Source organism: Burkholderia sp. AU45251, assembly GCF_030482905.1.
In the GTDB taxonomy this organism is placed as follows: Bacteria; Pseudomonadota; Gammaproteobacteria; order Burkholderiales; family Burkholderiaceae; genus Burkholderia; species Burkholderia aenigmatica.
Map to the genome: position 1 here is coordinate 224,347 of NZ_JAUJQH010000007.1, position 57,671 is coordinate 282,017.

Below are 57,671 nucleotides of genomic sequence, written 5' to 3' on the forward strand. Positions count from 1 at the left end.
ATCGAGCATGGCCCCCGTGCGTTGAATCGAGTGCCTCAGGTGCGCCACCTCCTTGGACGCATCTTTTGCCGCCGGCTTGCCGGCGGCATCTCATTTCTGGCGCGCCCGCGGCGATTCGACGAAGCGACTTGTCCGAACGGACAGGCGCGCGCCACGCGATTCCGTCGTCAAAATTCGTTCGAGTTCAAAACAACAACTCAAACAAATAGGACGTGTACTAAAAGGATAATCCGCGCCTGATTTTCGCAGTGTCGTTTGGCATGATCGGGAAATCACTATCCCGAATGTTTTCATCGTGACGTGCGGTCCGGCAGGGAATCTGCCGCAAGTCCGTGCTCCGGGCGCCGTCACGCCGAGCCATGCCATACAGCACGCTTCAGTCCATTCGCCGCTACCAGAGCATCTCGATGTTCGGGGGCGGCATCGTCGTCACGATCCTGATCCTGATCGCCTGCGGGCTCGGGATCACGTCGATCGTCTACGGCTACCTGGATGGCGAGCGGCGCAATTTTCTGAACGGGGTCGAGGAAGCGGTCGACGAGATTCAGGTGAGCGAGACGTCGTTCCGCAACGGCGTCTCGAATACGCAACTGATCTGGCGCGAGACCGGCGAAGCGCCGGCCGACGTCGTGAACGGTTTTTTCGACAACGGCCAGCAGCTCGCGATCACGCCGTATCCGTCGCTTGTGGTCGGCGTGCCGGGGCAGACGGCGCAGCGCGACGAGGTGGCGCGCTATCTCGCGCTGTCGTTCATGCTGTCGCGCATTTGCGCAGCGAGCTCGATGAACCGAGGGCGCATGCTCGAGGGCTACCACTACAGCACGCGCACGGGGCTGTTCGGCTTCGTGCCGCACCTGTCGCGCGACAACCCCGCGCTCGCGACGCCGGAGGCGCGCGCGCAGGTGATGGCCGCGCTGCACATCGATTTTCCGGCCGTGTCGCTCGACGCGAACAATAGCCAGCCGCATGTCCTGTGGCTGCCGCCTTACGTGAATCCCGTGACGGGGCAGGTCCGGATCCGGATTGCCGCCGAAGCGCGCGCCGGCGGCCAGCCGTTCGCGGTGCTGGTCACCGAGTACGCGCCCGAGTACCTGTTGTCGTGGCTGCCCGGCCGCGCGCAGGGCGGCGTGTTCTTCATCGCGAGCGCGGACAAACGGCTGATCGCGATCGATCCGCGCGTCGAGCGCACGCCCGCGCTCGACGCGCGCCTGCTGGAGCTGGACGTCGCGCACGGGCCTGCTGCGGCGGGCGAACCGATGTTTCGCGACGGCGCGATCGTGTTTCGCACGCGGCTTGCGTCGACGGGCTGGACGATTGCCTATGCGCTGTCGTGGAGCGACATGGCGGCCGGTATCGGCATGCAGGCCGGCGCGCTGCTGGCGGCGACGCTGCTCGCGATCGCCGTGATGTGGCTGCTGCTCGTGCGATTTAACCGTCGCGTGCTGGTGCCGGTCTATGCGCGCTCGGCGCGCGTGTTCGACAGCGAGGATCTGTGTCGCAACGTGATCGGGATGGCGCCGGTCGGCATCGGCCTCGTATCGCTGTCCGATCGCCGCATGATGCTCGCGAGCGATACGCTGACGCGGATGATCCCGTCGCACGACGGCGATCACCACGCGCTGTCGGGGCAACTGCTTGCGAAGCATGACGCGTTCGTCGCGAACGGCGGCGCCGGCAAGACGATGCAGACCGACCTCGTGCTCGACGGCGATGGCATGGCGCCCGTCCATCTCGAAGTGTTCGCGCGCGGCGCGCGCTACCAGGGCAAGGACGTGTTGATCGCCGCGATCGCCGACGTCACGGCGAAGCGCCGGCTCGTGCAGAAACTGGAGGAGGCGGTGCGCGCGGCCGATTCGGCGAATGCGGCGAAATCGTCGTTCCTGGCCGCGACGAGCCACGAAATTCGCACGCCGCTGAACGTGATCCTCGGCAACCTCGAGCTGCTCGAACGCACGGCGCTCGATGCATCGCAGCAGAGTCGCGTGCAGACGCTGCGCGCATCGGCTGAAGGGCTGCTCACGATCGTCAGCGACATCCTCGATTTCTCGAAGATCGAAGCCGGGGCGATGTCGGTCGAGTCGATCGAGTTCGACGTGATCGCGGTGATCGAGCGCGAGCTCGCGGCATTCGCGCCGGTTGCAAAGGCGAAAGGGTTGCCGCTGTTCGCCGATATCGACGCAAGCGGCGGACAGCGGATGCGCGGCGATCCGACACGGCTCGCGCAGGTGGTCGGCAACCTGTTGAGCAACGCGATCAAGTTCACGAGCGACGGGCGCATCGTCGCGCGCGTGGCGGTCGGGCGGAATGCGCGCGGCGCGCCCGAGCTCGCGATCGGCATCGAGGATACCGGCATCGGGATCGAGCTCGCGCAGCAGGCCAGGCTGTTCAAGCCGTTCTCGCAGGTCGACGCATCGATCACGCGGCGCTACGGCGGCACGGGGCTCGGGCTCGCACTGTGCGATCGGCTGGTCGCGGCGATGGGCGGGACGATTTCGGTCGACAGCACGCCGCGCATCGGCAGCCTGTTCACCGTGCGCTTGCCGCTGCGCATGGGGATTGCGCCGAAGTCCCCGGTCGGTGCGGGCGCAGACCGCACGCTGATCGTCGTGTCGCCGGAGGACGCGTGGCGCACGTTCGCATTTCCGCATCTGCGTGCATGGGGTTTCGACGTCGCGATGCATCCGAGTCCGATCGGGATTGCCGCCGGGTGCCTCGCGCGTGCACACGCGATCGTGCTCTTCGGCGATTCCGATCTCTGGCGGCGTGAGGAGCTCGACAGTCTTGGCGGCGGCGTGCCGGTCGTGCTGGCTACACCGGACGGCCCGCTGCAGCCCGACGTCGCGGGCCACACGATCCGCGTGTCGAGCTATTCGCTGAACGGGCTGCGCACGGCGATCGAGCAAGCGCGCGTTGCAGTCGTCTTACCACGAAGCCAGCCGGCCGGCGAAGTCGATGACGATCGAGCTAAAGCGGCTTTCAGTGCGTGTGTGCCGCGCGTGCTGGTCGCGCAGCCCGACGTCGCGGGCCACACGATCCGCGTGTCGAGCTATTCGCTGAACGGGCCGCACACTGCGATCGAGCAGGCGCGCGTTGCGGTCGTCGTACCGCGAAGCCGGCCGCCCGGTGAAGTCGATGACGATCGAGCTGAAGCGGCTTTCAGTGCGCGAGTGCTGGTCGCCGACGATGCGTCCGTCAACGGCTCGATCTTCCGCGAGCAGCTGGATGTGCTCGGCTGCATGGTTCGATGCGTGTCGTCCGGCGGTGCCGCACTCGACACGCTCGCGACCGGCGCGTGGGATGTGCTGCTGCTCGGCGCCGACCTGCCCGACATGTCGATCCGTGAACTGGCGGAAGCCGTCCATCTGCGTGCACTGCCGTGCGACATGATCGTCGTGGCATCGCATCTGGCGCCCGACGACTCCCGGCGTTACGCGGCATCGAACGTCGAATGCGTGCTGACGAAGCCGGTGATGCTGGCCGACCTGCGCCGGGGGCTCGCACGCATCGCGCGGCGGCGCGGGGTCGCGTTTCCCGCGGGTGCGGCGGACGCGCGGCCGGCGTCGGGTGCCCCGGCGGCTGCGGCGGCACATTGGTCCGGACGATAAAAGGAAAGCGACGCCGCAGCGGCATAGATCGCCTGCGTCAGAACAGGGAAGGCAGACACGCCGCATCGCTTCGGTGTCGCGTGATTACGACTGAAGAAGGAAGGATGAGGCCGTGCGCTATATGGGAAAGGTGTTTGGGCTGCTGCTTGGATTCGCGAAGTTGCCGGAGAAGTCCAGACGGGATTTTCTGATGAAACTGAACGAATTCATGATCATGTCGCCGTCGCAGAAGCGGCAGGCCGTCACCGAGTGGCAGCACGCCGCGGATGACGGGGCAACTGAGCCGGACAAGTCCGTGGTCAAGCGTTAGGCAGCGGCTTTGGCCGCCTGCGGGACGGGGCGACGGCGTCGGGGGCGTCGCCGATCGGACGTGCGCGCGCCGCGGACTACCGAGGGTTCGGGTCGCGACGTCATGTCGGCTGCATCGACTGGCGAGACGGCGGTTGCGCCGGATCGCAGCGGGCGCAGGGGATCACGTCCGATTGCGTCGCCGTAGAGTTCGCTTATTATCTTAATATTGCGCTGCGCACCGCCTGGTTCCCTGAGCACAGCAACGCAGCCGTGTTGCGAGATGGCTTCGAATCCTGGCGCATCGCACAGAACATCGCACGTCGGGCTGCGTGTATCGGGAGAATAATAGAGATGGATGAATTTTTTGTGCGAGTGATTGTAGCGGACGATCATCCATCGTCCGCGCTCGGGATGTCGCAGGCACTCGCGGGCAGTAGCACGATCAAGCTTCTTGGTACTGTCTCGAATTCGACCGACCTGGTGGCAATGCTCGACGAGCAGCAGAGCGACGTGCTCGTCGTCGATTATGTGATGCCCGTCGGCAAGTACGGCGACGGCCTTGCGTTGCTGTCGTTCCTGCAGCGTCGCTATCCTGCGCTTCGCCTCGTGACGATCACGATGATCGACAACCCGAACGTGTTGCTCGCGATCCAGAAGCAGGGTGTCGGGTGCATCCTGAGCAAGTCCGACGCGATTTCGCATCTGGTCGGCGCGGTTCATGCGGCCTTCGTCGGTGCAAATTATCTGTCTCCGTTCGTCAGGAAGCTGTTAGAGAGTTGTCAACCGTCGGCAGGGACCCGCACTTTGACGGCCCGCGAGATCGAAGTCGTGCGGCTTTACGGGGCCGGCCTGACGGTCGGCGAGATCGCCGTCCAGCTGCATCGCAGCAAGCAGACGATCAGTTCACAGAAATCGAGCGCGATGAAGAAGCTCGGTATCGTCCGCGATGCCGACCTGATCCGCTATGCGAGCGAGGGCCAGTTGCCTGAATTTCCCGAAGCCGATGCGTAGGCGAGCGGTCGGCAGGCCATACCGGGTGAACCGAACAGCGCATCATGCCGTGCCGGCGCCGAGTCGACTTCGACGACACGTATGCCCACCAAACTGAAAACATTGATCGCGCATGCCACCGCAGCAGGCCGAAAGCCGTTCGAGCCGGGGCGGATTCGGCGCCAGCAGCAATGGCTGCTGTACGGGGGTGGGGTTGCGATCACAGGGTTCGTGCTGGTCTGCGTGGCGCTCGTCATACGGCTCGACCTGCAGGAGTCGGTTGCGCGATTCCGTTCGGAGTTTTTGGTCCGCGAGGCCGATTTGCTGGCGGAGATGGAAGTCGTCAAGGCGCTGCAGAACCGCTACATCGAAAATATCGAGCTGACGGCCAAGCGTGGGCCAACTGCGTCTCCAGACGCACTTGAGCGGCTTGCCGACGGTCGCGGCAGATTGACCGTCCTTGGCCACATGGGGCGTGTGGCGGTGGCCGCGTTCGCGGTTGATCCGTCGTCCCGGCCATCGAGTGCCTATGCCCCCTTTCTCGCGGCGGCTCTCGAGCAGGTAGAGATTACGGGGATTCTGCCGCCGCAACAGCCGGGCGATCCGGGGATGGGGGGATACCTGATCGACCCGGACGGCACATTCGTGATCGTGACCGGTTATCCGCTTGTGAAGCCGACGCTCACCTTGCCGGCCGATTTCGATGTGAAGGCGTTGATTCGGCAATTGCAGCCGCCGGCCGATTTCGTATCGGCAGCGGAGGCGCCCGGCAATCAGCGAATTTATTTGGACAGGCGACAGGATCCGCTGCTCGGGCGATCCGTGCTGCGGTTCGTGCAGGCAGTTCGGGACCCGAAGGGCAAGCCGATCGCATGGTTCGTCGTCGTTACCCGGCCGGAGATCGACAATATCCTGCGCTCTTCGTCAGCCGGCAAGGACTATGCACTGGTCGATGCGAACGCGAATGTCCTGACCGGCCAGCAGGCCGGGTCAGCGACGACCGCGCGCGCGCTCGACTACGCGCGTGCGGTTACCGGGGAACGCGCAGCCGCCCACCGTGTCGGCACGCATATCGTCATTGGCGACCGGATGCCGGGGTTTCGCGAAATCATGACCGCGACTTTCTCTTGGCGCAGTCTTTATGACGATATGACCATCCACCTGGTCATTGCAGGCGGGCTTGCGCTACTTGCCATCGGCACGATGTGGTTAGCGATCGTCATGTTCGACCGGCGAGCGCTGCGCCCGGCGAACCGTCGTGCAATCCGGCTGATCGAGAGCGAGGCCCTCAACCGTGCGCTGATTCGCACAGCGCCGACCGGGCTCATGCTGTTGTCACTTTCGAACGGCGAGACGGTGGTGCGCAACGAGGCCGCGCAGACCTACGAAGTGTCCGGTATGTGCCCGTCGATCGGTAAGCAGATCTGGCAGATCTATCGCGATAGCGGTCAGATCCGGCACGCGCGACAGGCAGTCGCGCACGAGTTGTCGATCGATCTGCCCGGCGCGGGCCGAACTTATCTCGCCACGCATATCGTCCGGACCCGCTATCGTGGCGTCGACGTACTGCTCTGCACGCTCACCGACATCACCGCCCGCAAGCGGATGGAAGATAAGCTGCGCGAGGCGCGCGAGGCCGCGGACGACGCGAATAAGGCAAAGTCGACGTTCCTCGCGACGATGAGCCATGAAATCCGCACACCGCTGAACGCGATCGTCGGCAATCTCGAACTGATGGCACGTGCGCAGTTGCCGGCCGACGAGCGTCGCCGGTTGCAGACGGTCATGTCGTCGTCGGACGCGTTGCTGCACGCGATCAACGACGTGCTCGACCTGTCGAAGGTCGAATCCAACCAGATGGTGCTGGAAGCGATTCCGTTTGACCTGCGCGCCGTGCTGCGAGACGTCGCGGCGATCTTTCGCCCGCTCGCCGACGCGAAGCAGCTCGCGCTCGAATACCGGCTCGAGCCGGGGATGGCCGACGGGTACGTCGGCGATCCGGCCCGCTTGCGCCAGATCGTGTCGAATCTGGTCGGCAATGCAATCAAATTCACCGAGCGCGGCAGCGTGACGGTCGACGCGCGCCCGGCAGGCCCGCCGGGCGCCATGTGCGGCGTCGAGATCGCTGTGAGCGACACCGGGATCGGCATTCCGCCGGAAGGGCTGCTGACATTGTTCGACGTGTATGTACAGACCGATCCCTCGATCTATCGGCGTTTCGGTGGCACGGGGCTGGGGCTGCCGCTATGCGGACGCCTCGTGCGATTGATGCACGGTACGCTGGCGGTCGACAGCACGCCGGGCGCGGGCACGACGTTCGTCGCGACGCTGCCGCTGCCGGACGCGCCGTCCGGATGGCGCGTCGTGTTCGACGACCTGCCGGCCGACGTGCCGGCGCAGCCGATGCGGGCGGCTGACGGTGCGTTGCTGCGCGTGCTCGTCGCGGAGGATCATCCGGCGAGCCGCGCGCTGCTGCGGGATCAGCTCGATGCGCTGCAGTGCGACGCGACGCTGGTGGCGAACGGCATCGAGGCGATGCGCGCGTTTTTCGCGCAGCCATTCGACGTGGTACTAACCGATCTCGGCATGCCGGAGCTCGACGGGTTCGCGCTTGCCAATTTCCTGCGCGAGCAGCGTGCGAACGTGCCGGTAATCGCGATGACCGCGCATGCAACCGACGAGGACCGGCGGCGCTGCGCCGAGGTGGGCGCGGTGGAGGTGGTGCTCAAGCCGTTGTCGATCGCGGCACTCGACGCGGTGCTGCGGCGGCACGGGATGCGAGGGGCGCCGGCCCGTGCGCATCGGGACGGATCCGATGACCGGTCGCTGCCGGCGATGACGGACGAGATGCGCGAAAAGCTGCGCGGTGCGACGCTGCACTCGCTGGCGGCGATCGAAGAGGCGCTGTCGAACGGGGATGCCGAGCCGGTCCGGATCGAACTGCATTCGATGCGCGGCGGCTTCGCGCTGGCGGGCGACGTGACGGCTCGCGACGCGTGCGCGGACCTGGAGCGTATCGCGCACGACGGCGACCGGAACGCGCTTCACGCGCGCTGGCCCGGGTTTCGGGCATGCATCGAGCAGGCGCTGGCACGGTTGGCGTAATCCGGCGCGTGGTGACGGCGGTATCGGCGAGATGCCGCTGCGCATTGCGCGGCGGCTGGTTGACCGTCGAACCCGAGGGTGGCTTGACGCGGGCGGCCCGCCGGGATGGCGGGCGCGCGGACAACGCGAACCGGACCCGGGGGTACGCCGGTTTGTCCGGACGCGTTCCCGGTTACTGATAGCTCATCGTGAACGTGGCGACGGCATCGGCGTTGCCCGCCTTCAGCGGCGCGCCATTCACGACGTAGCGGGCGGACAGCGGGATGGTGACGTTCTTGTTCCCCGTCTCGGTGACAAACCACTGATTCGGGTTGCCGGTTGCGCTCGAATCGGGTCCGAGCGACACGGGTGTCGACTTGTTCATGATCTGCACGCCGACCCCCTTGGCCGCGGAGCCGGGCGCCAGCCCGAGAACGGTGCTGCGATTGCCCGCGTTGGTGCCGTCCGTCAGTGTGATGAACATGCGGGTTGTCGCCCCTTGCGTGCCGCCGGAGCATTGCAGGTTGATGTCGAAGCTCTTGTCGGCGGATTGGCCGTCGCGGTTCAGCGTGGACATCTGGACCTTGCCGAGCGGAACGGAGATCTTCGGCGTCGTCACCTTGCAACCCGGCACCAGCGGCTTGACCGCGACCGTGCCGCCGAGCCGCACGAGGATCGGCACCTGCCCATGATCGAGTAGCGATACCTTGCCGACATCGCCGCGCAACGTGCCGCCAGCCGTGATGGGCCCGACCTTGACGAGTTCGACCACGAACGTGTAGTTCGGCAAGAAGGTGATGCCGGATACGCCTCTATTTTCATCGATGAGTTGATTCCACCAAGTGACGCTGCCCCCGTATAGCTTGCCCACGCGAAGCCCGATGCCTGCGATACCGCTCGGGAAGGTGTTGGTGCGGGCATCCATCGGGCCGACGCCCGAATATTCCATTCGGCCGACGTACTGGGGGATGCAACCGGAGATGTATGTCTCCTCGTACTGCATCGCGGATTCAGCCCTGGCGAGAACCGATCCGTCCCGCACCGTCGGATCGAAGCTGGGCAGCGTGCCGAAATTCACCGTGTAAACGGAAGTCTGCACTTCGCCGGTAGATCGTTTGCTGATCTTGCAAACAGCCTGGGCCGACGTGCTGGCCGCGAGTACGGCGAGCAGCATGGCGCAGTGCCTGACGACGTGACATGCCCGGTTCCCGCCGAGCATTCGCATGAAGGAAAACATCGAATCTGATCCTCTTTTGTGTCTGTAATGGGGCGTCGGAACGCATTTCGCCGCGCGTTCGGCGCGCGGCTGATCCACACAACGAACGCGCGTGCCGGAACGGGCGCCGTGGCGATTCGCCGACAGCATCGACCCGCCGCCATGAATATCAGCGACCGGCCATGCGGCAGCTCATTTCGACGCGTTCGTACATGAGCGCCTTGTTCTGCTGCGGCAGCGTGTAATCGCCTTCGCAGGTGCTGTCGCCCCACTTGATCGACAGGCGCCCTTGGTCCTTCACGCCGAACACGAGCACGCGCGACGCGTTGTCGACCATGCCGAGCACCTTGCCGTCCTGGCCGTAGGCCGTCGCGCCGAGCGGGACCTTGGCGCCGTCCGCGGTCGACACGGCGAACTGGATGCGTCGGCCCGTGTCGGCGCTGAAGCGCGTCTTGACGATTGCGCCGCGCGTCGGCACGACCAGCTTGGCGTTCTCGACGATTTCCGTATTGCTGCCGAGGCTCTCGGTATCGACGTTGAGCCAGTTGTAGCGATACGGTTGCATGTAAGGCAGTACCGCATAGCCGCGCCAGTCGGTACTGACGGTCGACGACGCATCGAAGCGCGCGCCCTTCACGCCCGGCACCTCGACGATCGAGAAGGTCTCGCCGACCGGCTGACCGAACGTGATGCCGCCGCTGTGCGCGACGATCGAGCCGGTCGCGTTGACATCCACATGCCGGCCGTGGCCGGTCTGGTTGTAGTTGGTCGCCAGCTTGACCGTCGGCGTATCCCAGCCGAGCCCGACGCCGCCGGACATGCCGTTGTCCTTCTGGTAGTCCGTCTGCACCGAGTAGTTGGCGCGGTTCCGCTCGTCCAGGAATCCCGACACGCCGGCTTGCGCACTCACGTCGCCTCGCGTCGACGCGACGACGTTCGAGTACGCGCGATGCCCGCGCATGCTGTTGCCGAACGGTATGCTGATCATCGCCGAGACCTGCGTGTCGGCCTTGCCGAACGGCCCGGTGTTCTGCGTGCGTGCGAGCGCGACGCTGTAGCTGACGTTTTTCAGCGCGCCGCTGTAGCCGAGCTGGTAGTTGCGGCTCGTGCCGCCGCGGTTCCAGTAGCTCGTCTCGCTGATGCTCGCGTAAACGGAGCCGCGCTGGCCGAGCGACTGATTGATATTCAGGTCGACGCGGCTCTTCTGGCGTCGCAGCCCGTCGTTGCGCAGTCTGTCGAGATCGTCGACGTGCTGGCCCAGCGTGCGGTAGCCGTCGGTCGAATAGCGATAGCCGACCATCGTGAACGTGGTGTCGGTAGCCGTCAGCGTCTTCGAGTACAGGAACCGGAAACTCTGCCCGCTCGCCTTGCGGCCGGGCGCGTTCGACTGGCTGTGCGTGATGTCGAACGACAGCCCGCCGAACCGCGAGTTGAAGCCGACGCCGAGTGCGAGCGCCGCGTAGTTTTGCGCGCCGATCAGGCCGCCGTAGCCGGTGAAGTTGTCGGACAAACCGTATACCAGCGTGCCCTGTGCGAAAGTCGGGCGCGCGCCGCCGTAACCGCGGTACTGGCCGGCGGCGAACGCATAGCGCATCGCGCCGCGCCGAATCATCACGGGCAGGAACGAATAGGGCTGCGTGTAGCGGCGCACGCTGCCGTCGGATTCGGTAATCGTGACCTCGAGGTCGCCGTTCGAGCCGCTCGGATAGATGTCCTTCAGCTCGAACGCGCCGGGCGTCACGTTCGTCGAATAGATCACGTAGCCGTTCTGGCGCACTTCGACGACCGCGTTGCTCTGCGCGATGCCGCGCACGACCGGGGCGTAGCCGACTGCGTCGTCGGGCAGCATGCCCGTGTCGGAATTGACCTGCGCGCCGAGGAAACGGACGCTCTCGAAGATCTCGCCGTTCGAGAACAGCTCGCCCGCCGACAGCGTCCCGTGAATGCCGCGCAGGTCGCGCTCGACGTACGTGCGGTTCGACGTGAATTTCGATGCGGTACCGCGCTGCCCGTTCAGCGACGAATCGTTGCGCAGCCGCCAGCCGCCGAGGTTCAGGCCGCTGCGCAGGCCGAGGTAGTAGTAGTTGCTGTTGTACCCGGAATCGGCGTCGTGGCTGAAGCTCGCCTGGTAGTTGGTGAACGCGGCGGTCACGCCATCGTTCCACTGCGACGGATCGACGTAGCTGCGCGAGTGGCCCGGCACATAGACTTGCGGCATGCGCACGGCGAGCGACAGCGCGGAGACGTCGAAGTCGACCGATGCGCCGTCGATCTGGCCTTGCAGGTCGATCGGCGTGTCGTCCGGCAGATCGGCGGCGATTTTTTGTTCGCGCACGAGCCGCGTCACGTCGACGCCGAGCGCCTTGAGCAGTCCGAGCGTGATCACGGGGTGAATCTCGCCGGCGTCGTTCGCGGCGAAGGCGACCGATTTGCGCATCGGCAGCCGCTGGTTCAGCGAGACGTCGACGTCGTAGATGCCCGGTGGAACGGCGCTGCCCTGTTCGAGATACTTGAGCGCGACGGGCGCGTCGCCCTTCTTGAGGAACAGTTCGTTGAATTCCGCCGCCGGTGCGATGGCGGGCGTGACCAGACTTCCGAGGGCCACCAGACAGCATGTTCCTTGCAAAGCCGCTGCACGCAAGTCGGTTTTCTTTTCGTCGTTGGTGTCCATGCTTTGATCACGTGCGTCGGCCTGTATCCAGAAACGCCCGTCCTTTAAAAGTTATGTAATGCGAATTAAATAGAAAGATGTCATGCGCCAACTCATTTCGTGCCGCCGGTCAGTTCGAGACTGCCGCCTGATGGGCGTCGGCTGCGCCGTAGTCGTTGATCGACTCGAAATCGACGGTTGCGCCTGACGCGAGCGAATGCGTGGAGACCTGCTTGACGACGAGCCGGAGTGTCGACTTCGGCGGAATCGTCGCCGTTTCGATCGGGTGCGACTGGGCGCCTGCGTGGAGCGTCGCCTTGGCGAGCGACACGTAATACGGGCTGTTGTTGGTTACCTCGAGCCCGGCCTTGCCGTCCGTACCGCGCCAGCGCCACTGGAGTTGCGTGGGGGCGTCAACGGGTTTTCCTTCGAGACCGGCCGGCCGATAGAACAGCTTGATGCGCTGGCGTACCGCGATCTGCAGCGTGTTGGCGTCCTTGGCCTTCTGCGGAATTTCCTGGACGCTCAGCCAGAACATGGACTCGCGATCGGCGGGCAAGCCCTGGCCCGCATAGAAAATGCGCAGGGTCTGCTGCTTTTCCGCAGCGAGACGGCTCAGCGAGGGCGTGATCGCGAATGGCGGATCGGTTGTCGTGTCGTTGGTATCCAGCCATGACTGGATCATCACGTCGTCCGCCGACGGGTTCCGGACGAGCAACGACGCTTCCTTGCTTTGCGCCGTATACACGACCCGCGTCGCGCTGAGCGAGATGCCGGCGACCGATGCGCCGGAGTAAGGCAATAGCGAGCTGGCCGCGACCAGCGCGGCAATGAGTGATCGTTTCATGATGACCCGGAAAGAAGTGAGGGGCGACGGGACGGAGCTGCGTCCCGTCGCTCGTGGAGGGGTTACTCGTAGGTCAGCGTGAACGGCAGCGTACCGTTCGCCGTGCCGGCCTTGATCGTTGCGCCGTTCGCGACATAGCCGGCGCGCATGCTCAGCGCAGCCGTGTAGACCGGGGCGTCATCCGTGCCGCCCTTCACCAGCTGCGCGTCGAACGTTTCGTTCGCCGCGAGATCCAGGAGCTGGTTGTTGGTGTTGTACAGGCCGATGCCGACGCCTTCCGCGTCGCCCGCGGTCTTCAGCAGCTTGTTGTTCTTGCCGTCGAGGCCCGAGCCCGACAGCGGGTCGAACTTCAGCTTGACGGTGTTCAGGCCCGTGCCGGTGCTGCCGCAGTCGACGTTCAGGTTGATTTGCGTGCCTGCCGCGATGCCGCCGCCTGCCGCGCCGCCGAGCGAGTCGGCGCTGACCTTGCCGAGGTTGACCGCGACGATCTGGTTGCCCTTCGAGCCGCCGACGCTCGCGCCGGCACCGCCGGTGAGCGAGCACGACGCCGTCATGATTTCGCCGGTGAAGTTGATGGTGCCGTCGGCCGCCATGGCGGAGTGGGTGAAAGCGAACGATGCGGCGGTTGCGGCGAGTGCGATGAGGGATTTGTTGAAGTTCAAGATGACTCCGGTTAAAAACGTGATTGAGAAGGGAATTAACTCTTTAACTCTTTCAAGAGTTGAGGCAATGGTAGCGTTTGAGTCGGGTTTGCCTCAATTGGATTGGTACGAAATGAACGTATTTGAGTCTCGTACAAGTACTAAATTTTTTTGGGGTGTATCCGCGGCCTGAAAAGGCGCGTCTGCTGAAGGGGTGCAATTTTTGATGGCCGTGGATTTTTCGGGGTTTTGTAAAAATATCGAAATTAAATATAATATTTTTGCGTGATTTTATTTTTTTGTTAAATTAAATTAAACGCCTGCTGAATTTTCTGGGCCCTCCGAAATCGTGAAATGGAATGCCCCGGAAAGGCCAGCATGCAGAAAGAATGACATCGCCCGGTTTCACCGGCGGTACGCGTCCCGGCAATCCCGATGTCGCCCTTCAGGTGCGACCGTGATAATCGCCGACGTCGCGGATTGCACGTCTCAGATGCGCGACCGACCGGTTGGCCGGCGTGCCGGATATGGCGGAGATTTCTTGTTTTCTTCGGCGCTCAAACCTGACGCGCGACGTTATCTTGCCTGTGAATTAATTATCGGACGTCAAAAGCCGAGAAGGCTAAATTTAAAAATTGTACTCGTGCTAACTGTTTTTAGTGGTGTATTTCTAAACTGTCATATCGTTTGCGGAAAAAGATTATGGAGAATTTAGGTGATGGAATTGTCTTCCTAAAATTGACGTCGGTTTTTATTTAATTTAAAGGAAAGCTGACGCGGCACGAAGGTTTGCCGATCTTCATGCTTGGCGCCACGCCCACGGTGGTGCAGCGGGCTTCCGTCGTGGTTTCGGAGAAGTACCCGCAATTACGGATCGCTGGCGTTCATCACGGCTGTTTCTGGGATGATGAGCGTTCGATGGTCGAGTGCATTCGTGCGTCGGGTGCCCGATTGCTTTGCGTCGCAATGACATCGCCGCGAAAGGAAAATTTCATCAATCGCTTGAAAGCGGATCTTGGTGTCGATTTCGTGACGGGGCGGTACGTTCGACGTGGTGGCCGGGAAGGTGAGACGTGCACCGCGGTGGATGCAGCGCAGCGGCCTGGAGTGGGTATTGCGCGTGATCCAGGAACCGGGGCGGATGTGAAAGCGCTACCTGTCGACCAACAGCCGGTTCTTGGTGATGCTGGCGGGCGCGTACCTATCCCGGTTGCGTCGACGAAAGCGTGCGGTCGATGCCCGGTAGATCCGCTCTCGCCGGAAGCGTGCTTGTTCCAGCGGCTTGCAGGGGGCGGTCAGCAGCGCGGCGCGGGGGCCGGCAGGCGCCGTTGCTGACCTGACACCGGAAGCCCGGACGCCTGCGCCGCGGGACAACCTGCATCGTGTCACCCGTCGCCCGCGTCAACCCTCCCGAAAAATCCCGCTATACGCACTCAGCGCCGGCACTCCCCCGAGATGCGCATACAGCACCTTCGACCCCGGTTCGAATTCGCCGAGCCGCACCTTGTCGATCATCCCGTGCATCGATTTCCCTTCGTAGACGGGATCGGTCAGCATGCCTTCCAGCCGTGCGCACAGCCGAATCGCGTCCAGCGTGCCGTCGTTCGGCAGCCCGTACTCGGGCCCCGCATAGCGCGTGTCGAGCACGACATCCTGCTCGGCGATCTCGCGGCCGAGGCCGACGAGTTCGGCCGTGTGCCGCGCGATGCGCGTGATCTGTTCGCGTGTTTGTTCCGGCTTCGCCGACGCATCGATCCCGATCACGCGATCCGCGCGTCCGTCGGCCGCGAAGCCGACGACCATCCCCGCCTGTGTGCTGCCCGTGACCGAGCAGACCACGATGTAATCGAACTTGAACCCGAGCTGCGCTTCCTGCGCGCGCACTTCCTCCGCGAAACCGACGAACCCGAGGCCGCCGAGCGGATGCTCGGAACAGCCGGCCGGAATCGGATACGGCTTGCCGCCGGCCTGCCGCACGCTTTCCATCGCGTCTTCCCAGCTGCGCCGAATACCGATGTCGAAACCGTCGGATACGAGCCGCACGTCGGCGCCCATCATCCGCGACAACTGGATATTGCCGACGCGGTCGTACACCGGATCTTCATAGTTGACCCAGTGCTCCTGCACGAGCACGCACTTCATCCCGAGATGCGCGGCGACGGCCGCGACCTGGCGCGTCTGGTTCGACTGCACGCCGCCGATCGACACGAGCGTGTCCGCCCCCTGCGCGAGCGCGTCTGGAACGAGATATTCGAGCTTGCGCGTCTTGTTGCCGCCGAATGCGAGGCCGCTGTTGCAGTCCTCGCGCTTCGAATACAGCTCGACCTTGCCGCCGAGATGCGCGCTCAGGCGCTTGAGCGGCTGGATCGGCGTCGGGCCGAACGTCAGCGGATAACGGGGGAAGCGTTGCAGGTTCATCGGCGGGCTCCGGAAAGCGGTGGACAGGGCGGGAAATCGGATCGATCGGTCGCGGCCGGAAGGCCGTGTTCCGATGAGAAAAATGATAGGCAGAAGCGCGAGAAATGAGCTTGCGAAAAAAATTGCGGTGACCTACGTTATCGACGAGATGAGCGAGAGATAAACAATTTCGGTTCGCTGAAATGGAGGATGGCGCAATGAAATTAGATCGCGGTAGCGCAACGCCGGCCGATGCCGCACCGGTGCTCGATCGCATCGACCGCGCGATCCTGCGGCAACTACAGCAGGACGCGTCGATCTCGAACGTGAGCCTCGCAGCGAAGGTGAAGCTGAGCGCACCCGCCTGCCTGCGGCGCGTCGAGCGGCTGAAGGAAATGGGGTTGATCCGCGGCATCGTCGCGTTGCTCGACCCGAAGCCGCTCGGCGCCGGGATGCTGGTCGTGATCGGCTTCGTGCTCGATCGCTCGACGCCGGAAGCGTTCGCCGCGTTCGAGAAGGCCGCGCAGAAAGTGTCGGGGTGCGTCGAGTGCCACGTCGTGACCGGCGAATTCGACTACTTCATGCTGGTGCGCACACGCGACAACGACAGCTTCAACCGGCTGCATGCCGAGCAGCTGCTTTACCTGCCCGGTGTGCGGCAGGTTCGCTCGTTCATGGTGCTCAAGGAGATCCTGTCGACGCATGCGTTGCCGCTGTAGCGCGGCATGCGTGACGCTTGGCCGGCCGGGTGTGCTGCGTTACGGCGGCACACCCGGCGGAAAAGGGAGGGAGGGATGGCGCTGCCGAAAGGGGCAGCGTGTCGTGATGGCGAATGCGGGTGCGTTCAGCGCTGCCAGGGCGCCGCACCATCGGGCGATGGCGCAATCTTGCCGAGCCGCTCGCGTGCCGCCTGGACCACCGCCGCTTCGATCTCGCCTTCATCGGCCAGCGCCTTCAGCGCGGCGAGCACGATACTCGCGCGATCGACTTCGAAGAACGTGCGCAGTGCTTCACGCGTGTCGCTGCGGCCGAACCCGTCGGTGCCGAGCGTCACGTAGCGGCGCGGCACGTACGCGCGGATCAGCTCGGGCACCGCGCGCACGTAGTCGGTCGCGGCGATCACCGGGCCTTGCGTCGATTCAAGCATCCGCGTGACATACGGCTCGTTCGCCACTGCACCAAGTCGTGACAATCGCTCGGCCTCCATCCCGTCGCGCTGCAGTTCACTGAAACTCGTCACGCTCCACACGTCTGCATCGATGCCCCATTCATCCGTCAGCATCCGCTGCGCGGCGAGTACCTCGCCGAGGATCGCGCCCGCGCCGAGCAATTGCACGCGTGCCGTTGCGTTCGAACAGGACGGCAGCCGGTGCATGCCCTTCAGGATGCCTTCGCGTCGCGCGGCCGCGTCGTCGGGCATCGACGGCTGCGCGTAGTTCTCGTTCATGACGGTCACGTAATAGAAGACGTCGCGCTGCTGCTCGACCATCTCGCGCATGCCGGCATCGACGATCGTCGCGACTTCGTACGCGAACGCCGGATCGTACGCGCGGCAGTTCGGGATCGTCGAAGCCGCGAGATGGCTGCTGCCGTCCTGGTGCTGCAGGCCCTCGCCGCCGAGCGTCGTGCGGCCCGACGTCGCGCCGACGAGGAAGCCGCGCGAGCGCTGATCGGCGGCGGCCCAGATCAGGTCGCCGATGCGCTGGAAGCCGAACATCGAGTAGTAGATGTAAAACGGCAGCATCGGCAGGTCGTGCACGCTGTACGCGGTCGCGGCAGCGATCCAAGACGAGATCGCGCCAGCTTCCGAAATCCCTTCCTCGAGAATCTGGCCGCGCGTGTCCTCGCGGTAGTACAGCATCGAGCCCAGATCCTCGGGTTCGTAGCGCTGCCCGAGCGGCGAGTAGATGCCGACCTGCCGGAACAGGTTCGCCATCCCGAACGTGCGCGCTTCGTCCGCGACGATCGGCACGACGCGCGGGCCGAGCGCCGGATCCTTCAGCAGTGCGGCGAGCATGCGCACGAGCGCCATGGTCGTCGACATCTCGCGATTCGCCGCGTCCAGCGCGAACGCACCCCAGGCCGGCATCGGCGGGACGGTCAGCCCCTGCGATGCCGCCATCCGCCTTCTGGGCAGATAGCCGCCCAGGGCAGCCCGGCGAGCATGCAGGTAACGCATCTCGCGGCTGTCTTCGGCCGGTTTGTAGAACGTGAGCTGCTCGACGTCGTGATCCGACAGCGGCAGCCGGAAACGGTCGCGGAACGCTTTCAGGTCGTCGACGTCGAGCTTCTTCTGCTGGTGGGTCGTCATCCGCCCCTGGCCGGCCGCGCCCATCCCGTAACCCTTCATCGTCTTCGCGAGGACCACGGTCGGCTGGCCGCGATGGGCGAGCGCACGTGCATAGGCGGCGTGCAGCTTGCGTGCGTCGTGGCCGCCGCGGCGCAGGCGGTCGATCTCCGCGTCGGTGAGCTGCGCGGCGAGCGCGTCGAGCGCCGGGTCGCGGCTGAAGAAGCGTGCGCGGTTGTATGCGCCGTCGTTCGCGGAGAAGGTCTGGAACTGGCCGTCGACGGTGTCGGCGAACGCACGGGCAAGTGCGCCCGCGTGATCGCGCGCGAACAGCGGATCCCAGTCGGAACCCCACAATACCTTGATCACGTTCCAGCCGGCGCCGGCGAACAGCGCTTCGAGTTCGTCGATCACGCGGCCGTTGCCGCGCACCGGGCCGTCGAGCCGCTGCAGGTTGCAGTTGATCACGAACACGAGGTTGTCGAGGCCCTCGCGCGCGGCGAGCGACAGCGCGCCGAGCGATTCGGGCTCGTCCATTTCGCCGTCGCCGAAGAAACCCCACACGGTGCGGTTCGCGGTGTTCGCGAGGCCGCGATGCTGCAGGTAGCGCATGAAGCGCGCCTGGTAGATCGCGTTGATCGGGCCGATGCCCATCGAGCCGGTCGGGAACTGCCAGAAGTCGGGCATCAGCCACGGGTGCGGATACGAACACAGGCCGGGACCGGCAATTTCGCGGCGGTAGTGCTTCAGGTGTTCCTCGTCGAGGAAGCCTTCGAGATACGCGCGTGCGTAGACGCCCGGCGACGAATGCGGCTGGAAGTAGACGAGGTCGCCGCCCGTGCTGCCTTCACGCGTTGCCGCGCGGAAGAAATGGTTGAAGCCGACTTCGAACAGGTCGGACGCCGATGCATAGCTTGCGATGTGTCCGCCGAGTTCGCCGTACGCGCGGTTCGCGCGCACGACCATCGCGAGCGCATTCCAGCGCAGCGCGGCCGACAGCCGCTCTTCGAGATCGGCATCGCCCGGATACGGCGGCTGCTCGTGTGCGGCGATCGTGTTCACGTACGGCGTGACGGCCCCACGCGACGCCGCAAGCCCGCGGATGTGCGCATGGGCGCCGAGCCGGTCGAGCAGGAACTGCGCGCGATCCTTGCCGACGTGCGCGACGACCGCGTCGAGCGCTTCCAGCCATTCGGCGGTTTCTTCAGGGTCGGCATCGGCGTGCGCGAGGCCCGCGCGCCGCGTGGCGTCGATTCCGTTCGACAGGTCCGTCATCGCAGGTCTCCCGCGCGCCGGGTCGGGGCGGCGCGCAATCAGTGGCAATCGGTCGGATCATGCTACCCGCCGATCCGCAAAATATGCGTCTGATTTCATTGGGATTTCTGGTCTGGATAGTGTAAATATTCCGGTTACGTCCACTCTTCAGGAATATTTAGACCATGAGCGCGAACCCGCGGCGGCTCGACCGCATCGACATCGGCATCCTGAACCAGCTTCAGCAGAACGCACGGATCACGAACGCGGAACTCGCGAAGGCGGTGAACCTGTCGGCCACGCCGTGCTTCAACCGCGTGCGCGCGCTGGAGAAGCTCGGGCTGTTCCGGCAGCAGGTCACGCTGCTCGATCCCGAGCCGCTCGGGCTGCGGATCAACGTGTTCATCCAGGTCAGCCTGGAAAAGCAGGTCGAGGATGCGCTGCAGCGTTTCGAGGAAGCGATTTCGCAGCGGCCCGAGGTGATGGAGTGCTACCTGATGTCGGGCGACGCCGATTACCTGCTGCGCGTCGTGATGCCCGACATGCGCACGCTCGAGCGCTTCATCATCGAGCGGCTGACGACGATTCCCGGCGTGTCGAACATCCGGTCGAGCTTCGCGCTGAAGCAGGTGCGCTACAAGACCGCGCTGCCGCTGCCGGCGGCGGGGCTCACGCTCGTCGATCCGGACGAAGCGGCGTCCGACTGGAGCTGAGCGCGCCGGCCGTCGAGCTGTCCATCGGCTGACGCCGCGGTGACGAATCGATGACGCGCGAACGTACGCGCACCGCGCATCGAACGAATCGCGCGAACGCCCCTCATACGTCAGTCGGATCGTTCGCACGGCCACGACGTCGAGCGGGCAACGCGCGTATGCTCGTCCGGGCGGCGGCGCGTGCGGATGCGCGGACGGTTCATGCATGTCTCGGTCAATCAACGAATGAGGGCGTCATGGCAAGACAGACGATGGCGGAATACCTGGCGAAGACGCTGGCGGCAGCAGGCGTCGAGCGCATCTGGGGCGTGACGGGCGACAGCCTGAACGGCCTGTCGTTCAGCCTGAGCCAGATCGGCTCGATCCGCTGGATGCATACGCGGCACGAGGAAAGCGCCGCGTTCGCGGCCGGCGCCGATGCGGCGTCGACCGGGCGGCTCGCGGTGTGCGCGGGCAGCTGCGGCCCCGGCAACCTGCACCTGATCAACGGGCTGTACGACTGCCACCGCAATCACCAGCCGGTGCTCGCGATCGCCGCGCACATTCCGTCGACCGAGATCGGCCTCGGCTACTTCCAGGAAACCCATCCGCAGGAACTGTTCCGCGAGTGCAGCCACTTCGCGGAACTCGTGACGAACGCGTCGCAGTTTCCGCGCGTGCTCGCACGCGCGATGCGCACCGCGATCGACGAGCGCGGCGTCGCGGTGATCGTGCTGCCGGGCGATATCGCGCTCGGCGACGGCCCGGAAGAGCTGCCTGCGTGGAGCGAGTCGTCACCGCCGTCGATTCTGCCGGCCGACGCCGATCTCGACCGGCTCGCGGCGCTGCTCAACGGATCCGACGCGGTCACGCTGCTGTGCGGCAGCGGCACGCAAGGCGCGCACGACGAAGTGGTCGCGCTCGCCGACACGCTCGGCGCGCCGGTCGTGCATGCGCTGCGCGGCAAGCAGTTCGTCGAATGGGACAACCCGTTCGACGTCGGGATGACGGGGCTGATCGGTTTCAGCTCGGGCTATCACGCGATGGAATCGTGCGACACGCTGCTGATGCTCGGCACGGATTTCCCGTACCGGCCTTTCTATCCGACGAACGCGAAGGTCGCGCAGATCGACTGGAAGGGCTCGCAACTCGGCCATCGCGCGCCGCTCGCGCTCGGCCTCGTCGGCACCGTGAAGGAAACGATCGCGGCGCTGTTGCCGCGCCTCACGCGCAAGACGCAGCGGCGCTTCCTCGAGAATGCGCTGAAGCACTACGCGGCCGCCCGCAAGGGGCTCGACGATCTCGCGGTGGCCGAGCCGCCGGGCCGCGCGATTCATCCGCAGTACCTGACGAAGATCGTCGACGAAGTTGCCGCTGACGATGCGATCTTCACGGCCGACGTCGGCACGCCGACGCTGTGGGCCGCGCGCTACCTGACGATGAACGGCAAGCGGCAACTGCACGGCTCGTTCAATCACGGCTCGATGGCGAACGCGATGCCGCAGGCGCTCGGTGCGCAGGGCGCGCATCCGGGGCGGCAGGTCGTGTCGCTGTCCGGCGACGGCGGGCTGTCGATGCTGCTCGGCGATCTGCTCACCGCGCGGCAGCTCAAGCTGCCGATCAAGATCGTCGTGTACAACAACAGCCTGCTCGGCTTCGTATCGATGGAACTGAAGGCGGCCGGCTATCTCGATACGAACGTCGACCTGAGTCCGACCGATTTCGCGGCGATCGCGAAGGGCGCGGGCATCTTCAGCGTGCGCGTCGAGCATTCGGAGAACGTCGAGGAAGCGCTGCGCATGGCGTTCGCGCACGACGGGCCGGCGGTGGTCGACGTCGTCACGTCGAAGTACGAGCTCGCGATGCCGCCGAAGATCGAACTCGCGCATGCGAAGGGCTTCAGCCTGTTCATGCTGCGCGCGATCCTCAGCGGGCGCGGCGACGAGATCGTCGAGCTCGCCAGAACCAACTTGCGGTGAAACGGCGCCGCGCAGCGCTGCTTTGGGCAGCGCGCGCGGCGTACCGCATCGACGAACGCAGCGGGGTGCGTTCGTCCCCGCACGACGAATTGAACAACACGAAAACATGGCAATCGAGATTCGCGCTTACGAGGCATCCGACCTGCACACGCTGTCGGCCATCTGGTTCGACGCATCGCTGCTCGCACATCCGTTTCTCGGCGAGGCGCGGCTGCGCGAGCAGCGCACGCTGATCGAAGCGATCTATCTCCCCAACGCGGAAACCTGGGTCGCATGTCGTGCCGGCGAGCCGGTCGGCTTCATCGGCCTGCTCGACGGGACGATCGGCGGATTGTTCGTCGCGCCGTCGATGCTGGGCCACGGGATCGGCCGCGCGCTGGTCGAGCATGCGCTCGCGCTCAAGGGCACGCTCGATCTCGAGGTGTACGCCGACAATCGCGATGCCCGCGCGTTTTACGCGCGACTCGGCTTCGAGGACATTTCGCGGCGCGACGAGGACGATGAGGGCTTGCCGTTCGCGAATATCCTGATGCGTGCCACGCGTTAAGCGTGCGAGCAGGTGCCGTGTGCCGCGTGGCGCGGCATCGGCTGTGGGGATGTTCCGGTGCGCGTGCGCGTGCTGCGCTCAGGCCGGTGCCGCTTCGCGCCCGGTAGCCACCCACTCGCGCACGGCTTCGACGAACAGCCGCAGCGCCGCCGGCGGATGCCGGTTCGCCGGATAGTAGAGGCATGGCGCACCGAAATCCTGGCCCCATTCCGGCAAGACCTGCACGAGCCGCCCGGCGGCGACGTGATCGGCCACGCGCGACTGCGTCACCCACGCGATGCCGATACCGGCCAGCGCGGCCTCGATCATCAGCCCCTGGTTGCCGAGCGTCATCGGCCCGTCGACATCCACGCTGACCCGCTTGCCCTTGCGGATCAGATCCCATCGATAGAGCGCGCCGCTTTCGAACCGGTAGCGGATGCATCGGTGTTGCACGAGATCCTGCGGACGCGCCGGCGGTGCGTGCCGCGACAGGTAGTCGGGCGACGCCACCGCGACGAAGCGGATCGTGTCGCCGAATTTCACGGCGATCATGTCGCGCGGCACGTCTTCGTGCACCCGGATGCCGGCGTCGAAGCCGTGCTCGACGATGTCGATCAGCCGCGAATCGGTGACGAACTCGACGTGGATGTCCGGATAGCGGGCGACGAACGCGGGCAGCACATGCCGGATCAGCGGGCGCGCCGCCGCTTCCGACGCGCTGATCCGGATCTGGCCGGACGGGCGGTTGCGGGCGGTGGCCGCGTCGTTCAATGCATCTTCGAGATCGGCCACCGCGGGCCGCACGCGCAGCAGCAACTGCTCGCCGGCCTCCGTCAGCGCAACGGAGCGCGTGGTGCGGTTGAAGAGGCGCACGCCGAGCCGCGCCTCGAGGTGGCGCACCGCATGGCTCAGCGCCGACGGTGACACGCCCAGGATGCGCGCCGCGCCGCTGAAGCTGCGCTGCTCCGCGATCGTGATGAAGGTCGTCAGTTCGCCGATACCGGTGCGGAGCATTTGTGAATTTTCCTCAGTAACGCATGAAAGGGTACGCCGATTGTTGAGCAGTATCCATCAACCTACACTGGCTTCCTCGGCATCCCGTCGATCCTTTTCATCTTCAGCAGGAGAACGTCATGCAAAAGCGCATGCTGGGTAAGAGCGGCCTCGAAGTCTCGTCAATCGGGCTCGGCTGCATGGGATTGAGTTACGGCTACGGCCCCGCCACCGACAAGGCGAGCGGCATCGCACTGATCCGCGCCGCGTTCGAGCGCGGCGTCACGTTCTTCGACACGGCGGAAGCGTATGGCCCGTTCGTCAACGAGGAACTGGTCGGCGAGGCGGTCGCGCCGTTTCGCGACCAGGTCGTGATCGCCACCAAGTTCGGTTTCGAGGACGGCCAGCCGATGAAGGGCGTCGACAGCCGGCCGTCGCATATCCGCGACGTGGCCGATGCGGCGTTGAAGCGGCTGAAGGTCGATCGTATCGACCTGTTCTACCAGCATCGCGTCGATCCGAACGTGCCGATCGAGGACGTGGCCGGCACGGTCAAGGACCTGATCCAAGAAGGCAAGGTCGCGCATTTCGGGCTGTCGGAAGCCGGTGAGCAGACGATCCGCCGCGCGCACGCGGTGCAGCCGGTCGCCGCGCTGCAAAGCGAGTATTCGCTGTGGTGGCGCGAGCCGGAGGCGCGGATCCTGCCGACGCTCGAGGAACTCGGGATCGGCTTCGTGCCGTTCAGCCCGCTCGGTAAAGGTTTCCTGACCGGCGCGATCGACGCGAATACGACGTTCGCGGAGAACGATTTCCGCAATGTCGTGCCGCGTTTCTCCGAGGAAAACCGCAAGGCGAACGCGGGCCTCGTCGACCTGCTCGGCCGGATCGCGACCGACAAGGGCGCGACGCGCGCGCAGATCGCGCTGGCCTGGCTGCTGGCCCGCCAGCCGTGGATCGTGCCGATCCCGGGCACGACGAAGCTACACCGGCTCGACGAGAACGTGGGCGCGGCCGCCGTCGTGCTGACGGCCGACGATCTCGCCGCGATCGAAACCGCGCTGCAGCAGATCAGGATCGTCGGCGAACGCTATCCCGCGCACTTCCAGCAGCGTATCGATCGCTGATCGGGCATCCGGCGGACGATCGGGCACGAATTGATCAGCGGAATCAGGGACAATCTTCACGTCGTCTTAAGTTTGTGTTTCCTAGAATCGATTTGAACGTCGCTCTTCCTGCGACGGACCGATTCGTCCAGGAGGATGCGCATGCCAAAGCCCCGTGTCGCCGTAGCCCTGTTCAACGAAGCCATCGGCACGTCGCGGCCGACAGCGCAACCGCTCAAGGGCTGCCCATGATGTGGCCGAACGCGTGGCGTGTCTCGGCACTGTTCGTGCGCGAGTGGGTTGGCCGTCCGGCCTCGGTGGGCGCGTTGTGCCCGAGTTCGCGGCAGCTGGCACGCGAGATGGCCGACGCGGTGCCGGACGGCGACGGGCTGGTCGTCGAGCTCGGCGGCGGCACCGGTGCGATCACCGCGGCTTTGCTCGAACGCGGCGTCGCGCCACGGCGCCTCGTCGTGGTCGAGCGTTCGCCGGCGTTCGTCCAGCATCTGCGGCGACGCTTTCCGGGCATCTCGATCGTGTCGGGCGACGCGCGGCAGCTCGAGCGGCTGCTGCCGCCCGATGCGCGCGTCGACGCGATCGTGTCGTGCCTGCCGTTGCGCACGCTGCCGCGTCAGGACGTGACGGCGATCATCGATCAGTGCCATCGCGTGCTGTCGGCCGATGGCGTGATGATTCAGTTCACGTACGACCTGCGGCCGCCCGGCCGTCATCCGCTGGGCGATTCGGCATTTGTTGCCAGTGGCAGCCGGATCGTCTGGGCAAACATTCCGCCTGCGCGCATCGTGACCGTGCGCAACGTCACAGCCGAACATGCGGAATGACGCCGCTGCACGCGAGGCGCCCGACCGTGGCGCCTCGCCGTCACCTTTCATAAATCCTTCCAATCCTTCCAATTAGCATTCATATTGCCGTCACATCAGGTTCCTACCATCGCCTTTCATTTCGAAAGCATCAACGGCGGGGAGAACCGGCAACATGAATCGAATCAAAATGGCGGCGCTGCTGTGTGCGGGCGCCTTTGCACTGGCCGGATGCGGCAGCGACGACGACCCGACCAGCACGGCGCCCGGCCCCACGACGCCGCTCGCCGCGCGTAACGTGATCTTTTTCCTCGGCGATGGCATGGGGATCACGACGATGACGGCCGCGCGCATCTATGCGGTCGGTGAAGACGGCGCGCTGACGATCGACTCGCTGCCCGAAACCGCGTTCGTAAAGACCTACTCCAACGATGCGCAGGTGACGGACAGCGCACCGTCGATGTCGGCATACATGACCGGCGTCAAGACCAACAACGAAGTGATCTCGATGTCGCCCGACACGAAGGCGATCGAGCCGACCGCGAGCCTCACCGGCAACTGCGGCACCAACAACGGCAAATCGGCGACGACGCTGCTCGAGATCGCGAAGGCGCAGGGGCTGGCCACCGGCGTCGTGACGACCACGCGTGTCACGCATGCGACGCCGGCCGCGACATACGCGCACGTGTGCCATCGCGACGCCGAGAACGACATCGCCGCGCAGCTCGTGCCGGGCGGCGCGGGCTACAACGGCGCGCTGGGCAACGGCGTCGACGTCGTGCTCGGCGGCGGCACGCAATTCTTCGTGCCGAAGGATGGTGGCGGCAAGCGCACCGACGGCCGCAACCTGGTCAACGAGCTGAAGGCGAAGGGCTATGCGTTCGCGCAGAACCGCGACGACCTGCTGGCCGCCGATGCGACGAAGAGCGGCAAGCTGGTCGGCCTGTTCTCGTCGAGCCACATGAGCTACGACCTCGACCGCGGCGCGACCAAGGAGCCGAGCCTCAGCGACATGGCGACGCGCGCGCTCGACGTGCTGCAGCAGAACCCGAACGGCTATTTCCTGATGGTCGAGGGCGGCCGGATCGACCACGCGCTGCACGACACCAATGCGAAGCGCGCGCTGCAGGACACGGTGGCGTTCGACAACGCGATCAAGGCCACGATCGACAAGGTGCGCAAGACCGATCCCGACCTGAAGAACACGCTGATCGTCGTCACGGCAGACCACGACCATACGCTGGTGCTGAACGGCTATGCGGCGCGCACCGGCAAGACCGAAGCAGGCAAGCCCGGCGTACTGGGCGTGCTGCGCAACTACCAGACGGGGACGGTCGCGAAGGACGCGGACGGCGCGCCGTACACGATCATCGGCTTCGGCAACGGCGAGAACCGCGTGCAGGGCAGCCGCGCGGGCACCGCGCTCACCGATGCGGTGACGGGCGCCGACGACTATCGCCAGGAGGCGGTCGTGCGGATGGACAAGGGCAACGAGACGCACGGCGGCACCGATGTGTTTCTCGGTGCGATCGGCCGCGGCGCGGATGCGTTCCACGGCGTGATCGAGAACAACAAGGTCTTCGAGCTGGTGCGCAACGCGGTGCAGCTGTGAGCGCCGACCATACGGGTACAGGGGAATACAGGATGTCGACCATCAAGTGCATCGCGGCGGCGCTGGCCGTCGCGGGTTTCGCATGCGGCGCGGCGCAAGCCGCCGGCCAGGCGAAGAACGTGATTTTCTTTCTCGGCGACGGCATGGGGCCGACGACCGTGACGGCGAGCCGGATCTACAAGGTCGGTGAGTCGGGACAACTGACGATGGAGAAGCTGGCCCGCACCGCGCGCGTCAAGACCTTCTCGAACGACGCGCAGACGACCGACAGCGCGCCGTCGATGGCCGCGTACATGACCGGCGTGAAGATGAACAACGAAGTGTTGTCGATGTCGTCCGACACGCGCGCGGTCGCGCCGGGCAACGACGCCAACGGCAACAAGACCGTCAACAACTGCGCGCCGGGCAACGGCCAGCCGGTTGCGACGCTGCTGGAACTCGCGAAGGCACGCGGCAAGGCGGTCGGCTCGATCACGACGACCGAACTCACGCACGCGACGCCGGCCGCGACCTATTCGCACATCTGCCATCGCGATGCGCAGTACGACATCGCCGCGCAGGCGGCACCGGGCGGCGCGGGCTACAACGCGGCACTCGGCGACGGCGTCGACGTGTTGATGGGCGGCGGCCGCAATCACTGGACGCCGTTCGATCCGGTGGCCAACAAGCGCGGCCGCGCGGACGGGCGCAACCTGCTCAACGAGATGAAGGCGAAGGGCTACACCGTCGTCGCGACCCGGGATCAGCTCGCACAGGCCGGCAACGGCAAGCTGATCGGCCTGTTCAGTTCGACGAGCCATCTCGAATACGAACTCGACCGCGTGGCCGGCAAGGGCGAAGGGCCGTCGCAGCCGAGCCTCGCCGAGATGACGTCGAAGGCGATCGACGTGCTGTCGAAGAATTCGAACGGCTACTTCCTGATGGTCGAGGGCGGCCGGATCGATCACGCGCTGCACGGCACCAACGCGAAGCGCGCGCTCGAAGACACGGTGGCATTCGACGAAGCGATCCGCGTCGCGCTGTCGAAGGTCGACCTGTCGAACACGCTGATCGTCGTGACGGCCGACCACGACCACACGATGACGATCAACGGCTATTCGAAGCGCGGCAACCCGATTCTCGATATCAGCCGCAACTATCGCGACGGCCAGCCGAGCAAGGACGCCGACGGCAACACCTACACGACGCTGGTGTTCGGCAACGGCGCGAACCGGCCGAACGTGCGCGCGTCGGTCGATTCGGCCACGGCGACGAACGAGGCGTATCTGCAGGAAGTCGGCGTGCGGATGGGCAGCGCGGGCTCGGAGACGCACGGCGGCGGCGACGTGATGCTGTTCGCCGACGGCGCGGACGCGAAGGCGTTCAAGGGCACGATCGACAACACGAAGGTGTTCGGTCTCGTGCGCTCGGCGTTCGGTTTCTGAGTCCGTTGACTGCATGAGGAACGGGAACGCCCGATGAAACGTCAGCTTCTCTGCGCGCTCGCTTGCGGGTGGGTTGCGCTACCGGCCCTTGCAGCGGCCGATTTCGACGCCGTGCTGCTGCACGAGAGCCGCACGGTGTCGGCCGACGGCGTGACGCGCACGACGCTGTATCGCGAACGGATGGTGCGGCGCGACGGGCACGTGTGGGTCGAACGCGTGCTGCCCGTCGCGGCGGCAGGGGGTCACGGCGACGATCACGATCACGACCACGATGCGGGCGGTGTACGCGAGACCCCGCCGCGCGCCGGCGTGCAGCCGGCCGCCGCGCACGCCGGCCACAAGCACTTCAACTTCCAGGCGGCCGCGCGGCACGTGACGTCCGACGGCAAGACGACGCGCATCGAGTATGTGGATGCGGCGAACCGGACGGTCGTCAGCGTGCCGCCGGCCGAGTACGAAACCACGGGCTTCGACGGCTCGTGGGACAACGCGTACTACGTCACGCCGCCGTCGCAGTTGAAGCGGCTCGCGGTGGCGAAGCGCGGCGACGCGCCCGGCACCCGCTGGTACGAGCAGGCGGTCGACACACCCGGCGCGCGCGGCGTGAACCGGATCCTGTGGAGCGAGAAGTGGCAGGCGCCGCTGTCGGTCGAGTACCGGAGCGCCGACGGTCGCGTCGTGCGCAAGCTGACGCTCACGCCGACGCCGGCCGCGCGGCGGGAGACGTTGCCGTGGCAGACGCTCGCCAGCTATACGCGCAAGGAATACGCGGATTATCTCGACTGATCGACGATTTCGACCATCTGTACGCGGGGCTTGCGGTCAGGCCGGCCGGTATCGTCAAGCGATACGGCCGGGCCCTGGCCGATTTTTTCTTTCTTCTCGTGGCGCCGCAGCGATCGCCGATGCGGGCTAGAAGCGCGCGCCGTCCGGCACGCGCGCCGAAGGCCGCGACGCGACCCGCTTGATGAAGCGGTCGAGCGGTGTCGCATAGCCGCTCCCGATCGCCGCGCTCAGCGCCGCCGACAACGCCAGATACGCCATCAGCAACAGCAGCTTCGTGTCGCCATGCGTGGCCGACGGCGGCCAGAACGTGCGCAATCCGCCGAGCACGATCAGGTGGAACAGGTACAGCTCGTAGCTCAACTTGCCGGCCCGGCACAACGGCGCGAGCAGGCGGCCCTGCACGCGCTCGCCGTTGACGTGCGTGCCGATCAGCAGCACGGCTGTGCCGAGCGCCATCGCGGTGACGCCGGCGACGTGGCTTTCCGCGATCGGCCAGGCCAGATAAAGCGCGGCCATCGCCGCCGCGACGGGCCATTGCACGAACGGCGCGGCCAGCCGTTGCCAGTGCGCGCGCTCGGCCAGCAGTGCGGTGCAGCAGCCGATCGCGATCCCGTCGAACGACGCGAAGTACGCATAGAGGAACCCGCCTTCGTCACCGGCGTGCGTGAAGCGGTACACGGGCCCGAGCGCGGCGATGATCACCCAGAATGCGACCAGCCGTGCATCGCGGCGCAACGCGACGCACAGCAGCGGGAACGACAGGTAGAACACCTCTTCGACCGACAGCGACCACAGCACGCCGAGCGCGTAGTTGACCCACCCGTAGGCGCCGATCAGCACGTTCATCCAGAACGTCAGCGACGCGAAATTCACGAGCCAGAACGACACGGCGATGCCCTCCGGCGCATGGTTCTGGAAGATCGGCACGCCGGCCGCCGCGAGGCCGTTGACGACTGCGAGCAGCAGGAGCAGGCACGGGACGATGCGCGCGACGCGCGATACATAGAACGAACGCACGTCGACCGCGCCGAGGCTGCCCCAGCGGCGCCGCGCATTCGACGTGATCAGGTAGCCGGAGATCACGAAGAACATCGTCACGCCGTAGTTGCCGTTGCGCGCCACCGCATGCACCGCATCCCAGCCGAACGCGCGAGCGAGCGACGTGTCGCGCAGCGAGTAAGGGATGTTGAAGTGATGCAGCAGGACGAGCACGATCGACACGCCGCGCAGCAGGTCGATCCGCGCGTTGCGCGGCCCGGTGGTCACTGCGGCCTGCCCGGTTCGGCGAGGGCCGGCAGCGTCGCCAGGAACGTATCGCGTGCACGCAGGCCGGCATTCGGCGTCTGACGCTTGTCGTCCTGCATCAGGTACGCGAACACGAGCTTGCGCGGCCCCTTGGCCGCCCAGCCGACGAACCAGCCATACGCGTGCGACGCATCGTACTTGCGCCCCGGCGACCCGGTGCCCGTCTTGCCGTGCACGATCCACCCGCTGGGTTGCGTGTCGATCAGCGTGATGCGCTCGGTCATGTCGTACGCGTGCGCGCTGACGGGCAGCGTCCGGTTCGTGATCTTGCGCATGAAGGCGATCTGTTCGAGCGGCGAGATGCGCAGCGACGCGTTGACCCATGCACCCATCACGCCGTTCAGCTCGCCCGCCTGACTGGCGGCGTCCGCGTTACCGTAGCCGAATGCATTCGTGTACTGCTGGAAGCGCGCCTGGCCGAGCGCCTGCGCGACCTGCTGCGAGTACCAGAACACCGACAGCTTCATCCAGCGCGCCGGATCGGTCGGCTCGCGCCACGGCGCGCCGCCCCAGTCGGGGTAGCCGGCGTGGAAGTCGAGCGTCGGTGTGTGCTCGTCTTTCAAAACGCCCGCATCGAAGCCCATCAGGCTGATGGCAACCTTGAACGTCGACGCCGGCGTCACGCGGGTCGCGCAGTCGCCTTGCTGTACGAGCACCTGGCCGGTGGCGGCGTCGGCGACGACGGTGCAGATGGGGTGGGCATCGGACGTCGCGGCGGCCAGAAGGCCGGTGGCGAAGGTGAACAGCGCGCGGCGCCAGTGTTTCAAGTGACACTCCTCGGGGATGTGCGGCAGGCGCGCGGTGCGGGGGAAGGGGGCAGTCCGTGCGCAATGAAGGCGACGGCCGGCATCGAGAAAGAAAGAAGGATGGCGACCGTTGCGGAGGCTCACAGTGTATCGACGGATCAGCGTTCGCTGACCTGTCACGGTTGACGGGGCAATCGCGCGGTTTCATCCGCTCCGGCGGCGCCGGCCGGCCGCGCGTGACGACGCCCATGAAAAAAACCGCCGGCAGGCTTGCGCTTGCGGGCGGGCAAAGACACCTCGGGCAGACCCGCGCGGCAGGTCGATGCCGATGTCGCTCATTCCTGCTTCGTCACGTCGACCCGGTGCCGACCATCGTGGCCCATTCGGCAGGCGAGCGCCCCATGAAGAACTGGTTTCGCCACGTCGCAATGCCGAGATTGACCGAGCGGACGCTCACCACGTTGACGAGATCCTGCTTTCGCAGCCAGGCCGATGCGGAAAGCGCTGCGTGCGCGACAGCGGTCGCCCCGGCCTTGTTCAGCAGGGTCGGCGTGCTCGTGAGCACGGTGATGGTGGCGATCGCCTTCTGCGTCTGGCCCGCCGGGCCGCCCACCCGCATGGTGCCGATCCAGACGCCGCTCTGGATCACGCCCGGAACGGTGGACGTTGCACGCTGGATCTGACGGATATCGGCCATGCGATCGTCATCGATCAACCGCGTTGCCGCAAAACGACTGCCGGCGAACATAAGCAGGCCAAGGACGGCCAGGATCGCCCAGTGCTTCCTGCCAACCGGAGCGGTATCGTCGACTGGGGCCGCGACATGCACGACCCTGCTGGCGGTGAGCAGATCCTGTACGGACTGGCGGCTCGGCCTGTTGAAAACGAACAGATACAGCAATGCCAGGCACCAGAAGAACACGACCGCGCCGTTCGCGGTGGCGAGCCATTCCATGCCCGGATCGCGAAGCGCGGGCAGGTCGATAAAGCCGATGCCGCCGAGTATCAGCGGAACGGCGATCAGCGCGTACCGTGCCCAGGCGCGAACGTACCCGGGACCGGAGGATCCGTCAGGGGCTGCGCTATCGGCAACGTGGATCTTCATCACCCGCTTGCCGAGCGACTGGTGCCGATTTCCGCCCTCGAGCAGGCCAAAGTAAAGGGAACCGATCAGGAAGCCGATCAGCCTCCCCCATTCGCCAATCGTCGAAAGGGCATCGAAGAACGGGATTGCGATTGCCAGCCCGATCAGTCCGAGCAGAATCGAATCGATCGAAAAGGCGGCGGTGCGTCGCCAGAAGCCGGCGGCGCCGTGTGATTGTTGGTCTTCATTGCGCGCCATTGCCGTCGCCCCCGATGCGTTATGTTCGTCGAGCCGTTTGGGCTCTTTGCGGCGCGTGGCCGCAGGATTGCCTATGCCGACACCGATCCGATCGTGACAGGCAGATCATATCGACCGGCTTGCCGCAAAATTGCAAACTATTGTGAGCAATGTGCAAGCGTGAACGGGCTTCATGCCGCCTGCGGCTGATCGGCGATCGACCCGAACGCGGCGAGGCGTGCGCTGCCGGACGGGCAGCGCACGTGCTGCGCGCGTATCGGCCGGGCGCGGGATCGAGACGGGCCCCAGCGGACTTGAAAGGCTGGCAACGATTGTCGGGGATTTTCGTGAGGCCGTCGAACGCGTGTGTCCGGTTCGACGCGGTAGCCGCTGACGCGCACGCGTGCCGAAAATTGGCGAGGAACCGTGAAAAAGCCCGCCGGCAGGCTTGCGCTTGCGGGCGGGCAAAGACACCTCGGGCAGACCCGCGCGGGTGTCGCGTGAAGAACGGAGAACCGGGTTGCGTCAGAACTTGTGGCGCAGCGCGAGGCGCACGGCCACCTGGTTCGACGTCGACGACGGCGCGTCGGTACCGGGGATGAACGCGTTGTCGAGGATCGAGTTCGTCTTGTCGCCGGCGATGTGCTGGTACGCGGCCTGCACGTACACGTCGGTGCGCTTCGACAGGTTGTAGTCGGCCATCAGCCCGGCCGAGTGGATCTTCGGCTTCGCATTGCCGGTCGATGCGTCGTACTTCTCGAGCGACAGCACGTACTGCGCGCCCACCATGAACGCCGGCGTGATCTGGTACGAACCGTTCAGCTCGAAGTTCTGGTACTTGATCGCGCTGACCGTCGCGCCCGGCGCGATGATCGCGCCCGGGTTGCCGAGGTAGCCGTTGCCGGTCGGGTTCTTGTAGTTCGAGTTCGTGTACGCGAAGCCGACCGTCGCGGGCCCGAACGTGTAGTTGATGCCCGCGCCGAACACGCGCATGCGCTCGGCGATGTAGCTCGCGTCGTTCGCGGTGATCGCGCCGGCCGAGCCGTCGCCCGGGTGGTTCGCCTGCAGGTACGCGGCGCCGATCAGCAGGCCGTTGTTCTGGTACTGCGCGCCGAAGCTGTACGCGCGGTTGTCCGAGAAGTTCGTGCTGTTGCTGAAGCTGTATGCGCCGCCGAACGTGAAGCCGCCGAAGTTCGGGCTCGCGTACTTCACCGTGTTGTCGAGGCGGAACGAGTTGTCGGTGTTGTCGTTGTCGAACGGGTGCGCGAGCAGGTAGCCGCCCCAGTTGCCGTTGGCCGTGGTCGGCGCGAGATAGTCGACCACGGAGTCGTACTGGCGGCCGAACGTCAGCGTGCCGTACTGCGTCTGGCTCAGGCCGACGTACGCCTGGCGGCCGAACATGCGGCCGCCCTGGTTGAGCCGGCCGGTGTTCACGTCGAAGCCGTTTTCGAGCTGGAAGATCGCCTTCATGCCGCCGCCAAGATCCTCGCTGCCCTTCAGGCCCCAGCGGCTGCCCTGCGCGTAGCCGCTCGCCATTTCGTAGACGTGTCCGGTGCCGACGTTGTTCGTGTAGTTCAGGCCTTCGTCGATCACGCCGTACAGCGTGACGCTGCTTTGCGCGAACACGGGGGCCGCGAAGGTTGCCGTTACGGCGAGCGCCGTCAGGGTCTTTTTCATTGATGAGATCTCCGGGATATCCAGCTTGTATCGGTTGTCGTGAGCGCGTCCGGCGAGGCGCGCCCCGTCATCCGGGGCGACCCAGCGCAGCGTGCGCGGCGCCGGATCGCGCAAGGCGCGGCGGCGCGGCAACCGGCAGCGTCGGGTCGTGTCTCCTCCGATGACTCCGCGCATTCTTCCCAAGCCGAAAAGGAATCGAAAGCGAGTAATTTCGATGGATGGGATCGGGTTCGCCAATGGGGGCGCGACAGGCTGTTTCGACAGCCGAAACGGTGAGTGCGGCACCGCCGTTCAACCCCGGCCGGACAATGGCCGAGCACGGTCGCGAGGCCGCCCGCGCCGGGCCGTGTCCCGCCTCGTGAATCCGGCCGGGAAGCCCGTCCGGCGGGCCTGACAGCACATCCGGGGATCGATTGGCGCCGCCGATTGCAATGATCGGAATTACTCGTTTCCCTAAACATATTGGCGGCTGAAACATGCAGGCTGACCGGACGTGGCTGGATTCACGATTCGCCGGTCGCCGCGCATGCCGCGACGCACAAACAACAGATTCGATTTGGAGACGACCCACCATGCAGATTCGACGACTGAAAACGGTCCTTCTCGCCGCCGCGGCGATCCTGTCCGCGCCCGCGGCCCACGCGGCCGGCGGCGCGTGCGCCGACGGCAAGACGGTCCATTTCGCGGGCATCACGTGGGAGAGCGGGTCGTTCGCGACCGAGGTGCTGCGGCAGATCATGGAGAAGGGCTACGGCTGCAAGACGGACGTCGTGCCGGGCAGCACGGCCGCCACCGAAACGGCGCTCGCGCGCAACGATCTGCAGATCTGGGCCGAGCAGTGGACGGGCCGCAGCGAGATCACCGCGAAGGCCGTCTCGTCGGGCGCCGTGAAGCTGATCGGCGACACGCTGCCGGGCGGCACGACGGAAGGCTGGTTCGTTCCCGACTACGTGGTGAAGGGCGATCCGGCGCGCAACATCAAGCCGGTCGCACCGGGGCTCGTGTCGGTCGACGATCTGCCGAAGTACAAGCAGGTGTTCGCCGACGAGGAGGAACCGGACAAGGGCCGCTTCCTGAACTGCCCGACGGGCTGGGACTGCGAGCGCGTGAACACGCGCCTGCTGCGCGTGCTGAAGCTCGACCAGTCGTATACGAATTTCCATCCGGGCACGGGCGCGGCACTCGATGCGGCGATCGCATCCGCGTACCAGCGCGGCGCACCGATCGTGTTCTATTACTGGGGCCCGGCCGCGCTGATGGCGAAATACAAGTTCACCGCGCTGAAGATGCCGGCCTATAACGAAGCATGCTGGAAGACGTTGCGCGACGAGAGCAGCACGCACCAGTGCGCGTCGTCGTACATGGTGTCGCGACTGACGGTCGGCGTGTCGAAGCCGTTCGCCGATGCGAACCCCGATCTCGTCGGCGTATTCGGCAAGGTGCGCTTTCCGATGGACTTCCTGAACCAGACGATCCTCGAGATGACGACGAAGAAGATCGACGGCGCGGCGATGGCCACCCAGTTCCTGAAGACCCGCCAGGACATGTGGAAGCAGTGGGTGCCGGCCGACGTCGCGCAGAAGATCGCCGGCAGCCTGAAGGGCGCGTAACCTGCGCGCGGCGGCGGGCCCGCGCCCGCCGCCGCCGTCACGCGCCTTCGCGGCGCGACGGAGAATCAACATGAACGGCTTCTTTCTGCACCTGTCGATCGCCGACTGGGTGAACAGCGCGCTCGAGACGTTCGTCGCGCAATACGGCGACGGCTTCCATCACTTCAGCGTGCTGGTGCTGCGCTACCTGCTCGTGCCGCTCGAAGGCGCACTGCGCGTGGCGCCGCCGTGGCTCGTGCTGCTGGTCGTCGGCGCGATCGCGTGGAACGCGACGCGCCGCATCGGCCTCGGTGTGCTCTTCATGCTGCTGCTCTACGCGATCGGCTGCTTCGGCCTGTGGGACAAGCTGATGCAGACGCTCGCGCTGATGCTCGTCTCGACGGTGCTGTCGGTCGCGATCGGCGTGCCGGTCGGCATCCTCGCGTCGCGCAGCGCCTGGCTGCGCCGGATGCTGCTGCCGGTACTCGACGTGATGCAGACGCTGCCGAGCTTCGTGTACCTGATCCCGGTGCTGATGCTGTTCGGGCTCGGCAAGGTGCCCGCGATCCTCGCGACGATCATCTACGCGCTGCCGCCGCTGATCCGCCTGACCGATCTCGGCATTCGCCAGGTCGATCCGGACGTGACGGAAGCCGCGCGCGCATTCGGCACGACGCGCTGGCAACTGCTCGTCAACGTGCAGTTGCCGCTCGCGCGGCCGAGCATCATGGCCGGCATCAACCAGACGACGATGATGGCGCTGTCGATGGTCGTGATCGCGTCGATGATCGGCTCGCGCGGGCTCGGCGAGGACGTGCTCGCGGGCATCCAGACGCTCGACGTCGGCAAGGGCACGCAGGCCGGTCTTGCGATCGTGATCCTCGCGATCGTGATCGACCGGATCAGCCAGGGCTTCGGCCAGGAACGGCGCGCCCGGCGGCGGCTCGCGCAGCAGCGCCGGCAGAAGGGCGCGTCGCGCGTGCCGTACCGGCTGCCGCGCAAGGCGTCGTCGGCCGGCGTCGACTCGAATCAGGCGACGCAATCGTCGCGTGCATAGGAACGGAGACAGACATGGCGACCATCGACGTCAAACACGTGTACAAGCTGTTCGGGCCGCAGGCGGCGCATGCGCGCGTGCTCGACCTGCTGCGCTCGGGCAAGCGCAAGGCCGACGTGCTGGCCGAAACGGGCTGCAACGTCGGGCTCAACGACGTGAGCCTCGGCATCGAGTCGGGCGAGATCTTCGTGATCATGGGGCTGTCGGGTTCCGGTAAATCGACGCTCGTGCGGCACTTCAACCGGCTGATCGAGCCGACGGCCGGCGAGATCGTGATCGACGGCAGCGACGTGATCAAGCTCGACGCGCACGGGCTGCGCGAGCTGCGCCGCTTCAAGGTCAGCATGGTGTTCCAGAACTTCGGATTGCTGCCGCACCAGACCGTACTCGACAACGCCGCGTATGCGCTGCGCACGCGCGGCGAGAAGCGGCACGATGCGGCCGAGGCGGCGCGCAACTGGCTGACGAAGGTCGGGCTCGACGGTTATGGCGATCATTATCCGGACGAGCTGTCGGGCGGGATGCGTCAGCGCGTCGGGCTGGCGCGCGCGCTGGCGGCCGATACCGATGTGCTGCTGATGGACGAGGCGTTCTCCGCGCTCGATCCGCTGATCCGTACCGAAATGCAGGATCAGTTGCTCGAACTGCAGGCGACGCTGTCGAAGACGATCGTGTTCATCACGCACGATCTCGACGAAGCGCTGCGGATCGGTGATCGCATCGCGATTCTGCGTGACGGCACGCTCGTGCAGGTCGGGACGCCGGACGACATTCTGTCTCGGCCGGCGGATGATTATGTGCGGCGGTTCGTGGAGAAGCGGTCGAGTGTGAATTGAGGCGGGAAGCGAAACGAACAAGGGCGGCACAGAGTGCCGCCCTTGTTCGTTCATGCGGGCCGGGCCGACGCCGGGCCGGTGCGCGTATCGAATTCATAGGCGCCCACGTAGTCGAGCGAAGCGTTTTTCGGCGTCGTGACGACGTTGGGCGAGTACACGCCGATTGCGCTGTCGGCGACGAGGTCGGCCGGAACGGCATGTACCCATGCCGATTCCCAGGAAGCGCCGCGCAGCAATTGCTGGACAGGAACGGGATCGCCCCGATGAATGGCCTCGATGCATCCCGGCTCGTAGTCGCGCAGCCCGACTTCCGTCATGAACGCGGAGGGAATACCGTCGCCGTCCTCGGTGTACCGCTCGTCGATGAATGAGCGCATCTCTGCGAACGAGCGGAATCGGCCGCTGGAAATGAACAGGTGAACGGTAACGATCATCGGTGACCTCGTCGGGCGTGAGATGGCCGGCGGGGAGCGCCCGCGCACGCGCACGATGATACGCGCGTGCGCGATGCCGGGCACCTCGCCGAACGACCCTCTCGCCCCGCAACACATTCGCCGGAATCAGGTCAGTGCCCTTCTTCGAGACGGTCATCGCCGGCGCATTGACGTTGTCTGACGTGATGTCGGGGCCCACTGAGGCATCGACGGTTAGCGAGCCCGGACCGGCGCGAAGCGGCGTTACTTGCCGCTGCCGGTCACGGTCGACTCGACGACGGTCATGTCGAGATGTCGCACGCCATAAGGGCCGACCAGCTCGTTGACCCGAACGACGCCCGACACCGCGCCGTCGGGAAGGTCGAGGTCGCGATTGCAGACGAGCGCAGGTGAGCCGAGGCCGGGGTCGGCGAAGGTGATGCGGTACCCGCAGCCTTTCGTCTGGTGGGCGCCCGGCACGAACGCGGCGTCGAAGGACTGCGGCGAATGCGCAGTTGCCCTGACCAGCAGCAAGAGCGAGAGTGAACCGCTTATCATGCCGAGCCCGCCGAACATGACGACGGCGATCAACAGCTCCTTGATCGAACGCTTCGTTCCGAGATCGCGGGTGATATGCACCCCGAGCAGGGCAAAGGCAATGGCCGACGCGATGCGGATACGGCTTGCGCCGGGCCAGTCGCCGACCGTGCAGTGCCACGTCAGCGGCAGCGTAACGAACGCCGTCAACATCGGCACCAGGACCATTGCCATGAAGGCAATCGCGTGCCATCGCTCGATGTCTTTTTTCGGGGTTTGCTGGGTGGCCATCGGAACGGGAGCCTGCCGCGTCTGATCGGAATGATCCTCGCATTATGACCGACGGTCGGCCGCGGCCAGGTGCGCCTACGGCTCGATCGACCCATACCGCGGATAGCGCCCGCTTCTATAATTATCAGGCATCCTGCATTTCTGATAGCTCTGCATCAGCCGAAACGCGGACTTCTCCCGGTCCGCCTCGTCGCCTTCCTGAAGCCAGAGCGCATGGCTTTTCTCCGCGAGCACGATGAGCAGGCGCCGTCTGGCGGCCGACAAGGCCGAACGATCCAGCAGGTCGCAGACGAGATTGGCCGTGACTACGCCGAACAGCCTGCGGTACTCCTGGTAGTCGTTCGACGCGAGCAGCTGCATCGCTTCGGCGACGGCCGTTTCTGCTTCCTCCACCGATCGCTGCAGCGTGATCGCGGGAAGTGCGAGTGCCGTGATGTAGATGCGATCGTTGGCGTCGAACCTGTCGAGCGACGCATTCACGTCCTCCAGTCGTTCGAGCACCGCACGCTGGCGGTCGATGCGCCGGAGCGAATCGGCCGGGACGTCGTCGTGCGCGTCCATGAGTTGGTCGAGATAGCCCATTCCCGCCTGCCAGTCGCCGAGATGTTCGCCGAATACGTGCGTCGCGAGCGCCGCCAGTTCGACGAGATCCTGTTCGCCCATCGGGAACGCAACCCGCTCCCGCAAGCGGGCCGCCACCGCGGTCGGCTGCTTCGTGTGGTCCTGCCAGTCCCGTAGCAACGACTCGCGCAATTGTTCGTCGTACACCTGCGTCGTCTCCATGCGTTCCTCCGTTCGGTTGCCCGAATGGTAGGAGTGGGATTGATGTGTGTACAGTGCAGGTTTGGCAGATATATGATGCATCCAACGCAAATCTGCGAGGAGCACGGCGTTGAACCGGATCGACCTGAACCTGCTGCTGGCGCTGAAAGCGCTGATCGACGAGGAAAGCGTGTCGGGCGCGGCACGCAGTCTTGATCTGAGCCCGTCCGCGATGAGCCGGACCCTTGCCCGAGTCCAGGACGCGATCGGCGACAAGGTGCTGGTGCGCGCGGGAAAGGGCATGGTGGCGACCGAAACGGCGCGGCGGTTGAAGGAGCCGCTCGACCGGATCCTGCAGGATGTGGCGCTGCTGCTCGGCGCACAGCACCGGTCGATCGACGCGCAGCGCGTGTTCAACATCAGCGCGAACGACGGCTTCATCGATTCATTCGCGGTACCGATCATCGCGCAGGCGCACGACGCATGGCCGCACGCCAGGCTGCGCTTCCTGCCGAAGCACGAGAAGACCGTGGCGCGCCTTCGCAGCGGGGAAGTCGATATCGAAATCGGCGTGGTCGGCGAGACGGGGCCGGAGATCATGATCCGCAAGCTGTTCGACGACCGCATGGTCGGCGTGCTGCGAAAGGGCCATCGGCTGGCGCGGCGCCGGATGACGCTCGATGCTTATCTGTCCGTGCCGCACATCAGCGTGTCGCGCAAGGGGCGCTTTCACGGGCCGATCGACGATGCGCTGAGCGAGCAGGGGCGCGAGCGCAACGTCATCGCGGTGGTGCCGAACTTCAAGTCAGGCATCGAGCTCGCCCAGCGCTCGGACTGGATTGCCCACGTGCCCGAGAAGCACACCGCCCAGGCCCGGCAAGACGTCGTGACGTTCGACCTGCCGGTCGCGACCCCCGCGCTTGCGATCTCGATCATGTGGCATCCCCGCTTCGAACGCGACGCGATGCATGCGGGGCTGCGGGACCTGATCGTGAACGTGTGCCGGCAGATCGTGGACGCCACGAACCGCTGAGGCCCGGCGGTGGCGACCGTCGAACCTGCCGGCACCGCGTTACTGCACGACCGTCTCCCGTTGCGTCGATTGCACGCCGGCCATCTCCGCCCGTAACGCGTCCGCCAGAATCAGATCCGCGCCTTTCTCCGCGACCATCATCGTCGGCGCGTTGATGTTGCCCGACGTGATGTTCGGGAACACCGATGCATCGACGATCCGCAGCGCCTGCAGCCCGTGCACGCGCAGCGATGCATCGACCACCGACGTCGCCGCGTCGGGCCCCATCGCGCACGAGCCGCACAGGTGGTAGATCGAACCCGACTGCTCGCGGAAATACTGCAGCATCGCCTCGTCTGAATCGACCTGCGGCCCCGGCGAGATTTCCTCGACGGTCATCGATTTCAGTGCGGGCGCGCGCATCAGCGCACGGATCACCTTGCTGCCCTGCACGGCCTCGTCGAGATCCTTCTGTGTGGTCAGCGCGTTGATGTGGATCTTCGCGGCGTCTTCCGCGCGGTTCGACGCGATCTCGATCGTGCCGCGGCTCGTCGGGCGGCACGGGTTGAATGCGATCAGGAAGCCCGAGTAAGGCTCGGGCTTGATGCTCGCGCGGTCGCTCTTCGGGATCCGGTACGACAGCGGGTTGAAGTAGAGCTGAATGTTCGGTTCCTGCACTTCATCCGTGCCGCGGAAGAAGCCGCCCGCCTGATTCACGCTCATCGCAAGCGGGCCACGCTTCGTCAGCAGGTAGCGCAAGCCGATCTTCATCTTGCCGATGAGCGTGCCCATCTCGTCGTTCAGCGTCGGACGGTTCGCCTTGAAGTAGAAGCTCACGCACAGGTGGTCCTGCAGGTTGCGGCCGACGGCCGGCAGCGCATGCACGAGCGGCACGCGCTGGCGCGCGAGCAGCGCCGGATCGCCGACGCCCGACAGTTGCAGCAGCTTCGGCGTATCAACCGCGCCCGCCGCGAGGATCACCTCGCGTGCGGCCACGAGCGTTTCGTCGCCGTGCTCGCCCGCGACGACCACGCCGGTCGCACGCGTGCCGTCGAACGTCACGCGCCGTACGAGCACGCCCGAGCGCAGCGTGAGGTTCGCCCGGCCCAGCGCGGGGCGCAGGTACGCGAAGCTGCTGGAGCAGCGTTCGCCGTGCTTCGTGTTCAGGTCGTAGATGCCCGCGCCTTCGAACTGCGCGCCGTTGAAGTCGTCGGTACGCGGCAGGTTCAGCTGGCTACAACCCTTCAGGAACTCGTGGACGATCGGATGCACGTCGGCCTTCATCGACGTGATGTGGATCGGCCCGGTCGCGCCGTGATGCTGCGGATCGGTCGCGCCGGCCGCGTGGGTTTCGAGCTTGCGGAAGTACGGCAGCACGTCGTCGTACGCCCAGCCCGGATTGCCGGCCTTCGCCCAGTCGTCGTAGTCGCTGCGCTGGCCGCGCACGTAGACCATCGCGTTGATCGAGCCCGACCCGCCAACCACCTTGCCGCGCGGGCAGTACAGCTTGCGCTCGGCGAGCTGCGCCTCGGGCTCGCTGTAGTACATCCAGTTGTAGCGGCGGTTGTAGTAGGTCTTCGTGAAGCCGACCGGCACCTTGAACCAGAACGACGCGTCGCGCTCGCCCGCTTCGAGCAGCAGCACCGAATGTCGGCCCGATTCGCTCAGGCGGTTCGCGAGGATGCAGCCGGCCGAGCCCGCGCCGACGATGATGTAGTCGTAGCTCATGTCTGTCCTTTGCGCTCAGCCCTTCGCGGGGGCGAGATCCTTCACGTCGACGGGGTGTTCGCCCATCTGCAGGTGCAGCCGTTCGCCGGTGTACGGCGTGTGGCGCTTCACGACGTCCATGTCGAGCTCGATGCCGAGGCCCGGCTCGTTCGACGGGATGATGTAACCGTCTTCCCAGCGGATCGGCGTCTTCACGACCTCCGCGTGGAAACCGCCCCACGTCATGATGCTTTCCTGGATCAGGAAGTTCGGCGTGCAGGTCGCGAGCTGGATGCTCGCGGCGGCGCCCACCGGCCCGTTGTACAGGTGCGGCGCGATCTGCGCGTAGTGCACTTCGGCGAGCGTCGCGATCTTCTTCGCTTCGAGCAGGCCGCCCACGCGCGCGACGTTCAGTTGCAGGATCGATGCGCCGCCGGCTTGCAGCAGCTTGTGGAATTCGTACTTGGTCGTCAGGCGTTCGCCGGTCGCGATTGGAATCGACGTGTGCTTCGCGACTTGCGCGATCGCTTCTTCCTGGCCGGGCGGCACCGGCTCCTCGAACCACAGCGGGTCGTACTTCTCGAGCCGCTTCGCGAGCCGGATCGCCGACGACGGCACCATCTGCCCGTGCGTGCCGAACAGCAGGTCGGCCTTGCTGCCGACGGCTTCGCGTACCTTGCGGCAGAACAGTTCGCAGCGGTCGAGCACTTCCAGCGACAACTGATGGCCCGAGTAAGCCGTGTACGGGCCGGCCGGGTCGAACTTGACGGCCGTGAAGCCGAGCTTCACGTTCTCGGCCGCGCATTCGGCGGCGAGATCGGGATCGTCGTAGTCGTATTCGCCCTTCGCGTTCTTCGGATACAGGTACGTGTACGAGCGCAGCCGCTCGTGGATCTTCCCGCCGAGCAGTTCATATACGGGCTTGCCGGCCGCCTTGCCGATGATGTCCCAGCACGCCATCTCGAGGCCGCTGACGACGCCCATCATCGTGAGATCCGGGCGCTGCGTGAAGCCGCTCGAATAGGCCTGGCGGAACAGCCGTTCGACGTGATGCGGATCGCGGTTCAGCAGATGGCGTTCGAACACGTCGTCGATGATCGGGGCCATTGCCTTCGGGCCGAACGTCGCCGAGTAGATCTCGCCGACGCCTTCGATGCCGTCGTCCGTCTTCAGCTTCACGAAGATCCAGTACATCCCGCCGACATGCGGCGGCGGCACGGCGACGATATGGGTTTCGAGCGAAACGATCTTCATGCGGACTCCTGGATGCGGTTGAGGCGGTATTTGAGGAACGCGGCGGCGCCCGCGCCGCACAGCGCGATGGCCGCGATATAGCCGAAATAGAGCTGGTAGCCGTGCGCGCCCGGGTAGGTCTGCGTCACGTAGCCGTTGATCAGCGGCACGAACACGTCCGGCGAATAGCCGAGCACCGAGATCAGGCCGATCGCGAGGCCCGCGCAATGCGTCGGCACCTTGCAGTCGTCGAGCAGCGACCAGTACAGGCCGCGGATCGTGTAGGTGAGGATGCCGATGAACAGCACGAGCACGACGAGCATCGCCTGCGGGCTGTGCGCGGGCGCCGCGATCAGCCCGACGAGCGACAGCGCGGCGAGCACCAGCGCCCAGAACAGCACGGACACCTTCGATACGCGGTCGCCGAGGAAGCCGCCGCCGATGCCGCCGACGGGGCGCATCCACAGCTTGAGCGTCGTGATGAAGCCGGCCGCCGTCGCACTGAGCCCGAAATTGCCTTCGTGCAGATACGCGGAGAAGCTGTAGGTCGCCCAGAACACCTGGTAACCACAGAACACGATCGCCGCGACGAGCCACAGCTCGGGGATCGACGCGAGTGTCTTCAGGTCGGTCAGCACGTTGCCCTTGGTGCGCTTCGCGGCTGCTGCACGGTCGCCCGTGCTCGCCTGATCCTTCACCAGCGCGAGCAGCACGCCGAGCGCGATGCAGAAGAACGCGTACAGATGCACGACGAGCTTGAAGCCGGCCGCATCGGTGCCGCCGCGTGCCTGCGTCACGTACGCGAACAGCGTGATCGCGATCGTTGCGAGCAGTGCCTCGACGAGGCCGCGGCCGCCGTCGAGCAGGCCGAAGAAACGGCCTTGTTCGTCGGGGCCGGCGATCATGTTCACGCGCTTGATCACGGCGGCCCAGAACGTGAGGCCGGTGGTCAGCCCCCAGCCGCCGAAGATCAGCACGAGCATGTCGAACGACGGCCCGGTCGCGTAGATGAGCCCGAGCGCGCCCGTCGCGAGCAGCGAGAAGCAGATCAGCCAGCGCGGCGACAGGCGGTCGGCCAGCCAGCCGCTCGGCAAATAGCTGATGAGGAAGATCGTGCCGAGCGACGAATACAGGTAGCCGAGCTGCACGTCGTCGATACGGAAGAACTGCAGCATCGTCGGCTGGTACACCTGCCGCAGATACAGCATCGGGTAGATCGCGCCCGCGGCAATCACGAGCAGCAGCAGTTGCAGGTAGCGTTGCGCGCGGGAATGCGGCGACGCGTGGGCGTCGTCGTGCAACGCGAGCGACGCGGCGTGCGTCGACGGTTGGGTCGGCATGATGTCTTCCTCCATCAGACTTCCTTCGCGAGGAGGCCTGCAGATTTTTTATGTTCTGGTTGGGTCAGGGGCGGCGCGCGCGGCGTGGTGTTTGGGTGCGCGCGCCGGAAACGATGCGTTGGCGTTGCCGTGTCAGTACTTCATGACGACGAGGCGCGTCTGCGTGAATTCGAGCATCCCGTGCTTGCCGTCGTCGCCGCCGAGGCCCGAGCGCTTCCAGCCCGCGTGGAAGCCCTGGTACGGGTCGGCCGGCGTGCGATTCACGTACAGCTCGCCGGCTTCGATCGCGTTCGCGACGGTCATCGCGGTGCGGTAGCGCTCGGTGTAGAGCACCGACGACAGGCCGAACTGGTGGTCGTTCGCCTGCGCGATCGCTTCGTCGATCGTCGTGTAGCGCAGCACGGGCATGATCGGGCCGAAGGTTTCCTCCCGCACGATCTCCATGTCTTGCCGGCAGTTCGTCAGCAGCGTGGCCGGATAGAAGAAGCCGGGGCCGGCGGGAATCGCGCCACCGGTTTCGAGCGTCGCGCCGGCCGCGATCGCGCGTTCGACCATCCCGTGGATGTGCGCGCGTGCCGATGCGCTGACGAGCGGGCCCATCCGCGTCGCATCTTCTGCACGGTCGCCGATGCGCACGGCCGCCATCTTCTCCTTCAGCAGCGCGACGAAGCGGTCGTGCACGCTGTCGTGCACGTACACGCGTTCGATCGCCGTGCAGAGCTGGCCGCAGTGCGTCGTCTTCGACGCGACGAGCGCGGCAGCCGCGCGTTCGAGGTCGGCGTCGGGCTCGATGATCGCGGGTGTCTTGCCGCCGAGTTCGAGCGACGGCTTCGCGATGTTCGCCTTGCAGTAGTCGAGCACCTTGCGGCCCGCGTTCACGCTGCCGGTCAGCGTGATCATCCCGACTGCCGGATGCGTGCACAGCGCTTCGGCCGTCGCGTGGTCCATCGTCAGGATGTTGACGACGCCCGGCGGAAAGCCTGCATCGTCGGCGGCTTTCGCGATCTCGAACGCGGACACCGGCGTGTGGTTGCTCGGACGCACGACCACGGTGTTGCCGGCGATCAGCGCGGGCGCGACCTTGCGCAGCAGCGTGTAGACGGGATAGTTGAACGGGATCAGGCACGCGACGACGCCGATCGGCTCGCGCTGCAGGAACAGGTTCTCGTCGGGCGTGTCGCTCGGGATGATCTCGCCCTCGATCCGGCGTGCCCACTCGGCGTGGTAGCGCGTGATCTGGCCCGCGTAGACGGCTTCGTTCGACGCGTCCTCGACGCTCTTGCCGGATTCCTGCGCGAGCGCCGCGCCGATCTCGGGCGCACGCGCGGTCAGCGCGTCGGCGAAGCGGTGCAGGTACGCGGCGCGCTCGGCGCTCGGCAGCTTGCGCCATGCCTTCTGCGCGGCGGCTGCGGCGTCGGCGGCGGCGAGCGCGTCGGCCGGCGTCGCGGCTGGCACACGCGCGAACGGCGCTTCGGTGGCGGGATTGTGGACGACGATGAACGTGTCGCTTTCCGGGGCGACGAAACGGCCGTTCACGTAATTGCGTTCGGTGCGCATGAAGTGACTCCTCCGATGAATGCAGGCGGATCGCTTCGAGTGGCGACACGCGCGGCGCGGGATAGCGGCCATTCTGTTCATGCGTTTAGCGCACGACAAACGACTTATTTTCGCGTCGGGCATGAGAAAAACGCACGTTACTCGGTGGGTCGGCTGGAATCGCCCGTCCGGCAAGGCTGCGGCGGCGCGGGCCGGGGGCGGGGCGGCCGGCCGGCGGGACGGATTTTCCGACGGGGCCGAATGCGGATGGGCGTGGAAGGCGGTAAGGTGTCGCCCGCGATGGGGGGCGAGGTGCGTGCTAGGTCAGCGGCACCTGCGGCAGCGGCGACGACGGTTCGAGATGGCGCTTCGCGAGCCACACTTCCTGCTGCAGCCAGTCGCGGAACTGGACGATGTGCGGCAGGTTCGTCTGCTCGGGCCGCGTGACGAACCAGTACGACTGGTGGCCGTCGACGTGCACGTTGAGCACTTGCATCAGTTGCCCGGTGGCGAGTTCGCGCGCGACCATGTGGCGGTCGGCGATCGTGATCCCGAGGCCGTCGATCGCCGCGCGGATCGCATGGTCGAGCAGGTCGAATTCGTAGCCGCCGCGCGTGTCGACGTCGGCGATGCCGGCGGCCTTCAGCCAGTGCTGCCAGGTCAGGTAGCGCTGGTCGTCGGTGGCGAGCACGTGCAGCAGCGTGAAGCGGTTCAGGTCGATCGGCGCGCCGTCCTGCCGCAGCCGCGCATACAGCGCGGGCGCACAGACGGCGATATGCTGCTCCTGCATCAGCAGTGCGTTGTCGAAGCCGTCCCATTCGCCGTCGCCGAACCGGATCGCGCAGTCGAGCACGCGCGATTCGCCGAGGCTGTCGTGGATGCGGGTCGTGAGGCTCAGCTCGAATTCGGGATGCGCGTCGCGCAGCCGGCCGAGGCGCGGCATCAGCCAGCGCGCGGCGAAGGTGGGTGGCACGTTCGCGCGCAGGCGGTTCAGGTGGGTTTTTTCCTGCAGGCTGCGCACGGTCAGCTCGATCTTGTCGAACGATTGCTGCAGCGCGCGCAGCAGCACGCGGCCGGCCGCGGTCAGTTCGAGCTGGTGATGGCGGCGTTCGAGCAGGGTTTCGCCGAGCTGGCCCTCGAGTTGGCGAACCTGGCGGCTCACCGCGCTCTGCGTCACGTTGAGCAGCTCGGCCGCGCGCGTGAAACTGCCGGTGCGGCCGGCCATCTCGAAGGCTTTCAGCGCATTCAGCGCCGGCATCTTGCGTCTCACGGGGCGGTGTCGTGTTTGGTGCGGGATGCTTATTGTAGGCGGGTGGCCGCGGGCGCGGGGACGATGAATGGCGGCGACGGAGGGCGCGGGGTTTTACGGCATGGCAGTGGGTGCGCCTGGTTGCGACTAGGCTGCCCGCAGGAGGGCCGGCGGTGCCGGCCGGCAACGACACGAACGATACGAACGAAAGGGACACACATCATGCGACGCCTGCCATCGTTGATCGCACTGCGATTTTTCGAGGAGACCGCGCGTCACCTGAGCTTCAACCGTGCGGCGGTTTCGCTGTGCGTGACGCAGGGGGCGGTGAGCCGGCAGATCCGGCTGCTCGAGGAAGCGCTCGGCGCGCGGCTGTTCGAGCGCGATCACAAGGGCGTGCGCCTGACCGATGCCGGTCAGCGGTTGCTGCCGTTCGTCGGGCAGGCGTTCGACACGATCGAGCGTGGCGTCGGCGAAGTCGCCGCCACGCGGCCGGGTGCGAAACGGCGGCTGACGGTGTCGCTGCCGCCGACGTTCGCGACGCAGTGGTTCTCGCCGCGGCTCGGCACGCTCGCGGAGGCGCTGCCCGACGTCGAGTTGTCGATCCGCACGGAGCCGGCCGACGATTGCCATTGCCACATCCGCTTCGGGCGCGCGGCGCGGGCCGGGATGCAGTCGGAACTGCTGATGATGGAGCGGCATGCGCTCGTCGGCGCGCCGCGTTATCGCGGCGATGCGCTCGACGTGCTGCTCGGCCGGCTGCCGTCGCTGCATGTGCTGCACGAAGGCAAGCGCCTGACGCTGTGGGCCGACTGGTGCGAGCAGGCGGGCGTGCCTCCGGCGCGGATCGGCGACGGTATCGAGTTTTCCACGCTCGAACAGGCGATCCGCGCGGCGCGCAAGGGCGCGGGGCTCGCGGTGGTTGACCTGAACATGATCGAGGAGGAGATCGGCGAGGGCAGCCTCGTGCGGCTGTCGCCGGTGCAGCCGATCGGGCCGTTCGGGTATTGGCTCGATGTCGAGCCGGAGAGTGTCGCGGTCGAGCCGGTGGTCGCGTTTGCCGCGTGGTTGCGGGAGCAGGCGGGGAGGAGGGGATAGGGCGGGTGTGGGACGCGGCTGATTGGAATGTGGAAACAATCGGATCAGTCCGCGCCGGTCGTGCAGTGCCTCCTGCTTGGGTGTCTGTCAAAGATCGTTACGAACTGAAGACTGGCTAGATCGTCGTTGAACCGAGCCGCGCGGTTGCGTTCCATTGCCGCGGGCTACCGGTCGGGGTCGTGCCCGAAGTGCATGAGTGTTTCCCGGCGCCCCCAGGCTTCTATGTCGGCGATTGATTCGACCGGCAACAGGCACTTCGAGAGATCGATACGCCCGACGTTGAAGACGGCGCGTCGCGGCGGGGATATCGGCATGTCGGCCGGCCGAGTGTCGTGCCCGACGGCGGACTTGTGCATGACGCGCGCCAGGCTGTGATGAAGTTCGGTTGCGACCAGCGCATCGAGGAGATGCCTAGCTTCGGCGCTGAGGGCGAGACGATGCCGGCTCGACGGCCGGCCGCGCTTCGCCGTGGGGCGCGTGATCCGGAATCCGGCGATCGGCGTGTGCTTTGTGTTCATTCGTAAATCCCCTTTTCGATCAAGTATCGTTGCAGCGCCTGCACGGACATGCCGTGCGGTGTGACGTCGAATGTCATCCAGCGATGTGATCCCGCTACGCGCCAGAAATCCCGCCCGAATCGCGTTGCATAGAGCGCACGCAGCGACCGGAGCGATCCGTCGGCAAGACCGACCGGGTGTCCCTGGAAATACTGGAACAGCGCTGCTTCATCGCTGCACTTGTCGGGAATGGGCGCGTCGAAGCCGAACCGTGGCCATGCGTAGTACCCGAATAGCCGGCGCCCGCCCGGTTTGGGCGCTGCCTTCCGGCCCCCCGCTGCGAATGCAATGATTCGGCTGATCCCCAACTTATCGGACGCCCTGACGATCCGCCACAGCATCGTCGCGCCGAGTCCCGCGACTGCGTTATCGACGAGATCGATTGTCTTGAGTTCGAGTAGGGATGTGTCCGATTCTCGACGGACCGATACACGGTTTTCGGATCGGATCCAGGTGGGGTTCGTGACCGAGAACGTCAACCGGCCTCTGCTGTCGAGATAGGCCTGGATCTCCGACCCGGCAGGCGCTCCGCACAACGAAACGAGCAGTTCGTCGGGGACGTTGCCGCTTACCCCAAGCAACGCGGAAATATCGAGGTCGTTTCGATCGACCTCGAGCCGATCGTCGAAGTACGACGTCTCGTATGGCAGAACGTGACCGAGATCGACAGTTGGAGCGGGCATGGCTTCCGGCAATGAATGGAAAGCCCCCAGCATATCGACGCCAATCCGACTGGCAGAGTCCGCCAAACGGCCAATCACGAGACGGAGCGGCCGCCCCGTCCCGCCCGCGTTACGACCAGTCGAACGTCAGCAGCGCCACGCGGCTGACCGGCTCGTAAAACAGCAGAATCCAGTCCGCCCCCATCGCGCGATATTCCCACCCCGTCACACCGGCGACGAAGCGAAAGCGCGCACCGTCGGGGCCGATCGGCCGGATGTTGTCGGGATCGCTGTCGTCGATCGGAAAATCCGAGGTGCCCGACCAGTTGCCCCAGCCGACCGTTCCACCGAGCTGGTCGATCAGGTTGCACGGCTTTTCCTGGCTGAAATCGCGCTCGTCCGGCGCGTACTGGTTGGACGAGTAGAGCACGCCGTATTCGGCGAACCGCTGGCGCGCGGTTTCGATGCTGGCCTGTTGCTCGGCGTAGTGCGCTTCCAGTTCCTCGCGATAGCCCGCGTCATGCGCGCCGGGCGGGTTTTCCAGATAGAAGTAGCGCAGGTCGCCGAGCAGCGTGTAGCGGTTGTTGTCGTCGAGCCGGAACCCGATCCAGTTCGCGCGCAGATAGTCGTTGTGGTACGCGGTCGTGTCCTGCCCGACGAGCCCGTCGTACGGTTCGACGGGGCTGAGCAGGTGGATCCAGCCCTCCCACGACGGATTGACCGCCGACAGGTCGATCGACACGAGCGGATGCAGGTGGCGCGCCAATGCCGAACCGGGCTCGGCAAACACGTCGGTGTCGGACGGGTAGACCTTCAGGCTGGGTTGTGGCGTGACGATGTCTTCAATCATGATCGGTGTCCGCGCGGTGAGGGTCCGGTAAGGCTACACGAGTGAACGCGAAAACCGGATGAAGGCCGGCGCCGCAGCCGCCTGCCTGATGCGCGTCCCGTTCCGTCCATCCGCCCGATCGGTCGTGAAAGCATTCACGCCGATCCGCCTGGAGATCGTTTTGTTGATAATAGTTGATAACCGGGATACGCTTGATGGATCGAATTCAATCCGGTCGGGAGGGCGACATGATCAGCGCGGAACTGGGGCAGCAACTGGAGACTTACGTCGCGAAGCTGGTCGAATCGGGGCGCTACGGATCCAAGAGCGAAGTGCTACGCGAAGGTGTACGTCTGATCCAGGATCGCGAAGCGCAACTGAATGCACTGGACGCGGTGATCGCGCGCAGCCTGTCCGATGCGGAAGCCGGACGCGGCGCCGACGCGGCGGAAGTCTTCGATCGTCTCGAGGCGAAGTATCGGGCCCAGGCGGATCGGCAGGCCTGACCGTGCGCCTGTCCGATTTTGCGATTGCCGAACTCGAAGCGATCGCGGATTACATCGCACGCGACAACCCGCAACGTGCCGTGACATTCGTGCGGGAGATTCGCGATAACTGCCTGAGTCTGGTCGCGATGCCGCTGGCGTTTCCGCTGGTGCCGCGCTTCGAGCGTCACGGCGTGCGGCACCGCGTGTACGGCAACTGCCAGATCTTCTATCGGGTCGTCGGCGAGCCGCCGACGCGGATCGACATTCTTCACGTCCTGCACGGCGCGCGGGACTACGCGTCGATCCTGTTCTGAGCGAACGTGCGCATCGCCTCGCGCGCGGAATGAACGAACCCGGCCTGCCGGGTTCGTCCGAATCGAGCGCAGCATTGCCGCGGCGTATCGGCGGTGGGTCGATGCGAAAGCGCTTGAGCGTAAGCAATAAAGCAGGCGGTCACGCAACCCGCCACCCTGGTCAATGCCCCGACGCCTCCTCCAGCGTCAGATGCTTCGTCTCGGGCGCCCACGCGATCGACACGATCATCCCCGCCAGCAGCACGCCCGCGAGCGCGAACATCGTTGCGTGAAAGCCGAGCGTCGCGATGCCGGCCGGCAGCAGGAACGTGCCGATCGCCGAACCGAGCCGGCTGCACGCGATCGCGAGACCCACGCCGCTGGCGCGCACCTCGGTCGGAAAGCACTCGGGCGGGAACACGCCGACCAGGTTGCTGAACGCCGACATCGTTAGCGTGAAGATCGCGAACGCGACGATCATCGAGAGGGCCGCCGACGACGGCAGCACCGCCAGCGCGACGAGCGACGCGCATGTCACCGCGAACGAGCCGATCAGGAAGCCGCGCCGCGACAGCCGGATCGTCAGCCAGATGCCGATCAGCGCGCCGAGCACGAGAAACGCGTTCAGCAGCAGGTCGGCGCCGAAACCTTCGGCGAGGCCGATCGTCTTCAGGATCGTCGGCAGGAACGTGTAGATCGCGAAATACGGAATCACGAGACACACGAAGAACGCGCAGTTGAAAACCGTGCGGCGGATCAGGTCGCGCTGGAACAGCCGCGCGAAGCCGCCATGCGCATGGGGCTCGGTCGAACCGTCGAGCATGACGTGCGGCCCGAAATGCTTCGCGACGATCGCACGCGCTTCTTTCTCCCGACCCTTGCCGAGCAGCCAGCGCGGCGATTCGGGCGTGCCGATCCGCAGCACCAGCACGATCAGCGCGGGCAACGCAGCCGACGCGAGCAGCCAGCGCCATGCATCGGGTGTGGCGTCGCTGTACGCGAGGCCGAGCACGTTCGCGGCGACATAGCCGATCGTCCAGATCACGCTGAACGAACCGAGCAGTGCGCCGCGATGCTTGCGCGGCGAGAATTCGGCGAGGATCGCATGGCCGACCGTGAAGTCGCCGCCCATCCCGAAGCCGATCAGCACGCGCAGCACACACAGTTCGAGCGGCGACGTGACGAAGAACTGCGCGAATGCGGCCGCCGTGATGATCACGAAGCTCGTCAGGAAGATCTTCTGCCGGCCCATCCGGTCGGACAGCCAACCGAACACGAGGCTGCCGAAGAAGATGCCGATCAGCGCCGAGCTGCCGATCATCCCCATCCAGAACGCGTCGATCGGCATCTGCCTGCCAAGCGCGGCCAGTGCGTAGCCGATCGTGCCGAGCGTGTAGCCTTCGGTGAAATGCGCGCCGAACGTCAGGCCCGCGATCTTCACGTGGAAACGGTTGAGCGGCACGTCGTCGAGCGCGACGGGGCGGTGCGGCGCATCGGCGCCACGCGACAGCGGCAATGCGCGCGCGGTGCCGGATGGAACGTTGGCTTGAGTCAAGCTGCCTCCTGGATTGTTATCGGGCGTGCAGCGGCGCGCGCGGGCGGAACGCCGCCGCACGCGCCGTGCGAGGCGCCGCGCGGCCGGGCGGCGCGCGGCGCGGATCGACCGCGGGGAGCGGCCGGTGGTCAGCGGCCGAGGCCGGCCATCAGCGTGTACTTGAGTTCCACGTATTCGTCGAGACCGTACTTCGAGCCTTCGCGGCCGAGCCCCGACTGCTTGACGCCGCCGAACGGCGCGACTTCGGTCGAGATGATCCCGTCGTTGACGCCGACCATCCCGCTCTCCAGCGCACCCGACACGCGCCATGCCCGGCCGAGGTCGCGCGTGTAGAAGTACGCGGACAGCCCGAACGGCGTGTCGTTGGCCGCGGCCACGGCTTCGTCTTCGGTCGCGAAGCGGAAGCAGCCGGCGACGGGGCCGAAGGTTTCCTCTTCGGTGATCAGCATGTCGGCCGTCATGCCGGTCAGCACGGTCGGCTCGTAGAACGTGCCGCCGAGCGCGTGACGCTTGCCGCCGGTGAGCGCGTGCGCGCCCTTCGCGGTGGCGTCGGCCACGTGCCGCTCGACCTTGCCGAGCGCCGCCGCGTTGATCAGCGGCCCCTGGTCGACTTCACCCGCGAGCGCGTTGCCGACGCGCAGCTTGCGCACGGCGTCCGCGAGCTTGCGCGTGAACGCGTCGTATACGCCGTCCTGCACGAGAAAGCGGTTCACGCATACGCAGGTCTGGCCGGTATTGCGGAACTTCGACGCGATCGCGCCCTCGACCGCCGCATCGAGATCGGCATCGTCGAACACGATGAACGGTGCGTTGCCGCCGAGTTCGAGCGACAGCTTCTTCAGCGTGTCGGCCGACTGCTTCGCGAGCAGCTTGCCGACCCGCGTCGAGCCCGTGAACGACAGCTTGCGTACGACGGACGAATGCGTGAGCGCTTCGCCGATCGCCACCGCGTCGCCCGACACGACGTTGAACACGCCGGCCGGCACGCCCGCACGCTCGGCGAGCACCGCGAGCGCGAACGCCGACAGCGGCGTTTCCTCGGACGGCTTCAGCACCATCGTGCAGCCGGCCGCGAGCGCGGGGCCGGCCTTGCGCGTGATCATCGCGAGCGGGAAATTCCACGGCGTGATCGCTGCGACGACACCGACCGGTTCGCGCGTGACGACGATCTGCGCATTCGGCTTCGGGCTCGGGATCACGTCGCCATACATGCGCTTCGCTTCTTCCGCGAACCATTCGAGAAAGCTCGCCGCGTACGCGACTTCGCCGCGCGCTTCGGCGAGCGGCTTGCCTTGCTCGCGCGTCAGCAGCTCGGCGAGCGCATCGCGATGTTCGAGCATCAGCTCACCCCAGCGCTTCACGCGGGCGCCGCGTTCCTTGGCGGTCAGCGCGCGCCATGCCGGAAGCGCGCGCGCGGCGGCGTCGATCGCGCGCTGCGCGTCGTCGGCGCCGCCCTTCGCCACCTTCGCGATGGTTTCGCCGGTCGCCGGATTCAGCACCGCGTAGGTCGCGTCGCTCGCGCCGTGCGCGTCGTGCCATTCACCGCCGATGTAATGGCCGGTCCTCAGAAATTCGTTCATTGTGTGTCGTTCCTTCAGTGCCTCGGAGCCTCGGAGCCTCAGTGCTTCAGTGCCTCGGTTCTTCAGTCCGCCGCGAAACTGCCTTGCGCCGGACGCGACGCGCGCGCGATGCGCTTGCCGGCCGTGTAGTCGTTGATCAGGTCGCACGGCGTGTAGTTGCGTTCCAGCTCGTGCAGCTCTTCTTCGGTGAGCTGCGTTTCGAGCGCGCCGAGCGCGCTGTCGAACTGCGCGACGGAATCCGCGCCGACCAGCATGCTCGCGATGCCGGGGCGGCTCAGCACCCACGCCTGGGCGATTTGCGCGGGCGGCACGCCGCGGCGCTTCGCGACCTTCGCGACCGATTCCGCGATCGCGAGCGACGACGCATCGCCGTACATCTGCGCGGTGAAGAAGTCGGTCTGGTTGCGCGTCGATTGCGGCTCACAGGTGAGCAGGCCGCGCGCGAGCGGGCTGAACACCGACACGCCGACACCCTGGTCGATGCAGTACGGCACCATCTCGCGCTCTTCCTCGCGATACGCGAGGTTCAGCTGCAGCTGCATGTTGATCGGCTTGTCCCAGCCATTTCGTTCGCAGGCCTGCATGATCTTCGCGAACTGCCACGTGTACATCGTCGATACGCCGATATAGCGCGCCTTGCCAGCCCGCACGATGTCGTGCAGCGTGCTCATCGTTTCCTCGACAGGCGTGTTCACGTCGAAGAAGTGCAGCATGAAGATGTCGACGTAATCCATCCCGAGACGCTTGAGCGACCCGTCGATCCCGTCCAGCACGTGCTTGCGCGAATGGCCGCCCGCGTTCGGATCGCTGCCCATGTCGTAGCCGACCTTGGTCGTCACGACGAGCTCCTCGCGGCGCGCGTTGCGCTTCAGGATGCGGCCGACCACTTCCTCGCCGACGCCCGTCGAATAGAAATCCGCGAGATCGATGAAGTTCACGCCGGCGTCGAGTGCGCGGCGCACGATCGGCTCGCTCTGCGCTTCATCGAAGATCCAGGGCTTCCATTCGGGGGTGCCCATGTTCATCGTGCCGAGACACAGGCGGGACACCTTCAGGCCGGACTGGCCGAGGCGGACGTATTCCATGTTTCCTCCAGGTGCGGCCGTGTGTCGGCCGCTTGTCGTCGTCAGTGTTTCTTCGGGGTGTAGAACGGGTTCGACACGTCGCGTGCGGCGGCGAACACCGCGTCGCGATGCGGCAGCCCTTCCATCGCGGCGACGATCGCATTGCGGCACGCGCGATAGTTGTTCTCGAACACGGCGTCGAGATCGTCGGTCTGCGGGTTCACCCAGTTCGCCGACACGACGACCCAGTCGTTCTCCGCTTCGGGCGGCAGCGTGCCGTTCTCGAGTGCTTCGGCCACGGCCTTCGCGATGCCGGCCTGCGATGCGCCCCAGGTGGCATTGCCGTGGAAATCGCTGGCGATCTGCGCCTTGTTCACGTACAGCGTGAGCGGCTTGGTCGGCACGCCAGGCTGCGCGATCACGACGAACGGTGCATGGCCGGCCGACGGCGTCGCGAGTGCGGTGGCAAACGCCTGGCCCGCCGGGCCGTTGCGCGGGCCGACCAGCACGTTGATGTGCGCGAGGTTGACGCCGGGGCCTTCGAAGCCTTCGCCGATGTAAAGCTGCCTGGGTTGGGATGCGGTCATTGCGGTGTCTCGTCGATGAGGTTGGGTGTGAGGCGATTGTGGTGGGCCGCGGCACGGCCGGTGAATCGATGTTTTCTGATCGGGCTATGAGTTTTCGTCGTCTCCGGGAAAGCCCTGGGCCCGGCACGCGAATGCCCGCCGGGCGGGCCTCGGCCGTTGTCGTGACGGCGGGCGGGGCGGGATCGGCGGGTGGGCATTCGCGTACCGGCTCCGGGTTTGTCATACCCGGGCAGGGGTTGGAGCGCCGAGCGCATCTGGACAACAATCGGCGTACTCCGAGCCCTATCTTTCGTCTTCCCTTCTTTTTTCGAAAGCGAGTAATTCCGATGGCTGCCATTCAAAGGCCCGATTGGTCGAAGCTCAGTTCGCTCGATCCGGAGCTGATCCGGGCATTCGTCGCGGTGGTCGAGAGCGGCGGCTTCACCGCGGCGGCCCGGCAACTGCATCGCACGCAATCGACGATCAGCCTGCGCATCCGCACGCTCGAGGAACGGCTCGACACGCACCTGTTCATGCGTAACAGCCGGCGGCTCGAGCTGTCGCGCGACGGTGAGAATTTCCTGATTCACGCGCGCCGGATCATCCAGGTGCAGAACGACGCGATCCTCGCGCTGAAGCAGGCGAGCAGCGACCGCGGCGTCGTGCGCTTCGGGTTGCCCGAGGATTACGCGGAGCTGTGGCTGCCCGACCTGCTGAAGTCGTTCTATGCGATGCGGCCGGGCGCGCGCTTTCACGTGCATTGCCGCACGTCGCTCGAATTGCTCGAACGGCTGCAGGCCGGCGAGCTCGACGTCGCGCTCGTCGTGCGGCACGGGCCGAACGCGGGCGGGCGGCTGCTCGGCCGCCACGACGTCGTATGGGCCGCGCACCGGGATTTCGCGCTTGATCCGCAGGCGTCGGTGCCGCTCGCGCTGTTTCCGGAGACGTGCTGCTACCGGCAGCGCGGGCTGCAGGCGCTGGCGACGGCCGAGCGGCCGTATCACGTCGTCTATACGAGCCAGAGCCCGACCGGCATCAAGATCGCGGTGAACCACGGCGCGGCCGTGACGATGATCGACCGCTGCACGCTGCCCGAGAACTGGCGCGTGCTTGACGAGAAGGACGGGCTGCCGCCGCTGCCGGCGGCCGATCTCGAACTGCATCGTTCGC

The 57,671-nt window shown here is 66.0% G+C and carries 48 protein-coding genes and 1 pseudogene (1 of these 49 running past the window's edge); 23 read left to right on the forward strand and 26 right to left on the reverse strand.

Annotated features, from left to right (window positions below; genetic code table 11):
- Positions 1–359 precede the first annotated feature (359 nt).
- The 4 genes from QZM67_RS17415 (at position 360) to QZM67_RS17430 (ending at position 7,991) form a co-directional block, all read left to right on the forward strand.
- Positions 360–3,605, forward strand: a complete 3,246-nt coding sequence (locus QZM67_RS17415) for an ATP-binding protein (protein WP_301805199.1) — start codon at positions 360–362, stop codon at positions 3,603–3,605.
- A gap of 121 nt (positions 3,606–3,726) precedes the next feature.
- Positions 3,727–3,915, forward strand: coding sequence for a hypothetical protein (locus QZM67_RS17420; RefSeq protein ID WP_301805361.1), 189 nt, complete (start codon positions 3,727–3,729; stop codon positions 3,913–3,915).
- A 332-nt stretch (positions 3,916–4,247) separates the two neighbouring features.
- The gene (locus tag QZM67_RS17425; RefSeq protein ID WP_301805201.1) at positions 4,248–4,907 is read left to right on the forward strand and encodes a response regulator; all 660 of its coding nucleotides are present in this window, start codon (positions 4,248–4,250) and stop codon (positions 4,905–4,907) included.
- 81 nt (positions 4,908–4,988) lie between these two features.
- Positions 4,989–7,991: a hybrid sensor histidine kinase/response regulator gene (locus QZM67_RS17430; RefSeq protein ID WP_301805203.1), complete on the forward strand. Its 3,003-nt coding sequence runs from the start codon at positions 4,989–4,991 to the stop codon at positions 7,989–7,991.
- Between the two features lie 172 nt (positions 7,992–8,163).
- Here QZM67_RS17430 and QZM67_RS17435 read toward each other — a convergent pair whose 3' ends face one another.
- The 4 genes from QZM67_RS17435 to QZM67_RS17450 all read right to left on the reverse strand — a co-directional run bounded on the left by QZM67_RS17435 (position 8,164) and on the right by QZM67_RS17450 (position 13,345).
- Entirely contained in the window at positions 8,164–9,144 is a 981-nt protein-coding gene (locus QZM67_RS17435; protein WP_301805206.1) for a fimbrial protein, read from the reverse strand.
- A 211-nt stretch (positions 9,145–9,355) separates the two neighbouring features.
- A complete protein-coding gene (locus QZM67_RS17440; RefSeq protein WP_301805208.1) occupies positions 9,356–11,791 on the reverse strand; it encodes a fimbria/pilus outer membrane usher protein in 2,436 nt (811 codons plus the stop codon).
- A gap of 175 nt (positions 11,792–11,966) precedes the next feature.
- Positions 11,967–12,683: a molecular chaperone gene (locus QZM67_RS17445; protein ID WP_301805211.1), complete on the reverse strand. Its 717-nt coding sequence runs from the start codon at positions 12,681–12,683 to the stop codon at positions 11,967–11,969.
- Between the two features lie 62 nt (positions 12,684–12,745).
- Positions 12,746–13,345, reverse strand: a complete 600-nt coding sequence (locus tag QZM67_RS17450) for a fimbrial protein (RefSeq protein WP_301805214.1) — start codon at positions 13,343–13,345, stop codon at positions 12,746–12,748.
- Positions 13,346–14,125: 780 nt separating this feature from the next.
- Here QZM67_RS17450 and QZM67_RS17455 point away from each other — a divergent pair.
- Positions 14,126–14,290, forward strand: a pseudogene (locus tag QZM67_RS17455) (WecB/TagA/CpsF family glycosyltransferase); the annotation flags it as partial.
- A gap of 121 nt (positions 14,291–14,411) precedes the next feature.
- Complete coding sequence (locus tag QZM67_RS17460) at positions 14,412–14,471, forward strand: hypothetical protein (protein ID WP_301805365.1); 60 nt, start codon at positions 14,412–14,414, stop codon at positions 14,469–14,471.
- A gap of 254 nt (positions 14,472–14,725) precedes the next feature.
- On the opposite strand, the gene QZM67_RS17465 is transcribed toward QZM67_RS17460, so the two are convergent.
- On the reverse strand, positions 14,726–15,742 hold the full coding sequence (locus QZM67_RS17465; RefSeq protein WP_301805216.1) for a 1-aminocyclopropane-1-carboxylate deaminase: 1,017 nt from the start codon (positions 15,740–15,742) through the stop codon (positions 14,726–14,728).
- 197 nt (positions 15,743–15,939) lie between these two features.
- Here QZM67_RS17465 and QZM67_RS17470 point away from each other — a divergent pair, with 197 nt between their 5' ends.
- Positions 15,940–16,440 carry an Lrp/AsnC family transcriptional regulator gene (locus tag QZM67_RS17470; RefSeq protein WP_175022763.1) on the forward strand — a complete coding sequence of 167 codons (501 nt, stop codon included), beginning with the start codon at positions 15,940–15,942 and terminating at the stop codon, positions 16,438–16,440.
- Positions 16,441–16,565: 125 nt separating this feature from the next.
- On the opposite strand, the gene mdeB is transcribed toward QZM67_RS17470, so the two are convergent.
- Complete coding sequence (gene mdeB / locus QZM67_RS17475) at positions 16,566–19,283, reverse strand: alpha-ketoglutarate dehydrogenase (protein ID WP_301805224.1); 2,718 nt, start codon at positions 19,281–19,283, stop codon at positions 16,566–16,568.
- 164 nt (positions 19,284–19,447) lie between these two features.
- On the opposite strand from mdeB, the gene QZM67_RS17480 reads away from it, so the two are divergent.
- The 3 genes from QZM67_RS17480 (at position 19,448) to QZM67_RS17490 (ending at position 22,480) form a co-directional block, all read left to right on the forward strand.
- Positions 19,448–19,975, forward strand: coding sequence for an Lrp/AsnC family transcriptional regulator (locus tag QZM67_RS17480; protein WP_301805227.1), 528 nt, complete (start codon positions 19,448–19,450; stop codon positions 19,973–19,975).
- Between the two features lie 236 nt (positions 19,976–20,211).
- Positions 20,212–21,933, forward strand: coding sequence for a ubiquinone-dependent pyruvate dehydrogenase (gene poxB / locus QZM67_RS17485; protein ID WP_301805230.1), 1,722 nt, complete (start codon positions 20,212–20,214; stop codon positions 21,931–21,933).
- Positions 21,934–22,039: 106 nt separating this feature from the next.
- Positions 22,040–22,480, forward strand: a complete 441-nt coding sequence (locus QZM67_RS17490) for a GNAT family N-acetyltransferase (RefSeq protein ID WP_301805234.1) — start codon at positions 22,040–22,042, stop codon at positions 22,478–22,480.
- Between the two features lie 78 nt (positions 22,481–22,558).
- Here QZM67_RS17490 and QZM67_RS17495 read toward each other — a convergent pair whose 3' ends face one another.
- Complete coding sequence (locus QZM67_RS17495; protein ID WP_301805237.1) at positions 22,559–23,476, reverse strand: LysR family transcriptional regulator; 918 nt, start codon at positions 23,474–23,476, stop codon at positions 22,559–22,561.
- Positions 23,477–23,595: 119 nt separating this feature from the next.
- Here QZM67_RS17495 and QZM67_RS17500 point away from each other — a divergent pair, with 119 nt between their 5' ends.
- The 5 genes from QZM67_RS17500 (at position 23,596) to QZM67_RS17520 (ending at position 29,198) form a co-directional block, all read left to right on the forward strand.
- On the forward strand, positions 23,596–24,579 hold the full coding sequence (locus QZM67_RS17500; protein ID WP_301805240.1) for an aldo/keto reductase: 984 nt from the start codon (positions 23,596–23,598) through the stop codon (positions 24,577–24,579).
- A gap of 227 nt (positions 24,580–24,806) precedes the next feature.
- Positions 24,807–25,397: a class I SAM-dependent methyltransferase gene (locus QZM67_RS17505; RefSeq protein ID WP_043178798.1), complete on the forward strand. Its 591-nt coding sequence runs from the start codon at positions 24,807–24,809 to the stop codon at positions 25,395–25,397.
- A 154-nt stretch (positions 25,398–25,551) separates the two neighbouring features.
- Positions 25,552–26,988, forward strand: coding sequence for an alkaline phosphatase (locus QZM67_RS17510; RefSeq protein WP_301805244.1), 1,437 nt, complete (start codon positions 25,552–25,554; stop codon positions 26,986–26,988).
- A 32-nt stretch (positions 26,989–27,020) separates the two neighbouring features.
- Positions 27,021–28,412, forward strand: a complete 1,392-nt coding sequence (locus QZM67_RS17515) for an alkaline phosphatase (protein WP_043178797.1) — start codon at positions 27,021–27,023, stop codon at positions 28,410–28,412.
- Positions 28,413–28,445: 33 nt separating this feature from the next.
- Positions 28,446–29,198 (forward strand): hypothetical protein, encoded by a 753-nt coding sequence (locus QZM67_RS17520; protein WP_175022772.1) that lies wholly within the window; start codon positions 28,446–28,448, stop codon positions 29,196–29,198.
- 126 nt (positions 29,199–29,324) lie between these two features.
- On the opposite strand, the gene QZM67_RS17525 is transcribed toward QZM67_RS17520, so the two are convergent.
- From QZM67_RS17525 to QZM67_RS17540, 4 genes are all read right to left on the reverse strand, one after another.
- Positions 29,325–30,464: an acyltransferase gene (locus QZM67_RS17525; protein ID WP_301805252.1), complete on the reverse strand. Its 1,140-nt coding sequence runs from the start codon at positions 30,462–30,464 to the stop codon at positions 29,325–29,327.
- Positions 30,461–31,270, reverse strand: a complete 810-nt coding sequence (gene blaOXA, locus QZM67_RS17530; protein ID WP_301805255.1) for an OXA-1043 family class D beta-lactamase — start codon at positions 31,268–31,270, stop codon at positions 30,461–30,463. The genes QZM67_RS17525 and blaOXA overlap by 4 nt, the downstream gene beginning before the upstream one ends.
- Before the next feature lie 328 nt (positions 31,271–31,598).
- A complete protein-coding gene (locus tag QZM67_RS17535; RefSeq protein ID WP_301805258.1) occupies positions 31,599–32,591 on the reverse strand; it encodes an RDD family protein in 993 nt (330 codons plus the stop codon).
- A gap of 504 nt (positions 32,592–33,095) precedes the next feature.
- Positions 33,096–34,247: a porin gene (locus QZM67_RS17540; RefSeq protein WP_301805260.1), complete on the reverse strand. Its 1,152-nt coding sequence runs from the start codon at positions 34,245–34,247 to the stop codon at positions 33,096–33,098.
- 572 nt (positions 34,248–34,819) lie between these two features.
- Here QZM67_RS17540 and QZM67_RS17545 point away from each other — a divergent pair.
- From QZM67_RS17545 to QZM67_RS17555, 3 genes are all read left to right on the forward strand, one after another.
- Positions 34,820–35,857: an ABC transporter substrate-binding protein gene (locus tag QZM67_RS17545; protein ID WP_011356435.1), complete on the forward strand. Its 1,038-nt coding sequence runs from the start codon at positions 34,820–34,822 to the stop codon at positions 35,855–35,857.
- A gap of 70 nt (positions 35,858–35,927) precedes the next feature.
- On the forward strand, positions 35,928–36,893 hold the full coding sequence (locus tag QZM67_RS17550) for a proline/glycine betaine ABC transporter permease (protein ID WP_301805265.1): 966 nt from the start codon (positions 35,928–35,930) through the stop codon (positions 36,891–36,893).
- A gap of 14 nt (positions 36,894–36,907) precedes the next feature.
- A complete protein-coding gene (locus QZM67_RS17555) occupies positions 36,908–37,729 on the forward strand; it encodes a glycine betaine/L-proline ABC transporter ATP-binding protein (protein WP_053077708.1) in 822 nt (273 codons plus the stop codon).
- 50 nt (positions 37,730–37,779) lie between these two features.
- Here the strand turns inward: QZM67_RS17555 and QZM67_RS17560 are convergent, their stop codons facing one another.
- The 3 genes from QZM67_RS17560 to QZM67_RS17570 all read right to left on the reverse strand — a co-directional run bounded on the left by QZM67_RS17560 (position 37,780) and on the right by QZM67_RS17570 (position 39,753).
- Positions 37,780–38,163 carry an immunity 22 family protein gene (locus tag QZM67_RS17560; RefSeq protein WP_175022778.1) on the reverse strand — a complete coding sequence of 128 codons (384 nt, stop codon included), beginning with the start codon at positions 38,161–38,163 and terminating at the stop codon, positions 37,780–37,782.
- Between the two features lie 243 nt (positions 38,164–38,406).
- Complete coding sequence (locus QZM67_RS17565) at positions 38,407–38,970, reverse strand: hypothetical protein (RefSeq protein WP_301805275.1); 564 nt, start codon at positions 38,968–38,970, stop codon at positions 38,407–38,409.
- A gap of 75 nt (positions 38,971–39,045) precedes the next feature.
- On the reverse strand, positions 39,046–39,753 hold the full coding sequence (locus QZM67_RS17570) for a hypothetical protein (RefSeq protein ID WP_301805278.1): 708 nt from the start codon (positions 39,751–39,753) through the stop codon (positions 39,046–39,048).
- 109 nt (positions 39,754–39,862) lie between these two features.
- Between QZM67_RS17570 and QZM67_RS17575 the strand changes: the two genes are divergently transcribed.
- Entirely contained in the window at positions 39,863–40,765 is a 903-nt protein-coding gene (locus QZM67_RS17575; protein WP_301805281.1) for a LysR family transcriptional regulator, read from the forward strand.
- A 39-nt stretch (positions 40,766–40,804) separates the two neighbouring features.
- Here QZM67_RS17575 and QZM67_RS17580 read toward each other — a convergent pair whose 3' ends face one another.
- The 5 genes from QZM67_RS17580 to QZM67_RS17600 form a co-directional block, all read right to left on the reverse strand.
- Entirely contained in the window at positions 40,805–42,472 is a 1,668-nt protein-coding gene (locus tag QZM67_RS17580; RefSeq protein WP_301805285.1) for a GMC family oxidoreductase, read from the reverse strand.
- Between the two features lie 15 nt (positions 42,473–42,487).
- Positions 42,488–43,705, reverse strand: a complete 1,218-nt coding sequence (locus tag QZM67_RS17585) for a mandelate racemase/muconate lactonizing enzyme family protein (protein ID WP_176048564.1) — start codon at positions 43,703–43,705, stop codon at positions 42,488–42,490.
- Complete coding sequence (locus QZM67_RS17590; protein ID WP_301805291.1) at positions 43,702–45,024, reverse strand: nitrate/nitrite transporter; 1,323 nt, start codon at positions 45,022–45,024, stop codon at positions 43,702–43,704. The genes QZM67_RS17585 and QZM67_RS17590 overlap by 4 nt, the downstream gene beginning before the upstream one ends.
- 132 nt (positions 45,025–45,156) lie before the next feature.
- The gene (gene aldA / locus QZM67_RS17595; protein WP_301805293.1) at positions 45,157–46,581 is read right to left on the reverse strand and encodes an aldehyde dehydrogenase; all 1,425 of its coding nucleotides are present in this window, start codon (positions 46,579–46,581) and stop codon (positions 45,157–45,159) included.
- Positions 46,582–46,879: 298 nt separating this feature from the next.
- Positions 46,880–47,818 carry a LysR substrate-binding domain-containing protein gene (locus tag QZM67_RS17600; protein WP_034200504.1) on the reverse strand — a complete coding sequence of 313 codons (939 nt, stop codon included), beginning with the start codon at positions 47,816–47,818 and terminating at the stop codon, positions 46,880–46,882.
- A 213-nt stretch (positions 47,819–48,031) separates the two neighbouring features.
- On the opposite strand from QZM67_RS17600, the gene QZM67_RS17605 reads away from it, so the two are divergent.
- Positions 48,032–48,907, forward strand: a complete 876-nt coding sequence (locus QZM67_RS17605) for a LysR substrate-binding domain-containing protein (protein ID WP_301805294.1) — start codon at positions 48,032–48,034, stop codon at positions 48,905–48,907.
- A 164-nt stretch (positions 48,908–49,071) separates the two neighbouring features.
- Here the strand turns inward: QZM67_RS17605 and QZM67_RS17610 are convergent, their stop codons facing one another.
- From QZM67_RS17610 to QZM67_RS17620, 3 genes are all read right to left on the reverse strand, one after another.
- On the reverse strand, positions 49,072–49,425 hold the full coding sequence (locus QZM67_RS17610) for a hypothetical protein (RefSeq protein WP_301805296.1): 354 nt from the start codon (positions 49,423–49,425) through the stop codon (positions 49,072–49,074).
- Positions 49,422–50,180 carry a hypothetical protein gene (locus QZM67_RS17615; protein ID WP_301805298.1) on the reverse strand — a complete coding sequence of 253 codons (759 nt, stop codon included), beginning with the start codon at positions 50,178–50,180 and terminating at the stop codon, positions 49,422–49,424. The genes QZM67_RS17610 and QZM67_RS17615 overlap by 4 nt, the downstream gene beginning before the upstream one ends.
- 76 nt (positions 50,181–50,256) lie before the next feature.
- A complete protein-coding gene (locus QZM67_RS17620; protein WP_301805301.1) occupies positions 50,257–50,976 on the reverse strand; it encodes a hypothetical protein in 720 nt (239 codons plus the stop codon).
- A gap of 227 nt (positions 50,977–51,203) precedes the next feature.
- Here QZM67_RS17620 and QZM67_RS17625 point away from each other — a divergent pair, with 227 nt between their 5' ends.
- Both QZM67_RS17625 and QZM67_RS17630 read left to right on the forward strand, forming a co-directional pair.
- Positions 51,204–51,461 carry a type II toxin-antitoxin system ParD family antitoxin gene (locus tag QZM67_RS17625; protein WP_011356420.1) on the forward strand — a complete coding sequence of 86 codons (258 nt, stop codon included), beginning with the start codon at positions 51,204–51,206 and terminating at the stop codon, positions 51,459–51,461.
- Positions 51,458–51,757 (forward strand): type II toxin-antitoxin system RelE/ParE family toxin, encoded by a 300-nt coding sequence (locus QZM67_RS17630; RefSeq protein WP_301805373.1) that lies wholly within the window; start codon positions 51,458–51,460, stop codon positions 51,755–51,757. Before QZM67_RS17625 ends, QZM67_RS17630 begins: the two co-directional genes overlap by 4 nt.
- A gap of 160 nt (positions 51,758–51,917) precedes the next feature.
- Here QZM67_RS17630 and QZM67_RS17635 read toward each other — a convergent pair whose 3' ends face one another.
- From QZM67_RS17635 to fae, 4 genes are all read right to left on the reverse strand, one after another.
- Entirely contained in the window at positions 51,918–53,252 is a 1,335-nt protein-coding gene (locus QZM67_RS17635) for an MFS transporter (protein WP_301805375.1), read from the reverse strand.
- A 167-nt stretch (positions 53,253–53,419) separates the two neighbouring features.
- Positions 53,420–54,871 (reverse strand): NAD-dependent succinate-semialdehyde dehydrogenase, encoded by a 1,452-nt coding sequence (locus QZM67_RS17640; protein WP_301805304.1) that lies wholly within the window; start codon positions 54,869–54,871, stop codon positions 53,420–53,422.
- 62 nt (positions 54,872–54,933) lie between these two features.
- Entirely contained in the window at positions 54,934–55,956 is a 1,023-nt protein-coding gene (locus tag QZM67_RS17645) for an aldo/keto reductase (protein ID WP_301805307.1), read from the reverse strand.
- 41 nt (positions 55,957–55,997) lie between these two features.
- Positions 55,998–56,522 (reverse strand): formaldehyde-activating enzyme, encoded by a 525-nt coding sequence (gene fae / locus QZM67_RS17650; RefSeq protein WP_301805310.1) that lies wholly within the window; start codon positions 56,520–56,522, stop codon positions 55,998–56,000.
- 326 nt (positions 56,523–56,848) lie between these two features.
- Between fae and QZM67_RS17655 the strand changes: the two genes are divergently transcribed.
- Positions 56,849–57,671, forward strand: the 5' portion of a protein-coding gene (locus QZM67_RS17655) for a LysR family transcriptional regulator (RefSeq protein ID WP_301805312.1). It continues 98 nt past the right edge of the window; the window shows 823 of its 921 coding nt (coding positions 1–823); it begins with the start codon at positions 56,849–56,851; its stop codon lies beyond the right edge, outside the window.

What these genes read in the sequence shown, in the direction of transcription:
- QZM67_RS17415 (WP_301805199.1), top strand. Translation starts at nt 360, where the DNA reads ATGCCATACAGCACGCTTCAGTCCATTCGCCGCTACCAGAGCATCTCG.
- QZM67_RS17420 (WP_301805361.1), top strand. Translation starts at nt 3,727, where the DNA reads ATGGGAAAGGTGTTTGGGCTGCTGCTTGGATTCGCGAAGTTGCCGGAG.
- QZM67_RS17425 (WP_301805201.1), top strand. Translation starts at nt 4,248, where the DNA reads ATGGATGAATTTTTTGTGCGAGTGATTGTAGCGGACGATCATCCATCG.
- QZM67_RS17430 (WP_301805203.1), top strand. Translation starts at nt 4,989, where the DNA reads ATGCCCACCAAACTGAAAACATTGATCGCGCATGCCACCGCAGCAGGC.
- QZM67_RS17435 (WP_301805206.1), bottom strand. Translation starts at nt 9,144, where the DNA reads ATGCTGCTCGCCGTACTCGCGGCCAGCACGTCGGCCCAGGCTGTTTGC.
- QZM67_RS17445 (WP_301805211.1), bottom strand. Translation starts at nt 12,683, where the DNA reads ATGAAACGATCACTCATTGCCGCGCTGGTCGCGGCCAGCTCGCTATTG.
- QZM67_RS17465 (WP_301805216.1), bottom strand. Translation starts at nt 15,742, where the DNA reads ATGAACCTGCAACGCTTCCCCCGTTATCCGCTGACGTTCGGCCCGACG.
- QZM67_RS17470 (WP_175022763.1), top strand. Translation starts at nt 15,940, where the DNA reads ATGAAATTAGATCGCGGTAGCGCAACGCCGGCCGATGCCGCACCGGTG.
- mdeB (WP_301805224.1), bottom strand. Translation starts at nt 19,283, where the DNA reads ATGACGGACCTGTCGAACGGAATCGACGCCACGCGGCGCGCGGGCCTC.
- QZM67_RS17480 (WP_301805227.1), top strand. Translation starts at nt 19,448, where the DNA reads ATGAGCGCGAACCCGCGGCGGCTCGACCGCATCGACATCGGCATCCTG.
- poxB (WP_301805230.1), top strand. Translation starts at nt 20,212, where the DNA reads ATGGCAAGACAGACGATGGCGGAATACCTGGCGAAGACGCTGGCGGCA.
- QZM67_RS17490 (WP_301805234.1), top strand. Translation starts at nt 22,040, where the DNA reads ATGGCAATCGAGATTCGCGCTTACGAGGCATCCGACCTGCACACGCTG.
- QZM67_RS17495 (WP_301805237.1), bottom strand. Translation starts at nt 23,476, where the DNA reads ATGCTCCGCACCGGTATCGGCGAACTGACGACCTTCATCACGATCGCG.
- QZM67_RS17500 (WP_301805240.1), top strand. Translation starts at nt 23,596, where the DNA reads ATGCAAAAGCGCATGCTGGGTAAGAGCGGCCTCGAAGTCTCGTCAATC.
- QZM67_RS17505 (WP_043178798.1), top strand. Translation starts at nt 24,807, where the DNA reads ATGATGTGGCCGAACGCGTGGCGTGTCTCGGCACTGTTCGTGCGCGAG.
- QZM67_RS17510 (WP_301805244.1), top strand. Translation starts at nt 25,552, where the DNA reads ATGAATCGAATCAAAATGGCGGCGCTGCTGTGTGCGGGCGCCTTTGCA.
- QZM67_RS17515 (WP_043178797.1), top strand. Translation starts at nt 27,021, where the DNA reads ATGTCGACCATCAAGTGCATCGCGGCGGCGCTGGCCGTCGCGGGTTTC.
- QZM67_RS17520 (WP_175022772.1), top strand. Translation starts at nt 28,446, where the DNA reads ATGAAACGTCAGCTTCTCTGCGCGCTCGCTTGCGGGTGGGTTGCGCTA.
- QZM67_RS17535 (WP_301805258.1), bottom strand. Translation starts at nt 32,591, where the DNA reads ATGGCGCGCAATGAAGACCAACAATCACACGGCGCCGCCGGCTTCTGG.
- QZM67_RS17540 (WP_301805260.1), bottom strand. Translation starts at nt 34,247, where the DNA reads ATGAAAAAGACCCTGACGGCGCTCGCCGTAACGGCAACCTTCGCGGCC.
- QZM67_RS17545 (WP_011356435.1), top strand. Translation starts at nt 34,820, where the DNA reads ATGCAGATTCGACGACTGAAAACGGTCCTTCTCGCCGCCGCGGCGATC.
- QZM67_RS17550 (WP_301805265.1), top strand. Translation starts at nt 35,928, where the DNA reads ATGAACGGCTTCTTTCTGCACCTGTCGATCGCCGACTGGGTGAACAGC.
- QZM67_RS17555 (WP_053077708.1), top strand. Translation starts at nt 36,908, where the DNA reads ATGGCGACCATCGACGTCAAACACGTGTACAAGCTGTTCGGGCCGCAG.
- QZM67_RS17560 (WP_175022778.1), bottom strand. Translation starts at nt 38,163, where the DNA reads ATGATCGTTACCGTTCACCTGTTCATTTCCAGCGGCCGATTCCGCTCG.
- QZM67_RS17565 (WP_301805275.1), bottom strand. Translation starts at nt 38,970, where the DNA reads ATGGCCACCCAGCAAACCCCGAAAAAAGACATCGAGCGATGGCACGCG.
- QZM67_RS17570 (WP_301805278.1), bottom strand. Translation starts at nt 39,753, where the DNA reads ATGGAGACGACGCAGGTGTACGACGAACAATTGCGCGAGTCGTTGCTA.
- QZM67_RS17580 (WP_301805285.1), bottom strand. Translation starts at nt 42,472, where the DNA reads ATGAGCTACGACTACATCATCGTCGGCGCGGGCTCGGCCGGCTGCATC.
- QZM67_RS17585 (WP_176048564.1), bottom strand. Translation starts at nt 43,705, where the DNA reads ATGAAGATCGTTTCGCTCGAAACCCATATCGTCGCCGTGCCGCCGCCG.
- QZM67_RS17590 (WP_301805291.1), bottom strand. Translation starts at nt 45,024, where the DNA reads ATGCCGACCCAACCGTCGACGCACGCCGCGTCGCTCGCGTTGCACGAC.
- aldA (WP_301805293.1), bottom strand. Translation starts at nt 46,581, where the DNA reads ATGCGCACCGAACGCAATTACGTGAACGGCCGTTTCGTCGCCCCGGAA.
- QZM67_RS17600 (WP_034200504.1), bottom strand. Translation starts at nt 47,818, where the DNA reads ATGCCGGCGCTGAATGCGCTGAAAGCCTTCGAGATGGCCGGCCGCACC.
- QZM67_RS17605 (WP_301805294.1), top strand. Translation starts at nt 48,032, where the DNA reads ATGCGACGCCTGCCATCGTTGATCGCACTGCGATTTTTCGAGGAGACC.
- QZM67_RS17610 (WP_301805296.1), bottom strand. Translation starts at nt 49,425, where the DNA reads ATGAACACAAAGCACACGCCGATCGCCGGATTCCGGATCACGCGCCCC.
- QZM67_RS17615 (WP_301805298.1), bottom strand. Translation starts at nt 50,180, where the DNA reads ATGCTGGGGGCTTTCCATTCATTGCCGGAAGCCATGCCCGCTCCAACT.
- QZM67_RS17620 (WP_301805301.1), bottom strand. Translation starts at nt 50,976, where the DNA reads ATGATTGAAGACATCGTCACGCCACAACCCAGCCTGAAGGTCTACCCG.
- QZM67_RS17625 (WP_011356420.1), top strand. Translation starts at nt 51,204, where the DNA reads ATGATCAGCGCGGAACTGGGGCAGCAACTGGAGACTTACGTCGCGAAG.
- QZM67_RS17640 (WP_301805304.1), bottom strand. Translation starts at nt 54,871, where the DNA reads ATGAACGAATTTCTGAGGACCGGCCATTACATCGGCGGTGAATGGCAC.
- QZM67_RS17645 (WP_301805307.1), bottom strand. Translation starts at nt 55,956, where the DNA reads ATGGAATACGTCCGCCTCGGCCAGTCCGGCCTGAAGGTGTCCCGCCTG.
- fae (WP_301805310.1), bottom strand. Translation starts at nt 56,522, where the DNA reads ATGACCGCATCCCAACCCAGGCAGCTTTACATCGGCGAAGGCTTCGAA.